General features: G+C 71.1%; 54 protein-coding genes (2 of these 54 running past the window's edge). 25 read left to right on the top strand and 29 right to left on the bottom strand.

From position 1 onward, the window contains the following. Both NAG42_RS25955 and NAG42_RS25960 read right to left on the bottom strand, forming a co-directional pair. Positions 1-1,124, bottom strand: partial view of a carboxylate-amine ligase gene (locus tag NAG42_RS25955; RefSeq protein ID WP_250033777.1) — the 5' portion only. Its footprint begins 22 nt before the window's first position; 1,124 of the gene's 1,146 nt are visible here — the first part of the coding sequence; the start codon lies at positions 1,122-1,124; its stop codon lies beyond the left edge, outside the window. A 74-nt stretch (positions 1,125-1,198) separates the two neighbouring features. Then, complete coding sequence (locus NAG42_RS25960; protein WP_250033780.1) at positions 1,199-2,146, bottom strand: M20/M25/M40 family metallo-hydrolase; 948 nt, start codon at positions 2,144-2,146, stop codon at positions 1,199-1,201. A 220-nt stretch (positions 2,147-2,366) separates the two neighbouring features. Between NAG42_RS25960 and NAG42_RS25965 the strand changes: the two genes are divergently transcribed. Then, a complete protein-coding gene (locus NAG42_RS25965) occupies positions 2,367-4,847 on the top strand; it encodes a phosphoketolase family protein (protein ID WP_250033783.1) in 2,481 nt (826 codons plus the stop codon). Here the strand turns inward: NAG42_RS25965 and NAG42_RS25970 are convergent. Then, positions 4,840-6,339, bottom strand: coding sequence for an FAD-dependent oxidoreductase (locus NAG42_RS25970; protein ID WP_250033786.1), 1,500 nt, complete (start codon positions 6,337-6,339; stop codon positions 4,840-4,842). The two genes, NAG42_RS25965 and NAG42_RS25970, sit on opposite strands and share 8 nt — an antisense overlap. A 172-nt stretch (positions 6,340-6,511) precedes the next feature. Between NAG42_RS25970 and NAG42_RS25975 the strand changes: the two genes are divergently transcribed. Together NAG42_RS25975 and NAG42_RS25980 are read left to right on the top strand one after the other, a co-directional pair. After that, a complete protein-coding gene (locus tag NAG42_RS25975; RefSeq protein ID WP_250033788.1) occupies positions 6,512-7,483 on the top strand; it encodes a hypothetical protein in 972 nt (323 codons plus the stop codon). A 7-nt stretch (positions 7,484-7,490) separates the two neighbouring features. Beyond that, positions 7,491-8,114 carry an SGNH/GDSL hydrolase family protein gene (locus NAG42_RS25980; protein ID WP_250033790.1) on the top strand — a complete coding sequence of 208 codons (624 nt, stop codon included), beginning with the start codon at positions 7,491-7,493 and terminating at the stop codon, positions 8,112-8,114. 26 nt (positions 8,115-8,140) lie between these two features. Here NAG42_RS25980 and NAG42_RS25985 read toward each other — a convergent pair whose 3' ends face one another. Beyond that, complete coding sequence (locus NAG42_RS25985) at positions 8,141-8,446, bottom strand: hypothetical protein (protein ID WP_250033793.1); 306 nt, start codon at positions 8,444-8,446, stop codon at positions 8,141-8,143. 76 nt (positions 8,447-8,522) lie between these two features. Beyond that, complete coding sequence (locus NAG42_RS25990) at positions 8,523-9,647, bottom strand: baeRF2 domain-containing protein (protein WP_250033795.1); 1,125 nt, start codon at positions 9,645-9,647, stop codon at positions 8,523-8,525. 225 nt (positions 9,648-9,872) lie between these two features. Between NAG42_RS25990 and NAG42_RS25995 the strand changes: the two genes are divergently transcribed. The 6 genes from NAG42_RS25995 (at position 9,873) to NAG42_RS26020 (ending at position 14,661) form a co-directional block, all read left to right on the top strand. Next, a complete protein-coding gene (locus NAG42_RS25995; RefSeq protein ID WP_369077115.1) occupies positions 9,873-10,361 on the top strand; it encodes an STAS domain-containing protein in 489 nt (162 codons plus the stop codon). Position 10,362: 1 nt separating this feature from the next. Then, positions 10,363-11,322, top strand: coding sequence for an SDR family NAD(P)-dependent oxidoreductase (locus tag NAG42_RS26000; RefSeq protein ID WP_250033802.1), 960 nt, complete (start codon positions 10,363-10,365; stop codon positions 11,320-11,322). Positions 11,323-11,372: 50 nt separating this feature from the next. Beyond that, positions 11,373-11,588: a DUF2795 domain-containing protein gene (locus NAG42_RS26005; RefSeq protein WP_250033804.1), complete on the top strand. Its 216-nt coding sequence runs from the start codon at positions 11,373-11,375 to the stop codon at positions 11,586-11,588. Positions 11,589-11,615: 27 nt separating this feature from the next. Further along, positions 11,616-12,317, top strand: coding sequence for an alpha/beta hydrolase (locus NAG42_RS26010; RefSeq protein WP_250033808.1), 702 nt, complete (start codon positions 11,616-11,618; stop codon positions 12,315-12,317). Positions 12,318-12,411: 94 nt separating this feature from the next. After that, entirely contained in the window at positions 12,412-12,582 is a 171-nt protein-coding gene (locus NAG42_RS26015; protein WP_250033810.1) for a hypothetical protein, read from the top strand. Positions 12,583-12,630: 48 nt separating this feature from the next. Next, entirely contained in the window at positions 12,631-14,661 is a 2,031-nt protein-coding gene (locus tag NAG42_RS26020; RefSeq protein WP_250033812.1) for an acyltransferase family protein, read from the top strand. Here NAG42_RS26020 and NAG42_RS26025 read toward each other — a convergent pair. Continuing rightward, positions 14,633-15,331 carry an SDR family NAD(P)-dependent oxidoreductase gene (locus NAG42_RS26025; protein ID WP_250033814.1) on the bottom strand — a complete coding sequence of 233 codons (699 nt, stop codon included), beginning with the start codon at positions 15,329-15,331 and terminating at the stop codon, positions 14,633-14,635. The genes NAG42_RS26020 and NAG42_RS26025 overlap by 29 nt on opposite strands. Positions 15,332-15,433: 102 nt before the next feature. Between NAG42_RS26025 and NAG42_RS26030 the strand changes: the two genes are divergently transcribed. Further along, a complete protein-coding gene (locus NAG42_RS26030; RefSeq protein ID WP_250033820.1) occupies positions 15,434-16,279 on the top strand; it encodes a helix-turn-helix domain-containing protein in 846 nt (281 codons plus the stop codon). 313 nt (positions 16,280-16,592) lie between these two features. Further along, positions 16,593-18,662: a family 43 glycosylhydrolase gene (locus NAG42_RS26035; protein WP_250033823.1), complete on the top strand. Its 2,070-nt coding sequence runs from the start codon at positions 16,593-16,595 to the stop codon at positions 18,660-18,662. A 47-nt stretch (positions 18,663-18,709) separates the two neighbouring features. Here the strand turns inward: NAG42_RS26035 and NAG42_RS26040 are convergent, their stop codons facing one another. The 8 genes from NAG42_RS26040 to NAG42_RS26075 form a co-directional block, all read right to left on the bottom strand. Further along, positions 18,710-18,898: a hypothetical protein gene (locus NAG42_RS26040; protein WP_250033826.1), complete on the bottom strand. Its 189-nt coding sequence runs from the start codon at positions 18,896-18,898 to the stop codon at positions 18,710-18,712. Positions 18,899-18,963: 65 nt separating this feature from the next. Further along, entirely contained in the window at positions 18,964-19,677 is a 714-nt protein-coding gene (locus tag NAG42_RS26045; RefSeq protein WP_250033829.1) for a GAF and ANTAR domain-containing protein, read from the bottom strand. A gap of 86 nt (positions 19,678-19,763) precedes the next feature. Continuing rightward, entirely contained in the window at positions 19,764-20,969 is a 1,206-nt protein-coding gene (locus NAG42_RS26050) for a PP2C family protein-serine/threonine phosphatase (protein ID WP_250033832.1), read from the bottom strand. Positions 20,970-21,004: 35 nt separating this feature from the next. Further along, complete coding sequence (locus NAG42_RS26055) at positions 21,005-21,511, bottom strand: (2Fe-2S)-binding protein (RefSeq protein WP_250033835.1); 507 nt, start codon at positions 21,509-21,511, stop codon at positions 21,005-21,007. A 3-nt stretch (positions 21,512-21,514) separates the two neighbouring features. Next, complete coding sequence (locus NAG42_RS26060; RefSeq protein ID WP_250033837.1) at positions 21,515-22,345, bottom strand: FAD binding domain-containing protein; 831 nt, start codon at positions 22,343-22,345, stop codon at positions 21,515-21,517. 176 nt (positions 22,346-22,521) lie between these two features. After that, the gene (locus NAG42_RS45060) at positions 22,522-24,780 is read right to left on the bottom strand and encodes an ATP-binding protein (RefSeq protein WP_250033839.1); all 2,259 of its coding nucleotides are present in this window, start codon (positions 24,778-24,780) and stop codon (positions 22,522-22,524) included. 445 nt (positions 24,781-25,225) lie between these two features. Continuing rightward, positions 25,226-25,429, bottom strand: coding sequence for a transcription antiterminator/RNA stability regulator CspE (gene cspE / locus NAG42_RS26070; RefSeq protein ID WP_203809918.1), 204 nt, complete (start codon positions 25,427-25,429; stop codon positions 25,226-25,228). Positions 25,430-25,658: 229 nt separating this feature from the next. After that, positions 25,659-27,245, bottom strand: coding sequence for a peptide chain release factor 3 (locus NAG42_RS26075; protein WP_250033842.1), 1,587 nt, complete (start codon positions 27,243-27,245; stop codon positions 25,659-25,661). Between the two features lie 119 nt (positions 27,246-27,364). On the opposite strand from NAG42_RS26075, the gene pdxY reads away from it, so the two are divergent. Then, the gene (pdxY, locus tag NAG42_RS26080; RefSeq protein ID WP_250033844.1) at positions 27,365-28,216 is read left to right on the top strand and encodes a pyridoxal kinase PdxY; all 852 of its coding nucleotides are present in this window, start codon (positions 27,365-27,367) and stop codon (positions 28,214-28,216) included. Between the two features lie 6 nt (positions 28,217-28,222). Here pdxY and NAG42_RS26085 read toward each other — a convergent pair whose 3' ends face one another. The 5 genes from NAG42_RS26085 to NAG42_RS26105 all read right to left on the bottom strand — a co-directional run bounded on the left by NAG42_RS26085 (position 28,223) and on the right by NAG42_RS26105 (position 34,025). Next, entirely contained in the window at positions 28,223-29,329 is a 1,107-nt protein-coding gene (locus tag NAG42_RS26085) for an ABC transporter ATP-binding protein (protein ID WP_438872447.1), read from the bottom strand. Next, complete coding sequence (locus NAG42_RS26090) at positions 29,326-30,306, bottom strand: ABC transporter ATP-binding protein (RefSeq protein ID WP_250033846.1); 981 nt, start codon at positions 30,304-30,306, stop codon at positions 29,326-29,328. Before NAG42_RS26090 ends, NAG42_RS26085 begins: the two co-directional genes overlap by 4 nt. A gap of 6 nt (positions 30,307-30,312) precedes the next feature. After that, a complete protein-coding gene (locus NAG42_RS26095; RefSeq protein ID WP_250033849.1) occupies positions 30,313-31,272 on the bottom strand; it encodes an ABC transporter permease in 960 nt (319 codons plus the stop codon). Beyond that, on the bottom strand, positions 31,269-32,276 hold the full coding sequence (locus NAG42_RS26100) for an ABC transporter permease (protein WP_250033851.1): 1,008 nt from the start codon (positions 32,274-32,276) through the stop codon (positions 31,269-31,271). Before NAG42_RS26100 ends, NAG42_RS26095 begins: the two co-directional genes overlap by 4 nt. 72 nt (positions 32,277-32,348) lie before the next feature. Then, positions 32,349-34,025 carry an ABC transporter substrate-binding protein gene (locus NAG42_RS26105; protein ID WP_250033853.1) on the bottom strand — a complete coding sequence of 559 codons (1,677 nt, stop codon included), beginning with the start codon at positions 34,023-34,025 and terminating at the stop codon, positions 32,349-32,351. Positions 34,026-34,189: 164 nt separating this feature from the next. Between NAG42_RS26105 and NAG42_RS26110 the strand changes: the two genes are divergently transcribed. Next, on the top strand, positions 34,190-35,200 hold the full coding sequence (locus NAG42_RS26110) for a hypothetical protein (protein ID WP_250033855.1): 1,011 nt from the start codon (positions 34,190-34,192) through the stop codon (positions 35,198-35,200). Positions 35,201-35,207: 7 nt separating this feature from the next. Here NAG42_RS26110 and NAG42_RS26115 read toward each other — a convergent pair whose 3' ends face one another. Further along, entirely contained in the window at positions 35,208-35,897 is a 690-nt protein-coding gene (locus NAG42_RS26115) for an alpha/beta hydrolase family protein (protein WP_250033857.1), read from the bottom strand. A 58-nt stretch (positions 35,898-35,955) separates the two neighbouring features. On the opposite strand from NAG42_RS26115, the gene NAG42_RS26120 reads away from it, so the two are divergent. Next, positions 35,956-38,130 (top strand): TIR domain-containing protein, encoded by a 2,175-nt coding sequence (locus NAG42_RS26120; protein ID WP_250033859.1) that lies wholly within the window; start codon positions 35,956-35,958, stop codon positions 38,128-38,130. Further along, the gene (locus tag NAG42_RS26125) at positions 38,105-38,395 is read left to right on the top strand and encodes a RyR domain-containing protein (RefSeq protein WP_250033861.1); all 291 of its coding nucleotides are present in this window, start codon (positions 38,105-38,107) and stop codon (positions 38,393-38,395) included. Before NAG42_RS26120 ends, NAG42_RS26125 begins: the two co-directional genes overlap by 26 nt. A 3-nt stretch (positions 38,396-38,398) precedes the next feature. Here the strand turns inward: NAG42_RS26125 and NAG42_RS26130 are convergent, their stop codons facing one another. From NAG42_RS26130 to NAG42_RS26145, 4 genes are read right to left on the bottom strand one after another with little or no spacing between them, the layout of a single operon-like run. After that, positions 38,399-39,055 carry a response regulator gene (locus tag NAG42_RS26130; protein WP_250033864.1) on the bottom strand — a complete coding sequence of 219 codons (657 nt, stop codon included), beginning with the start codon at positions 39,053-39,055 and terminating at the stop codon, positions 38,399-38,401. Beyond that, positions 39,052-40,206, bottom strand: a complete 1,155-nt coding sequence (locus tag NAG42_RS26135) for a sensor histidine kinase (RefSeq protein ID WP_250033867.1) — start codon at positions 40,204-40,206, stop codon at positions 39,052-39,054. Before NAG42_RS26135 ends, NAG42_RS26130 begins: the two co-directional genes overlap by 4 nt. Positions 40,207-40,230: 24 nt before the next feature. Next, the gene (locus NAG42_RS26140) at positions 40,231-40,980 is read right to left on the bottom strand and encodes an ABC transporter permease (protein WP_250033869.1); all 750 of its coding nucleotides are present in this window, start codon (positions 40,978-40,980) and stop codon (positions 40,231-40,233) included. Then, positions 40,977-41,873 (bottom strand): ABC transporter ATP-binding protein, encoded by an 897-nt coding sequence (locus tag NAG42_RS26145; RefSeq protein ID WP_250033872.1) that lies wholly within the window; start codon positions 41,871-41,873, stop codon positions 40,977-40,979. Before NAG42_RS26145 ends, NAG42_RS26140 begins: the two co-directional genes overlap by 4 nt. 216 nt (positions 41,874-42,089) lie before the next feature. On the opposite strand from NAG42_RS26145, the gene NAG42_RS26150 reads away from it, so the two are divergent. Both NAG42_RS26150 and NAG42_RS26155 read left to right on the top strand, forming a co-directional pair. Then, positions 42,090-42,413, top strand: a complete 324-nt coding sequence (locus tag NAG42_RS26150; protein ID WP_250033875.1) for a putative quinol monooxygenase — start codon at positions 42,090-42,092, stop codon at positions 42,411-42,413. Between the two features lie 67 nt (positions 42,414-42,480). Continuing rightward, a complete protein-coding gene (locus NAG42_RS26155) occupies positions 42,481-43,116 on the top strand; it encodes a phosphate signaling complex PhoU family protein (protein ID WP_250033878.1) in 636 nt (211 codons plus the stop codon). Positions 43,117-43,164: 48 nt separating this feature from the next. Here NAG42_RS26155 and NAG42_RS26160 read toward each other — a convergent pair whose 3' ends face one another. The 4 genes from NAG42_RS26160 to NAG42_RS26175 form a co-directional block, all read right to left on the bottom strand. After that, the gene (locus NAG42_RS26160; RefSeq protein WP_250033880.1) at positions 43,165-44,340 is read right to left on the bottom strand and encodes an MFS transporter; all 1,176 of its coding nucleotides are present in this window, start codon (positions 44,338-44,340) and stop codon (positions 43,165-43,167) included. Positions 44,341-44,440: 100 nt separating this feature from the next. Beyond that, positions 44,441-45,115, bottom strand: a complete 675-nt coding sequence (locus tag NAG42_RS26165; RefSeq protein WP_250033882.1) for a FadR/GntR family transcriptional regulator — start codon at positions 45,113-45,115, stop codon at positions 44,441-44,443. Between the two features lie 10 nt (positions 45,116-45,125). Continuing rightward, positions 45,126-46,310 carry an MFS transporter gene (locus NAG42_RS26170; RefSeq protein ID WP_250033884.1) on the bottom strand — a complete coding sequence of 395 codons (1,185 nt, stop codon included), beginning with the start codon at positions 46,308-46,310 and terminating at the stop codon, positions 45,126-45,128. A 64-nt stretch (positions 46,311-46,374) separates the two neighbouring features. Next, positions 46,375-46,980 (bottom strand): TetR/AcrR family transcriptional regulator, encoded by a 606-nt coding sequence (locus NAG42_RS26175; protein ID WP_250033887.1) that lies wholly within the window; start codon positions 46,978-46,980, stop codon positions 46,375-46,377. 103 nt (positions 46,981-47,083) lie between these two features. On the opposite strand from NAG42_RS26175, the gene NAG42_RS26180 reads away from it, so the two are divergent. The 6 genes from NAG42_RS26180 to NAG42_RS26205 all read left to right on the top strand — a co-directional run bounded on the left by NAG42_RS26180 (position 47,084) and on the right by NAG42_RS26205 (position 53,802). Continuing rightward, a complete protein-coding gene (locus tag NAG42_RS26180; RefSeq protein ID WP_250033889.1) occupies positions 47,084-47,866 on the top strand; it encodes an SDR family NAD(P)-dependent oxidoreductase in 783 nt (260 codons plus the stop codon). Between the two features lies 1 nt (position 47,867). Continuing rightward, positions 47,868-48,995: a DUF5938 domain-containing protein gene (locus NAG42_RS26185; RefSeq protein ID WP_250033893.1), complete on the top strand. Its 1,128-nt coding sequence runs from the start codon at positions 47,868-47,870 to the stop codon at positions 48,993-48,995. A 3-nt stretch (positions 48,996-48,998) separates the two neighbouring features. Beyond that, on the top strand, positions 48,999-50,504 hold the full coding sequence (locus NAG42_RS26190; protein ID WP_250033895.1) for an acyl-CoA synthetase: 1,506 nt from the start codon (positions 48,999-49,001) through the stop codon (positions 50,502-50,504). 48 nt (positions 50,505-50,552) lie between these two features. Next, positions 50,553-50,834, top strand: coding sequence for an SCO0607 family lipoprotein (locus NAG42_RS26195; protein ID WP_250033898.1), 282 nt, complete (start codon positions 50,553-50,555; stop codon positions 50,832-50,834). 116 nt (positions 50,835-50,950) lie between these two features. Continuing rightward, positions 50,951-52,366, top strand: coding sequence for an argininosuccinate synthase (argG, locus tag NAG42_RS26200; protein WP_250033911.1), 1,416 nt, complete (start codon positions 50,951-50,953; stop codon positions 52,364-52,366). Positions 52,367-52,425: 59 nt separating this feature from the next. Beyond that, positions 52,426-53,802: a glucose-6-phosphate dehydrogenase gene (locus tag NAG42_RS26205; protein ID WP_250033915.1), complete on the top strand. Its 1,377-nt coding sequence runs from the start codon at positions 52,426-52,428 to the stop codon at positions 53,800-53,802. Positions 53,803-53,853: 51 nt separating this feature from the next. Here the strand turns inward: NAG42_RS26205 and NAG42_RS26210 are convergent, their stop codons facing one another. Next, the gene (locus tag NAG42_RS26210; protein WP_250033918.1) at positions 53,854-55,434 is read right to left on the bottom strand and encodes a lysyl oxidase family protein; all 1,581 of its coding nucleotides are present in this window, start codon (positions 55,432-55,434) and stop codon (positions 53,854-53,856) included. A 246-nt stretch (positions 55,435-55,680) separates the two neighbouring features. Here NAG42_RS26210 and NAG42_RS26215 point away from each other — a divergent pair, with 246 nt between their 5' ends. Beyond that, complete coding sequence (locus NAG42_RS26215; protein ID WP_250033929.1) at positions 55,681-56,496, top strand: transporter substrate-binding domain-containing protein; 816 nt, start codon at positions 55,681-55,683, stop codon at positions 56,494-56,496. Positions 56,497-56,504: 8 nt separating this feature from the next. After that, positions 56,505-57,135, top strand: the 5' portion of a protein-coding gene (locus NAG42_RS26220; protein ID WP_250033931.1) for an amino acid ABC transporter permease. The gene runs 164 nt beyond the window's last position; 631 of the gene's 795 nt are visible here — the first part of the coding sequence; its start codon is at positions 56,505-56,507; its stop codon lies beyond the right edge, outside the window.

A 57,135-nucleotide genomic window follows, 5' to 3' on the forward strand; every position in this document is an offset into this window, starting at 1 on the left:
GCCAGGTCGGCCAGGACGGCGTTGATGTCTTGGGTACGGGCGTGGATCCGCCGCTGCCGCGCCGCGCCCGTTCCCTGCGCGCGCAGCCGGGCCAGTTGCGCCACGACCAGTTCGATGTCGCCGTGTCGCAGCAGAGCCGGGCTGACGGTGGCGACCAGTTCGTCGACCATCTCCCACGCCGGGCGCAACACCCCGCCGAGCCGCAGATCAACGAGGGTGCCGTCGAGGCCCTCGTGGGCGGCGCGCCAGTGCGCGGCCGAGAGCACACAGTCGCGGACGGATTCGACCGGTGCCCCGGCCCGCTCGTCGTCGATCATGGTGGCGACCAGCGCCCGGATCAGGGCCGCGACCAGAACGGTGTCGTCGGCGGTCGGGCAGACGTCACCGACGCGGACCTCCACCGTCGGATACGTCGCGGACGGCCGGGCATACCAGTAGACCATCGCGTCGTCGATCATCACGCCGGTGGTGACCAGCGCGGCCACCGTGGCGTCGTAGTCGTCCGCGGAGGCGAAGGACGGCGTCGGACCGACCCCGGGCCACCGGGTCAGCTGGACCGACCGCCAGCTCGCGTGCCCGGTATCGGTGCCGGCGGAGAACGGCGAGTTCGCGGTCAGCGCCTGCACGACCGGCAACCACACCCGCAGCCGATCGCACACCCGCACCGCGAGGTCCCGGTCGGGCACGCCGACGTGCACGTGGCAGCCGCACAGCGCCGGATCCAGCGCCACCGGACCGTAGCGCCGCACGATGTCGCGATAGCGCGGCTGGTCCGGCACATCGCACTGCGGCTCGTCGACCGGAGTGGCGCCGACCGCCACCAGGCGCGCTCCCGTGGTGGCGGCGGCTGCCCCGGCCATCCGGCGGTGGCGGATGAGCTGTTCGCGCAGCTGTCCCAGGTCGGTGCAGACGGAGGTGACCATCTCGACCATGCTGCGCCGCAGTTCCAGCCGGCTTTGCCGGCGTACCACGGAAGGCAGGACCGCGATGACGTCGTCGGCCACGGGGGCGTTGCGGCCGGTGTCCGGGTCCAGGAGCAGGAACTCCTCTTCCACGCCGAGAGTGAGGTGATGCTGGTCGGTGGTGTCGCGGCCGGTGGCCGCGACCGGATACGAAGTGACCATGAGATGAGCCGATCGTGTGGAGGCGCCGCCCTCACCGCGCCGTCGGGTCGCGTGGCTGCCCATGTCAAAGTGGGTTAAACCTGGATAAGACGATCCCAAAAGAGGGCAAGAGTGGCCGCGCCGGCGAGCAGCACGTCGATCGACGCGCGTTCGTCGCTGTCGTGCCAGTGGTCCTCCGGCAGACCGGTGCCGAAGAACAGCACCGGTGCGCCGACGACGTCGGTCAGCAGCTGGGCCGGGCCGCCGCCGGCATTGCCCATCCGTCCCACCGGTCGTCGGAATCCTTCCCGCATGGCTTGGGCGAGGACCTCGACGGCCGGGAGGTCATCCGGCGTGCGGTAGGGCTCCTGCCCGGTCTCCTCGGCCACGGTGAGCTGGTAGTCGAAGCGGTCGCTGATCGTGTCGGCGACCCACCGGCGCAGTTGTTCGCCGACAGTCCGGGCGTGTTGGCCGGCCACGATGCGGATGCTGAGGTCGGCTGCCGCGACCGAGGGGATCGCGGCTCGGCCGGCGCCGATCGGGTCTCCGGCGATCACGCTGATCACCTCGAGCGCCGGGCGGGTCCAGAGCCGCTCGAGGACGGTGTAGCCGGCCTCGCCGCCGATGCTGCGGGTCGGAAGCGCCGCGGCCGTAGAGGTACCGTCGCGCACCACCGGCTCGAACGGTGGGCACTGGTCCCAGTTGTCGTCCTTCGCCGCGCGCACGTCGTGGTGGCTGTAGACCAGCACCGTCGGCGCGCCGGGTGCCTCGCACCACTGCGCGTACACCGCCGGACCGCCCTCGGTGTCCCACACCTCGACCGATGGGAATCCGGCGTCGCGCAGCGTGCCGGCCAGCCAGTTGGCCGATCTGCGCACGTCGGGGACGCGCTCCGGCAGGCCGGCCACCGACCGCAGCCGGATCCACCCGCTCAGCTCCTCGACGAGGGCATCGCGATGTCTGGCGAGGAAGTCGTGCACGCCCTCGGTCATCACTCGGCGCTCGTCGTTCTCCCCGATGGGCGCGGTCGTCGTCCGGTCCACGGTTGCCCCCATTTCGACGTCGGAGCCGACGGCTACCCACTCCGTTGCCGACCATGCGATCGTTTGCGGCTGAGCCCGAGGTCCGCGCGGTGGCAATGGGGTGTGGCTGTGGACGGGATCGGCTGATGGCCGCGTGGTGTCGCCGGTTTAGATGTCGGCCCGGGTGGCACTCGCGTCCTGGCCGGAACCGTCCGGCCGGGTTGTGCCGGGGAGGGGCCGCGTGACGCAGCAGTTGGCAAGCATGGGTGGGGATACGTCAGCCGACAACGAGGGCTCGGGCGGTGGCGAGTCGATCGCTCCCACCCCGTACGTCCTGGGTGACGCTCCCGGTCCACTCGACCGCCGCGAGCTGGAAGTGGTCGACGCCTGGTGGCGGGCGGCCAATTACCTGGCCGTCGGCCAGATCTATCTGCGGTCCAATCCGCTGCTGCGCGAACCGCTGACCCCCGAGCATGTCAAACCGCGCCTGCTCGGCCACTTCGGCACCGTACCCGGTCTGAATTTGATCTGGGCCCATGCGAACCGTCAGATCACCGCGCGCGACCTGAGTGCCGTCTTCATCGCCGGGCCGGGTCACGGTGGTCCCGGTCCGAATGCCTGCGCCTGGCTGGAGGGGACGTATTCCGAGCTCTACAGCCACATCCCGCGCGACGAGGAGGGCATGGCGGCGTTCTTCGCGCAGTTCTCGTACCCGGGTGGGGTGCCCAGCCACTGCGCGCCGGAGACGCCGGGCAGCTTCCATGAGGGAGGCGAGCTCGGCTATTCGCTGATGCACGCGTACGGTGCCGTGCTCGACAACCCGGAGCTGACCGCCTTCTGCGTGATCGGCGACGGCGAGGCCGAGACCGGGCCGTTGGCGACGAGCTGGCACGGCAACAAGTTCATCAACCCGGTACGCGACGGGGCGGTGGTGCCGATCCTGGCGCTGAACCAATACAAGATCGCCAATCCCACGCTGCTGGCCCGCATCCCGGAGCCGGAGCTGCTGGAGCTGATGCGCGGTTACGGCTACACGCCATATCTGGTCTCCGGTGATGATCCGGCCGACGTCCATCAGCAGCTGGCGGCCGCGCTGGACACATGCCTGGGCCGGATCGAGGAGATCCAGCGCGCCGCCCGCACAGGTGACGAAAGCTCCCGGCCGGCCTGGCCGATGATCATCCTGCGGACACCGAAGGGCTGGACCTGCCCGCCGATCGTCGACGGTCTGCAGGTCGAGGGCACGTTCCGGGCCCATCAGGTGCCCCTGCCGGCCGCGCGCACCGACGACACCCACCGGCGGGTTCTCGAGGAGTGGATGCGCTCCTACCGGCCCGAGGAGTTGTTCGACGACGCCGGGCGCCCGGTCGCGGACCTGGTGCGGATGGTCCCGTCCGGTGACCGGCGGATGAGTGCGAACCCGGTGGCCAACGGCGGCAGCGTCCTGCGGGACCTGCGGTTGCCGGACTGGCGCGACTACGGCGTCGAGGTGCCCGCGCCGGGCCGCGAGCACCACGAGGCCACCCGGGTGCTCGGCGGCTGGTTGCGCGATGTGGTCGACGCCAACCGGACGAACTTCCTGACCTTCGCGCCGGACGAGCTGGCCTCCAACCGGCTCCAGGACATCCTCGAGGTGACCGAACGCGACTGGCAGGCCGAGATCGGGCAGTTCGACGAGAAGATGGGCCCGCGCGGCCGGGTCGTCGAGATGCTCTCCGAGCACATGTGCCAGGGCCTGCTCGAGGGCTATCTGCTCACCGGCCGGCACGGGCTGTTCACCTGTTACGAGGCGTTCATCCACATTGTTGACTCGATGTTCAACCAGCACGCCAAGTGGCTGCAGGCCAGCGCCGACGTGCCGTGGCGGCGTCCGATCGCAAGCCTGAACTATCTGTTGTCGTCGCACGTCTGGCGCCAGGACCACAACGGCTTCACCCATCAGGACCCGGGCTTCCTCGACGTGGTGATGAACAAGAACCCGAGCATCGTCCGGGTCTATCTTCCGCCGGACGGCAACACCCTTCTTTCGACGTACGACCATTGCCTGCGCTCGCGGCACTACGTCAACGTCGTGGTCGCCGGGAAACAGCCGCAGCCGGACTGGCTGACGGTCGACGAGGCGGCCGTGCACTGTGCCCGCGGACTCGGCATCTGGCAGTGGGCCGGCATCAACGACGAGCCCGGTGGACTGCCCGACGTCGTCCTGGCCTGCGCCGGCGACGTGCCCACCCTGGAGACCCTCGCCGCCGCGTCGATCCTCCGCGAGCGGCTGCCCGACCTGCGCGTCCGGGTGATCAACGTGGTCGACCTGATGCGGTTGCAGCCGGAGACCGAGCACCCGCACGGGTTGCCCGACCGCGAGTTCGACACCCTGTTCACCGCCGACCGGCCGGTGATCTTCGCGTTCCACGGCTATCCCTGGCTGATCCACCGCCTCACCTACCGGCGCGCCAACCATGCCGGCCTGCACGTGCGCGGTTACAAGGAGCGGGGCACCACCACGACACCGTTCGACATGGTCATGCTCAACGACCTCGACCGCTACCGCCTGGTCATGGACGTCATCGACCGCGTGCCGGGCCTCGGCGCCCGCGCCGCCGGCCTGCGTCAGGACATGGTCGACACCCGGCTCGCGGCTCGCATGTGGACCCGCGACCACGGCGTCGATCTGCCCGAGGTGGCGGACTGGACGTGGCCGGCCGGAAAAGCCTCGCCTAAGTGAGCGGCGGCAGGGGCCGGTTGGCCGGCCCCTGCAGGACCGCGCCGTCGACGGTGAACCGGGAGCCGTGGCAGGGGCACTCCCAGGCCGTCTCGGCCTCGTTGAACCGCACGAGGCAGCTCAGGTGGGTGCAGCGGGCCGAGACGGCATGCAGGTCGCCCGCCGGGTCGCGGTAGACCGCGCGGTGCTCGCCGTCCACCCGGACGACGGCGCCCGTGCCGGCCGCGATGTCGTCGACCGATTCGGTGCCGGCCGGCCGCAGGCGGTCGCCGACGAAGTGGCCGGCGACCTTGGCCTGAAGCTTGAGCAGCGGGCCCGTCTCCCGGGCCAGGCTGAGCCGGCGCGGGTCGTAGAGGCCGGCCCAGGGCGGCTCGTCGCCGGCGATGAGTGCGGCCAGCAGGCGGCCGGCCATGATGCCCGAGCTCATGCCCCAGCCGCCGAACCCCGTGGCGACGTGGACGTTGTCGGTGCCGGGATGGAACGGCCCGACGAACGGCACCCCGTCGGTGGTGGTGTTGTCCTGGGCGGCCCAGCGGAAGGCGATCTCGGTGCCGGGGAACCGTTCCCGGGTCCAGCCTTCCAGCCGTTCCCAGTGCTGGGCGACGTCGCCGGTGCCGGGGGTGAAGTGCTCGCCGGTGACGATCAGCAGGCGCTGCCCGTCGCGGTAGGGAGCCGTGCGCACCGACCGGGTGTTGCTCTCCGGGGTGAGATAGATGCCGCCCGGGTCGCGGTCCGCCTCGATCGGGGCCGCCACCACCAGTTCGCGGCGCGCTTCGAGGCGGGTGAACAGCAGCGCCCGGTCGAAGACGGGGTAGTGGGTCGCGACCACCACGTGCCGGGCCCGGACCGTGTGCCCGCCCTCAGTGGTGATCGTGCACGGGTGGCCCTCGTTGAGCCCGGTCACCCGGGTCCGCTCGAAGATCCGGCCACCGCGCCGGCTCAGGTCCTCGGCCAGCGCCAGCAGGTATTTACGGGGGTGGAACTGCGCCTGGTTCTCGACCCGGACCGCGCCGGCGACGGCGAACGGCAGACCGGTCGTGGACACGAACGAGGCCGGCAGCCCGGCCTCGGCGGCCGCCTCGGCCTCGGCCCGGAACTCGGCCACGCCGTCCGGGGTCTCGGTCCAGGTGTACGCGGGCACGCGCTCGAAATCGGCGTCGATGCCCAGCCGGGCCGTCACGTCGGCGACCCGTTCGACGGCCTGGAGCTGAGATTCGGCGTACCAGCGGGCGAACCGCGGCCCGAAGGACTCCCGCACGCGCGAGTAGATCCGGGTGTGCAGGGCCGACAGCTTCGCCGTGGTGTGCCCGGTGACCCCGGCGGCGATCCGGCCGGCCTCCAGCACCACCACCCGGCTGCCCGCCTCGGTGAGCTCCCACGCCGTGGCCAGCCCGGCGATCCCACCGCCGATCACCGCCACCTCGACGTCCAGGTCGGCCTCGAGCGCGGGGTAGGAGGTCGCCCCCGCCGAGTGCATCCACCAGGACTCCGCCATGCCTGTCCGCATCCGTCAGCCGCCTCTCGGGTTCAGTCGCGCCGGATACCCCGTGCGCGCCCCGTCATGCCGAATCGGCGGTGTGCCCTCCGTCGTGGTGATAGCGCCGGGGAGGCGGGTAGGCCTCAGAATGCGTTGGTCGCAAGAGGAACAGCCTCCATCCGTCACGGCAGTGCTGCTGCTTCTGCTGACCGTGCTGTCGGGCGCCGGATCGCCGGTCGCCGGACGGGAGAGCCCGTCCCCGGTCCTCGCCTCCCCGGCGCGCACGGTGGCCGGATATCTCGGCGTCGTCGCCCGGCAGCCCGGCATCCTCAGCGCCGCCCAGGTCGACCGGGCGGCCGCGTTGCGCGACCGGCTCCCCACCGCCGGGCGGGACCGCCTCGACACCGTGCTGGCCGCGGCCTCGCCCGCCGTACAGGGCTATCTCGCCGCGGCGTTCGCCGCCGGGCACTCGGTCGCCGAGATCGGGTCGTTCGCGGCCACCGTCAAGGGGCGTTCCCCGTATTGGCTACGGAGCCGCCTGCGGCCGATCGACGCCATGGGCGCCGGCGCCGTGCAGTTCCGCGGCAGCCGGATCGGCCAGTACAACGACACCACGTGCGGTCCCACCGCTGTGCTGGCCGCTCGGATGTACGTGGATCCGCTCTATGCGCTCTATCTGACCACCGGCGGGCAGCCGGACACCGTGGAGGAGTCCGAAGAGCGCTTCCGGCAACGATTGGCGGGGGAGGAGCAACAGATCCACGACGACACCGACGTGCTGTGGCCGCAGCTCGCCGGCACGCCGCCCTGGGGGCTCAGCACGCGGCTCAGCCGCGACCCGGCCGCACTGGGCAGCCGATACCGGTGGCGGCCGGCGCTGCCGGTCCCGGGCGCCGACCGGGCCGTCCTGCGGCAGGCGCTGACCGCGGCGAACCGGGGCCTCCCGGTGCCGGTGCTGATCGGCGACGTCGTTCCCCGGCACTACGTGCTGCTGCTGCGCCACGACGACGCGGGCGCCTGGTTCTACGAGCCGACGGCGGCCGAGATCGTCGTCGTGCCGCGGCGCGACCTGGAACGCCGCGACTTCGGCCGGCTCGGTTATCCGCGTCTGGCCGGTGTGATCCTGCCGTCGGCGGGAAGTGACCCGGAGGAAAGGAGTTGAACCTGACGTGACACTCAAGTTCGCGGTCTTCGGCGACTCGATCGCCTACGGCCAGGGTGCCTCCGCCACCGCCGACACGGTGGCGCAGCGACTCTCGGCCGATCTGACTGCCCATGACCTGCCCAACGAGGTACGGGTCTTCGCCGTACCCGGAGCTCAGAGCCGCGACCTGCGAGCCCAGATCGAGCGGGGGCTCGCCTGGCGCCCGCAGCTCGCACTGATCATCATCGGCGCGAACGACCTGACCCGCTTCGTGCCGCCGGAGCAGGCCGCGGCTCAGCTCGCCGAGGCTGTCCGGCGCCTGCGGGCGACCGGCACCGAGGTGGTGGTCGCCCCCGCACCCGACCTCAGCGTGGTGCCCTGGGTGCCGCCGCAGATGCGGGCGGTCGTGCGGGCCGGCAGCCAGCTGCTGCACGACGCGCAGAGCCGGGCAGTTCTCGCTCAGGGGGCTCGGGTCGCCGACTTCGGGATGGCCTCCTCGGCGGGCTTCGCCGTCGATCCCGGCCTGTTCAGCGCCGACCGGTTCCACCCGTCCAGCGCCGGCTACGCCGTCATCGCGGGCGCGCTGGCGGCAACGGTCCGCGAGGCGGCCACGGCGGCGAGGTCGTCGGACCGTACGCCCGGCGGCTGAGGCACCGGCCGCCGGGCCGCGATCGATCAGAGGCCGGACGGGGTGCCGGGGCTGTCGTCGGTGGAACCCTGCCCGAAGTTGCTGCGCCGCCCCGCGACCGCGGGATCGGGCGACAGATTGGGCTGGCCGCCCTGTTCCCCGGCCTGCGGTTCGTGCTCCTGGTCCGGGTCGTACGCCAAGGGCTTGTCCTTGGTCCGGATGTCGGTGCCGTCCTGGGCCGTCGGATCCTGGGCCGCCTTGCGCTCGGCGATGTCGCCGGTGCCGACCGCGGTGGGCTCACTGCCCTCGTCGAGGGGGTTGTTCTCGTCCACGCCCCACGGTTGCTCGCTCATCGTTCGCCTCCGGTTCTCGTCGGGCCGCGGCTCAGCTCGCCGCGGTGCTCGCGTCCGCGTACCTCAGGGCCGCGGCTCAGCTTGCCGCGGTGCTCGCGTCCGCGTACCTCAGGACCGCGCCGATGCCGTGCTCGAGCGGGGCCTCGCCGGGGACGATCAGGACCAGTTCGGCTCCGGTGCCGGCGATGGCGCGGACCAGCGCGGCGTCGGCGCGGACCTTCCGCGGGTCGTCCACGCCCGCCTCGCGCAGCACGTGGTCGTCCACCGAGACGAGCGTCGGGTCGTCCGGGGCGATCCAGAGCTGGTCGGTGGACGACTGGTCGTCGACCAGCAGCACGGTGTCGGCCTGGCCGCGCTGCAGCCGGGTCACCACGTCGACCAGCCCGGTGCTCGCGGTGCCGTCACCCCGCTGTGCCTCGTAGCGGTCCAGGATCTCGCGGACGTGCCGGTCGCCGGCCTCCGCGACGGCCTGGATGGTCACGTCGTCCAGCGCCGACTCGTCGGCGCCGGCGTGCCGGGAGCCGGCGTCGGTCGCGACCACCCGGTCCTGCCAGCGTTTCGGCAGCCGTCCGACCAGCGTCTGGACGGCGCGGACGTCGCCGCCGACCACGATGACCTCGGCGCCGACGGACTCGGCCAGGTCGGCCGCCGCGGCTGCCACGTCGCCCGCGTTGCGCTTCCAGGACTCCTCGACGGCCTGTAGGTAGTGACGGTGCGACCAGCCGCCCACGTGCACCTTGCGGATCGGGAAGGTGGCGCTGCCGGCCACCTCGCGATGCCGGGGAGCGCCACCGACCGAGAGGGCGTCGAGGTCGGCGCCGGTCCGGTCGGCCAGCACCCGCACGTACGCCACCTCGGCGCTGCGCTGTTCGAGCAGGGGCATCACGTGCGGCAGCGGTTCGAAATAGGCCATGTCGGCCGGCGGGGGAGCGGACAGCGTCTGCGTCAGGGCGACGTCACCGGCCGTGGCGAAGACGGCCAGCCCGTACCGTCCGGGCTCGGTCGGATGATCCTGCACGGCGCTCTCCACGGCGTCGAGGGTCGCGGCGTCGGCGCCCTGCCCGGCCAGCTGTTCGCGCAGGCCGCGCCAGCGCAGGGCGACCTCGTGGTCGGCGTTCTCGCCGGCCCGGGTCGCGTCGAGGTAGACGGACACCCACGATCCCGGGCGGTCGAACAGGGGACGCAGGAAGTCGAGTTTCACGGTAGGCACCTTCCGCTGATCACGTCGGCCGGACAACGCTGGCTACCCCCGATTCCCGGAATCTCACCAGGGAGGCTGGCACCGGGGGGACAACCTGACCACCGCCGGGTGACAGCCGTTACATCGTTGTCCTCACGGGTAGGCGGCTGCTCGGCGGGCTTGGGTACAAGAAAGGGCAGCCGGTGACCTGACGTGCTGGAGATCGAGGCAGAAGGATCCGGGACCGTGGACGTCGTCGTTCGCGGTCAATTGTTCATGCATGATGCAGCGACCGTGCGGAGCGCCGTCACGGCCGTGCTGAACCGGGGGGACGTGACCGCCGTCGACCTCGACCTGGCGGGCTTGACGCTGCTCGACCCGGCCGCGGCGGGCGCCCTCGTCGTGGTCCACCGGATCGCCGTCAACCTGCGGGTGGCGCTGCGGCTGCGGGCGATCAGCGTGGCCGCGGCCGAGGCCATGAAGCTTCTCGGCGCCGCCGATCTGCTGCCCGGCCCGAGCCCGGCGACCGGCGTCCACCGGATGGTCAGGGTGCTGGTGCGGTCGTCGCGCCGGCCCGGTGAGGCCCCGCCAGGCCATCATCACCGCAGGCGGGAACGGCACCGGGCGGCGCGGTGCGGTGTCCTTCGCCCGCGCGGGTGCCGATGTCGTGCCGGGCGGCCACAACGCCGGACGGATCGGCGGCGGGCACCCGCTCTGCTCAGCGGAGGGATCTGACATGCGACGGACTGTGGTGGTCACCGGCGCGTCGAGCGGCATCGGGCTGTGTACGGCCGAGGCGTTCGCGCGCCGGGGCGACAACGTCGTGCTCGTCGCCCGGGAGGCGGACCGGCTGGCCGAGGCGGCCGACCGGTGTGCGGCCCTCGGCGGTCGCCCGCTGGCCGTCGCCGGTGACGTCACCGACGGCGCCCGGATGCGGGCCGTGGTCGACGAGGCGGTCGCCGCCTTCGGGCAGGTCGACGTGTGGGTCAACAACGCCGGGACGAGTCTGTGGGGCGCGTTCGAGGACATCCCGCTGGCCACCCACCAGCAGCTGATCGCGGTCGATCTGCTCGGCGCACTCAACGGCGCGCACGCGGTCGTGCCGCACTTCCTGGCCCGGGGCGGAACCGGGGTGATCATCAACGTGGTGTCGATCGGCGGTCGCCTGCCGAGCCCGTGGGCGGCGAGTTACAGCGCGGCGAAGTTCGGTGTCGCGGCGCTGACCGACGCGTTGCGGGCCGAGCTGGCGTCGCACTCGCGCATCGCGGTGTGCGGGGTCTATCCGGCCTTCACCGATACGCCGACAGCGACCCGATCGGGCAACTACACCGGGCGTACGCTGCGACCCGTCCCGCCGGTGGTGTCGCCCGAACGGGTGGCCCGGGCGATAGTCGCGCTCGCCGGCCGTCCGCGACGGTCCCGCCGGGTGGGCAGCCAGCACGTTCTCTCCGCGGCGTACGCGATCGCTCCGGCCACCGTGGGCCGGGCCGCGGCCCGCCTGGGCGGCTGGTACTTCCGGTCGGCGGGTGAACCGTCCGGGCCGTCCGACGGTGCGTTGTTCGACGTCCGGCCCGCTCCGGTGAGTGGCCGCGGTGGCTGGGGACGGCCCCAGCGCCTTCGGGCGCGCGCCGCGGCGGCCGGGCTGGCGGTCGTGGCCGGCGCGACGGCCGCCGCTGTGCGGTCGCGCCGCCGGTGATCCCGCCGGACGGCCGAATGGGATCTCCGGGGCGGGGTATGCGGCCCGGCATGAGCACAGACACCTTCACCGAAGTGCAGACGCTGCTGGAGGACCTGGACTTCCCGGCCGACAAGGACGCCATCGTGCGGCACGCCACCGAACGCGGCGCGGCGTACGACTCGGCGCCGGTCCGGGCCCTGCGGGCCATGCCGGTGGCGACCTACCGCAACATCTCGGAGATCCGCAGCTCGGTCGACCTGGGGCCGGACGAGACACCGGACTGACCCGCGGCCGGCAGCGCAGGAGGACGTATGCCGATCATCGAGGAACCGGGGCCCGCGCACGGCGAACCCGAGGAGAACTTCGCGCACGGCCGGCTCAGCGATCGCGTCCGGCAGAGCATGCGCACCGGGCCGGCCCGGATCTCGGACCTCGACGGCGGGCTGCCGGCGCTGACGTACGTGCCCGAGCCGGTCGACGCGGGCCCCTACCGGCTCGTGGTCCTGCTGCACGGGGCCGGCGGCTCGGCGCGGCAGGGCCTGGAGCTGATGCTCCCGGTCGCGCGGAGCCGGCGGCTGCTGCTGGTGGCCCCCCAGTCGGCCGGGGCGAGCTGGGACGTGATCTCCGCCGGCTTCGGCCCGGACGTCCGGCGGCTCGACCGGGTGTTGTCCGAGGTGCTCGACGCCTGCCCGGTGGACCGGATGAGTATCGGGGGCTTCTCCGACGGCGCCTCCTACGCGCTGACGCTCGGGTTGACCAACGGCGACCTGTTCGACAGCGTCCTGGCGTTCTCGCCCGGTTTCGCGGCCCCGATGGTGACGCACGGCGCGCCCCGGCTGTTCCTCTCGCACGGTGACGGCGACCGGGTGCTGCCGATCGACCGGTGCAGCCGGCGCCTGGTGCCGCGGTTGCGCGGAGCCGGCTACGACGTGACCTATGAGGAGTTCCACGGCGGTCACGAGGTGCCGGACGACATCGTGCGGCGAGCGTCGGCGTGGTTGCCGGACCAATGAGTGATGGCCCGACTAAGAGGCGGAGCGCCGGGTATGCGCCGACGCACCCGCGCGGCGCCCGGTCGTGAGCGGTAGTCACCGGAAAGGGATGACCATGACCGTCAACCCCGAGGCACTCGGCGATCCGCCGAAGGAAGCCGACGAGTATCTGAAGAAGGCGAACGCCGAGGACCCCCGCTCCGACCCGCGGGCGCCGGCGAACGAGCCGGGCGGACAGGAGACGTCGCGGGAAGGGTCGCCCAACAGCGACCCTGATCCTCTTTAGGACAGTGGGAACGGCTCGATGACCGGGCCGGCGATCGTGTCCAGCCCCGTGAGCGGACGGGGGCCATCCTGGGGTCACCTTCCGGCGCTGGACGGGATTCGCGCGTTCGCGGTCCTGTCCGTCGTGCTCTTCCACGCCGGGATCGCGGGTCTCGCCGGCGGTTTTCTCGGGGTGGACACGTTCTTCGTCCTCTCCGGATTTCTGATCACCTCGCTGCTGCTGGCCGAGCGGCGGCGCACCGGCCGGATCGACCTGATCCGGTTCTGGGTCCGGCGGATCCGGCGGCTGCTGCCCGCGCTGCTGGCGATGCTGCTGGCCACGGTGGTGGCCGGCCGGTTCCTGCTCGACAGCGACGCGCTGGCCCTGGTGCGCACGGACGCCTACGCCGCGCTGGGCTACCTGGCGAACTGGCGGATGATCTTCCGAGGGACCGGGTACGCGGCGGTGACCGCTGCCCCGTCGCCGCTGCAACACACCTGGTCGCTGGGCATCGAGGAGCAGTTCTACCTGCTGTGGCCGCTGATCGTGGCCGCGCTGACGATCAAGCTGACGCTGCGCCGGGCCAGGACCGTGCTGGTGGTGCTGTGTGCCGCCGGCGCCGCGGCCTCGGCCGTGCTGTGCGCGTGGCTGTACCGGCCCGAGTCGATCAGCCGCGCCTACTACGGCACCGACACCCGGGCCCAGGCCCTGCTGATCGGGGCCCTGCTGGCCGGCGTCCTGGCGTACGCGGAGAGCCGTCGCCCCGGCGGCCGTGCGGCGCTGGGGGTGACGGCTCTGCTCGGCGCCGGCGTCACCGGCTGGCTCTGGCACAGCGCCTCCGAGACCGCGCCGTGGATGTACCAGGGCGGCCTGACCGTCGCCGCTCTCGCGACCGCGGCGGTGATCGCCCACGTCGTGGTCAGCCCGGCCGCGCCGATGGCCCGATTCCTGGGGCTGGCGCCGCTGGCCGCGCTCGGCCGGATCTCGTACGGGGTCTATCTCTGGCACTGGCCGGTGTTCCTGTTCGTCACCGCCGACGCCACCGGCCTGTCCCGCTGGCCGCTGCTGGTCGTGCGCCTGGCCGGGACCCTGGCCGTCGCTGTCCTGAGCTACCACCTCATCGAGCAGCCGATCCGCCACGGCGCCCTGACCGGGTGGCGGCCCACCGCCGTGACCGTGGGTGCGCTCGGTGTCCTGATCGCCGTGATCGGGTACGCGACCGTACCCGCTGTAGAACCGGCGCCGGCCGACGCGCCGGTCATCGCGATCAGCGTCGCCCCGGCCCCGGCCGTCCCGGGCACGCCGCGAAGGTCGCGGACACCGGCGCCGGTGGTGCCGATCAACCGGCCGGGCCGCCCCGGATCCGCCGGCAATGAGCCACGGATCACTTTCTTCGGCGACTCGGTGTCCTGGACCATCGGCACGTACCTCCCGCCGCACCCGGGGATGTGGACCAGCGTGCGGTCGATCCAGGGCTGCGGCATCGCGACCCTCCCGCGGATCCGCCAGCTGGACGAGCCGTTCACCAACTACCCCGGCTGCCCGGCGTGGGAGAGCCGCTGGCGCAAGGGCGTCGCCCGGGACAACCCGGACGTGGCGGTGATCAACCTGAACCGCTGGGAGCTGATGGACCGCTACTACGAGGGCCGCTACCAGCACGTCGGCGACCCCGGCTACGACGCGTACCTGCTCCGGCAGCTCGACAAGGCGGTCACCATCGCCGGGTCCCGGGGTGCCGCCGTGGTTCTGCTGACCGCCTCGTACACCCGTCGGGCGGAGCGGCCGGACGGCAGCCTCTATCCCGAGGACCGGCCGGAACGGGTCGACGCCTGGAACCGGCTGCTGCGGGCCGAGGCGGCGCGGCGACCGGGCCGGATCACGGTTCTCGACCTCAACCCGGTGGTCTGCCCCGGGGGTGAGTTCACCTGGCGGGTGAACCGCCTGAAGGTCCGCAGCGACGGCCTGCACTACACACCGTCCGGCGTCCAGCGCGTCATCGCGCCGTGGCTGCTGCCCAAGCTGGCGGCGGTCGCTGCGGGGACCTACCGGGCGCCCGGTCAGCAGCCGGCGCTCACCACGCCACGGAGCCGTCGCGGCTGAGGAGGATCCCGGTGGGGCCGTCGTCGGGGAGGGTGGCCAGGTGCACGATCGCGTCACTGCCCTCGGTGACGGTCTGGGTGCCCTGGCCGTCGTTCAAGTCGGTCTTGGTGTAGCCGGGGTCGGCGGCGTTGACGAGGATCCCGGGCAGGGCGCGGGAGTACTTGAGGGTGAGCATCGTCAGCGCCGTCTTGGTGATGGCGTAGAGGGGCGGCACGACCCGCCAGTCGAACATGTCGAGTTCGAGCGTGGCCGCGAAAGAGCCCACCCGGGAGGACACGTTGACAACCCGGGCGTGCTGGGACGCCCGCAGCAGCGGGACGAAGGCGTTGGTGACCCGCAGCGCCCCGAGCAGGTTGGCGTCCAGCGCCGCGGCGGCGTCCTCAGCCGTGGTCTGCTCCAGTGGTGTCACCACGCCGGTGACGGCGGCGTTGTTGACCAGGACGTCCAGGCGTCCGTAATCGGCCCGCACCTGCGCGGCCGCGTCGTCGACGCTCGCCTGCTCGGTGATGTCCAGGGGGAGCAGCCCCACGCCGAGCTCGGTGGCGGCGGTCCGGCCGCGCTCCGGGTCGCGGGCGCCGATGAGCACCGTGTGCCCGGCCTCCTTGAGCCGGCGGGCGGTTTCGCGGCCGATGCCCTTGTTGCCACCGGTGACGAGAGTGATCGTTTCCATGTCCACCAGCCTGTGACCTGGGGCGGGTGCGAGGAAGGCGACGTGTGTCGGGGGGACTGCCAGTACCACCCACGCTGCCGTGACCGGGGGTATCTTGGCCGCGTGGTGGATCAGGCGACCAGGACGGTGGGGGCTCCGAGCTTGGGGACGCTGCTGCGCGGGTTCCGGGATCGCTGCGATTTCGGGTTCACCGGCCCCGGCGCCCGGCGTGCCCCGGGTCTGCGCCGCGAGGAGCTGGCGTCGCTCGCCGGCGTCTCCGTGGATTACCTCGTCCAGCTCGAGCAGGGGCGTGCCGCCCGGCCGTCGGCACCGGTGGTCGCCGCCCTGTCGCGCGCGTTGCGTCTCGACGAGGACGCGTCCGCCCTCCTGCACCGCGCCGCCGGCCTGGCTCCCGCGACCGGGTCCGTGGCCCGGGTGGTGCCCGAGAGCATCGAGCGGATGGTCACCCGGCTGCGGGAGTGGCCGGTCGCGGTCTATTCGGCCGACTGGTGGCTGCTGCGCTGGAATTCCGCCTGGACGGCGCTGCTGGGCGACTCCGCGACCCTGCGGGGCAGAGCGCGCAATGTCGTCTGGTTCGAGATGACGCAGCCCAACCCGGGCGTGTGGGTCGACCCCGGCGAGGACGACACATTCCGCGACGCGATCGTGGGCGACCTGCGGGTGGCCTTCCTCGAGCACCCCGACGACGCCGAGCTGGCCGACCTGGTCGCCGGCCTGCACGAGGCCAGCCCCGAGTTCGTCGAGCGCTGGACCGCCGCCCGTCCCGCGCGCTACCGGGGCATGCGCAAGCACATCGACCACCCTGACGTCGGCCCGCTCGCGCTGGACGGCGACGTCCTGCAGGTCCCGGGCTGCGACGTGCGGATCGTGGTCTATTCACCGGCGCCGGACTCGCCGGACGCCGACCGCCTCGCCCAGCTGACGGCGCAGGGCGCGCTCACCGGCTGAGGGCGACGCCACCTTAAGCCGCAGTTAACGCTAACACCAGCCTGCGTATTGCCGGAGCGCTGAAGGGCCGTGGTCGGTCACGGGGAGAGCCGGAACCGCAGGCGCCGCGATTGGTACCGGAGAAAGTGTTACCGGAACGACCCGTCGAGAGTCGCTTCTAAGAAGGGAAGCGAGCTCCATCCTCCTTGACACTCGTCAATATCCGTTTCACTCTGGGAGCACCCCCAGCATCTTCGCCGTCGCGCCGGCAAAAGCCCGTACGGAAAAATGTGAACGATAACTACCATCCCCGATTTGACGCCGAGGAGCGGCAATGAGCGCACGCTACGCACCCTCAAGAAAGCGCCTGGCGATCGCCGCCGTCCTGACTCTGCTGGCCGGCCTGGCGACGGCCGTGGTGGGCGCTTCCGCGGCGTCGGCGGCCACCATCGACACCACTGCCTGGTACGTGCTGGTCAACCGCAACAGCGCCAAAGCACTGGACGTGTACAACCTGGCGACGACCGACGGGGCCCGGATCACCCAATGGTCACGCAACGACGGCGCTCAGCAGCAGTGGCAGTTCGTCGACTCCGGTGGCGGCTTCTACCGGCTCAAGTCGCGGCTGTCGGGCAAGGTGCTGGACGTCTCCGGCGCCTCCACCGCCGACGGCGGCGCGATCGTGCAGTGGACCGACAACAACGCCGCCAACCAGCAGTTCAGTGTGCAGGACATCGACGGCCACGTTCAGTTGATCAACCGGAACAGCGGCAAGGCCCTGGAGGTGCAGGGCGCCTCCACCGCCGACGGCGGCGCGATCGTCCAGTACGCCGACTGGAACGGCACCAACCAGCAGTGGCAGCTCGTCCCGGTCGGCTCCGGCACCCCGACGACACCGCCTGCCTCCGGGACCTTCACCAATCCGGTGGTCTGGCAGGACTTCGCCGACGGCGACATCATCCGGGTGGGCGACGCCTACTACTACTCGGCGTCGACCATGCACTACTCGCCCGGCGCGCCCATCCTGCGCTCCTATGACCTGGTCAACTGGGAGTTCGCGGGGCACTCGGTGCCGCGGCTGGACTTCGACTCGTCCGCCTACGACCTGAGCGGCGGCCGGGCCTACGTCAAGGGCATCTGGGCGTCCGCGTTCAACTACCGGCCGGGCAACAGCACGTATTACTGGCTGGGCTGCACCGAGTTCAACCGCACCTACGTCTACACCTCGACGGCGGTGGGCAGCGGCTGGAGCAAGAAGGCCCGGATCAACAAGTGCTATTACGACGCCGGCCTGCTGTTTGACAACGACACCCCGTACGTCGCCTACGGCAATGGCACGATCAGTGTCGCGCAGCTCTCGCCCGACCTCACCTCGGAGGTACGGTCGCAGACCGTTTACACCACTCCGTCGAGCATCGGTACGCTCGAGGGCGCCCGGATGTACAAGCGCGGCAACTACTACTACATCTGGCTCACCCGCCCGGCCAACGGCCAGTACGTGCTCCGCTCGACCAGCCCCTGGGGACCGTACGAGCAACGTCAGGTCCTGCTGAACCTGCCCGGCCCGATCTCCGGGGGCGGCGTGCCGCACCAGGGCGGTCTCGTGCAGACCCAGAACGGTGACTGGTGGTACATGGCGTTCACCGACGCCTACCCGGGCGGCCGCATGCCGACGCTGGCCCCGATCACCTGGAGCGGCGACGGCTGGCCGGTGCTGCAGACCGTCAACGGACGCTGGGGCGCCAGCTATCCCAAGCCCGCCATCACCACGACCCGGACCGTCCAGCCGATGACCGGGCCGGACACCTTCACCGGCACCTCGCTGGCGCCGCGCTGGGAGTGGAACCACAACCCGGACACGTCGAAGTTCAGCGTCGGCAGCGGGCTGCGGCTGTCCACCGCGACCGTCACCAATGACCTCTACAACGCCCGCAACACGCTGACGCACCGGATCCAGGGCCCCACGTCCACGGCCACGATCCAGCTGAACTACTCGGCGATGGCCAACGGCGACCGGGCCGGCCTGGCCATGCTGCGGGATCAATCGGCGTGGATCGGCGTCCGCAAGGACAACGGCGTCACCCGGGTGTCGATGACCAACGGGCTGAGCATGTCGACGAGTGGGTGGACCACCACCGGGACCGGCACCGAGGCGGCCGGCGCGGCCGTCTCCGGGGGCACCGTCTGGCTGCGGGTCAGCGCCAACATTCAACCCGGATCCGGGCGTACGGCCACGTTCTCCTACAGCACGAACGGCAGCTCCTTCACCACGCTGGGGCCGGCGTTCACGCTCAACAACGACTGGCAGTTCTTCATGGGCTACCGGTTCGGCCTCTTCAACTACGCCACCAGCGCGCTCGGTGGCTCCGTCACGGTCAACCGGTTCGACCTGACGGCTCCCTGATCAGCGGCCCCGGCGAGGCCCGGAGTCCCGGGCCTCGCCGTCCGCGGTCAGGACTTGTCGTCCGCGATCTTGTCCGGCGGACCGTACGGCGACGCTTGGGCCGCCGGGACCGCACGGCCGGCCGACTTGTCGTGGGTGCCGCCCGGTGCGTCCGTCGGGTTGGCGTCCTCGGTGCGCTGCTTGGTCGTCGGCGACTCGTCACTGCGCCTGATCTCGGGCTGCTGCGGGTTGGTCATGGCGTTCTCCTTTCGTCGAGCGCCCGACTACCCCGTACGCCGCCGGTCACGCATTCCACCGGTGGTCAGGCGTCCAGGGGCCAGCCGGCCCGGGTGACGAGGACCCGGGTGACGTCCCGCAGGGGCCGATGGGATTCCGCGGCCATCTCGCGGAGAACGCGGAGGGCCTCCTCGGCGGTGCACTGGCGTTCGGCCATCAGAATGCCCCGTGCCTGTTCGAGGGCGAGGCGGTCGGCGGCCGAGGACCACGGGATCGTGGCCGGGCCCGAATCCTCCGGCCGGGACGCGGTGGCCATGGCCACCGCGGCGTACCCGGCGAAGGTCTCGGCCAGGATGACCGCGTCGTCGTCGAAGTTCTGCGGCTGAGGGGCGTAGAGGTTGAGCGCGCCGCTGACCGAGTCCCGCAGCGGCAGTCCGACGGAGAGCGAGCTGTGCACCCCGGCCTCGACCGCCCGGTCGGCCCAGTCGGGCCAGCGACGGTCGCCGGCGGTGTCCGGCACGCTGACGGTGATCGAGGCCGCGGCCGCCGCCAGGCACGGACCGTGACCGTTGTGGAACTGCCACTCGTCGAGGTCCATGGCGACCCGTCCGGTGTAGGCGGCGGTTCGTGCGCCCTCGGCGCTCAGCAACGTGGCCGACACCGCGTGCACGCCCGGAACAGCCCGGGCGGCCACGTCGGCGACGTGCGTGAGTGCATCGTCGAGCCGCATTTTCGGGAACGAGAGCCGGTCGAGCTCGGCGAAGGCTTCGGTGGATGTGCGGAATCGCTGCTGCGTCATGACGATGGTCCTTGCTCGGGCATGGGGGGTGCCCCGGGTTGCCCACAGCCGCTACGGATTAACGTCCTTCTTCGCGGATTCTGATCTCAGGGCACCGATCGGCGGGCGGCGTCCGGCGACCACTCGGCCAGCAGCATGGTGGCGTCGTCGCGGGCGGGGCCGTCCTGATGGGCGGCGACCGCCCGGGCGAGCCGGCGCAGTGTCTCGGCGGCGGGCAGGCCGGCCGCGGCGTGGCGTTCGGCGTGGTCGGCCAGGCGCTGGACCCCGAAGAGCTCGCAGGCCGGGTCGCGGGCCTCGGTGATGCCGTCGGTGTAGAGCAGCAGCCGATCACCGGGCTCCATCCGCTGCTCGGCGATCTTGTCCGGGACGCCGCCGAGGCCGAGCGGCAGACGCCGGCCCGCCGTGAGCTCGCGGACGACGTGGCCGGAACGCAGCACCAGCGGCGCCGGGTGCCCGGCGTTCGTGTAACGCAGGATGCCGGTGTCCATGTTCAGCTCGGCCAGCACGGCGGTCGCGAAGGAACCGCCGGGGAACTGCTCGGCGATGACGCGGTCGGCCGCCCGGGCCTGCGCGCTCAGGTCCTGCCCGGTGCGGCGGGCGGCGCGGATCGAGGCCATGACGACGGTGCAGATGGTCGCGGCTCGCAGGCCGCGGCCGACGGCGTCGAGGACGACCAGGCGGGCCATCGGGCCGTCGATGGCGTAGTCGAAGCCGTCGCCGCCGACGTCGTAACACGGTTCCAGGATCGCGCTGACCGACAGGCGCTCACAGCTGGCGGTCAACGGCGGCAGCTGGTGCGACAACAGTTCGCCCCCGGTGCTCATCGGCCGGGACCGGCGGACCTGGAGCAGGAAGTCACCCTTGGGTGCGGTGACGGTGATCAGATGGCCGGCCAGGCCGGCCATCGTCTCGCAACGCCGCCGGGTCAGCTCGCCGGGAGCATCCGCGTCGTCGCCGAAGGTGAACTTGATGACGCCCAGCCGATCGGTGCCGTTGACCATCGGCACCCACAAGTCGGTGCCGTCCGGGGCGGGCAGGGTCTTGATCCCGCGGAACACGCGGCCCGGCAGGCTGTCATCCAGACCGGCCGGTTCGGGCGTCCGGAGATCCTCCTGGGGGATGGGGTGCAAGGCTCTCTGCTCGTCGTCGACGAGGTAGATCGTGGTCGATATATCGAGGCCGGCCATCGTCGCGCCGAGGGCGTCGGCCAATTGGTCCGGTTGGAACAGGTGTGACCGGTTCAGCAGATCGCTCAGGGCATCGAGCCACTGACGCTCGGCGTTCGGTTCCATGGATGGGACCCTACGCGTCGGCCCCGACCGGCGGATCAAGGACCGGTGGCATCCGGGCTCGGCCCGTCGGACGGGCCGATCGCGGCGATCGAGGCCCCGGGCGGGAGTGACGCCGCGCGGACGACAGACCGCTTGATCTGATCATGGTCCGCACACGTGCAGAGGTTGGCGGCAAGCAGCCGGCTCATCTGGCCGGGATCGGCGGCCAGGTCGCCATCGTGCCGCATCGCCCCGGCCGCCAGCATGACCAGTCCCGGCCGGCAGAGCTCGTGACCGCCGGGCAGTGCGGCCCGTAGCGGGTGGCCGGCGGTCAGCCCCTCCGCGGTCCGGACCGCCACGCCGTCACACTGAACGGCCAGCATCAGGCACGACCGGACCGCGTCACCGTCGACCAGCACCGTGCAGGCTCCGCAGGTGCCGTCCGCGCACCCGGCGTGGGCGCTGGTCACCTCGCAGTCCGCGCGGAGCGCCGCGAGCAGGCTCCGTCGTGGATCGGCGTCGACCTCATAGTTGTTCTCGTTCACCACCAGTCTCACCGGCACCGGTCAGACCCCTTCGCGGGCCTGGGTCAGCGCCCGGCGGGTCAGCATCCGGATGGCCCCGCGGCGGGTGGCGGTCATCGCGCGGTTGTCGGCGTCGATCTCCGCCGCCACCCGGGCGGCCTCGATGATCGCCGCGTCGCAGAAGGGGCCGCCGATCAGCGCGGCCTCAGCGGCCCGGGCCCGCACCGGGCACGGGCCCACGTTCACCAGCCCGATCGCCGCGCCGGTGACCAGCCCGTCGGCCACCGTCACGGCCACGATGGCGGCGCCCTCGACGAATTTGGCGTGCGACCGGCGGTGTTCCGCGTATCCCGCTCCGGTGCCGGCGGGCAGGGCGGGCAGGCGTACCTCGACCAGCAACTCCTCGGGGCGGCGAGCGGTCGTGAACGGGCCGGTGAAGAACTGTTCCGCCGTCAGCGTGCGGCGACCGTCCGGGCCGGCGAGATCGAGCTCGGCACCGAGCACGGCCGCCGCGACCGGCCACTCGGCGGCCGGATGGGCGTACGCCAGGCTGCCGAGCATCGTGCCGCGGGCCCGGATCGGCGGATGCCCGATGTGGCGGACGATGACGCGCAACAGGTCACCGAGGGGACCATCGATCGCGTCGGACTCGAAGACGCGATGCCGGACGAGCGGCGCGACCCGCAGCATCCCGTCCGTCTGGTCCAGCACCTCGAACTCGGCCACCCGGTTGATGTCGACCAGACGACGCGGCTGCGCGGCCCGGCTGGTCACCTCGAGCACGAGGCTCTGACCCCCGGCGAGCACCGAAGCCTGCCCGTCGGCGAGAACGGCCAGCACCTCGTCGGGACTGCGGGCGGCAACGTAGTCCATGGCTGCGACCTTCATCGCATCGTCCTCCTCGGAGGTCATCTCGGATGCACAGTAGACGGCCGGGACTGCCCAGAATGCGGCGCCCGAATCCAGAATCGCCTGCCTCAAGAGGATGACCCATGATCGGGTGACAGTGGCGCCGCGTCCGGCGTTGATACGCAGATGGCGGAAATCGATCAGTGGGCGCGGAGCTTGATCCGCACTGATTCGGCGGAGTCGAGCTCGAGCCGGGTCCGGATCCTCAGGGCCCGGGTCCAGGCCTCCCGGGCGGCGCCGGGGTGACCCGCCTCGTGGTGGGTGTCGCCCAGACGTTCCAGGGCGTCGGCCGTCATCGAGGCATAGCCGAGGCGCTCGAAGGACTCGATGGCTCGCTGGTAGTGGTCGACGGCCTGCTGGTAGTCGTGCCGGTGCTGGTAGGCGTAGCCGAGACTGTCCAAGGTGAACGCGATGTTCTCCTCGTCGCCCCGGCGGGTGTTGATCTCCAGGGCCTCCTGGCAGAAGGTCAGGGCCGCGGCGTGGTCGCCCAGCAGCGCCCGGAACCAGCCGACCGTGTTGAGGGCGCGGGCCATCCGCAGCTCGACCGGATCCGCGCCGGGATCCTCGCCCGACCGGGTCGCGGTCAGGGCTCGCTCGGCCTGTTCCAGAGCCTCTCGCAGGTTGCCCTCGCGTTCGGCGTGCATCGACAGGTCGAGATGCACGTCGGCCACGCCGCACCGGTCGCCGATGCCGTGGAAGAGCGACAGCGCCTCGCGCGCCTGGGCCAAGCCCTCGGCGGGGCGGCCGAGACGGCGGTAGGCCTCGCCCAGCCGGCGGTGGGTGTAGGCCAGCACGCCCGGGCGGCCCAGATGGCGGGCCGCGGTGACGGCGGCCTGCCACGTGGCCACCTGGTCATGCAGGTGCCACCGGCGGTAGTGGAAGGTGTCCAGACCCCAGGCGAGCTGCCAGGCGTAGATGTGCAGGCCGGCGCGGGCGGCCTGGGTGGCCGCCGCGAGGAGGTTGGCGTGCTCGGCGTCCAGCCAGGCCATGGCCGCGTCATGGTCGGCCGGCGACTCGGCGCCGACGCCGTCGGGCAACGGCTCGAGCGGTACGGCGATGGCGTCGAGGTTCGGATAGACGAGCCGATTCGCCGTGCAGGCGGTGTGCACGTAGAAGGCGATGAGCCGGGACAGCGCCTCGGCGGCGGCCTCCGGGGAGGCGAGCTCGGCGGCGTAGAGGCGGAGCAGGTCGTGCTGCACGTATCGGCCCGGCCGATGCTCGGTGACGAGGTTGGCCCGGGTGAGCTGGGCCAGCAACCGGCGCGTCTCGGTCACCGGGGCGCCGGCCAGGGCCGCGGCGGCCGAGGTGGACAGGTCGGGCCCGGGGTTCAGGCCCAGCAGGCGGAAGAGCCGCGCCGCGGGTGGGGTGAGGGTCGCGTACGACCAGGAGAAGATCGCGCGAACGTCGCTGAGCGGGTCGCCGGCGTCCAGCACGTTGAGCCGGTTGCCGGTCTCGCCCAGGTCGGCGACGAGCGCGGCCAGCGGGAACCCGGACTGCTGGGCCCGGGCGGCAGCGATGCTCAGGGCGAGCGGCAGCCCCGCACAGGCCGCGACGATTTCCGGTACGGCGCTGGGCTCGGCGGCCAGCCGATCGGTGCCGAGCCGTTCGTTCAGCAGGTCACGGGACTCCTGCGGGCTCAGCGCACCGAGGTGCAGCGGATGGGCGCCGTCGGTGGCCAGCAGACCGGTGAGCTGGTTGCGGCTGGTCACCAGGACCAGGGCGGTGGGGCTGGCGGGCAGCAGGGCCCGCACCTGCTCGGCGTCGCGGGCGTTGTCGAGCACCACCAGGACACGCCGCCCGGCGAGCAGGCTCCGGTAACGGGCGGCCTGGGCGTCCGGACTGGCCGGGATCTGGCCGGGCGCGACGCCGAGCGCGTCGAGGAATCCGCGGACCGCGTCGGCCGGATCCATCACCCGCCCGGAGGGATCGAAGCCGCGCAGGTTGACGTAGAGCTGGCCGTCGGGGAACTGCGCGGCGACCCGGTGGGCCCAGTGCACCGCCAGGGAGGTCTTCCCGATCCCGGCCATGCCCGACAACGCGGTGATCACGGCGACCGTCGGCCGCTCGCCCGGAGCGGCCAGCAACTTGTCCAGCCGGGTCAGCTCGTCGGTGCGGCCGGTGAAGGGATGCACGTCCGGAGGCAGCTGGGCCGCCACCTGAGCCGGGGCCGGCTCACCGTCGGCGCCCTGGCAGAACGTGTCGCGCGCCTCACCGGTCAACCCGAAGGCGTCGGCGAGCAGGCGCACGGTGGCCGGCCGGGGCTGGCTGATCCGACCGGCCTCGACCTTGCCGATCGTGCTGGTGCTGACCCCGATGCGATCGGCCAGATCCTCCTGCGACAGCCCCAGCCGCCGCCGGTGGGCTCGCACAGCAAGCCCGAAGGCCGATCCTCCGGTCACCCCGCGATAGTACCGATGAATTACCTGTGAATTACCTGGTGAGTCTCCGGGCGGGCTGCCAGGGTGGAGAGTGATCCCGTTGGATGCCCCCGGTTGAAACGGGGGGCGATGACGATCCCGAAGTCACCTTCGCCGCGCGCTGTCGCGGCTGAGAAGCGGGCCGTCATCGCTTGGCTGGTGGCACCAGCGGATCGGTCTGCCACGCCGCCCCGTGGTGGCCGGCCCGGACAGGTTTCACCACGGCGGCCCGTCGATCGGCGGGCCGCCGCTCGACGCAACGGCCCGGCCGGCTCTGGTCATCCTTTGTGATCTGCTCAGGATCCCCATCGAGCACCGGCCAGTCGGTCAGCGTTCCCGCGCGATCAGCGCCACGGCCACGGTCACGGCCGGGGAAACGCGGAACGGCGGCCCGCTGGTGAGCGGACCGCCGTTCGTCAAGCGTGGATCAGAGCGGACGGATGTTCTCCGCCTGCGGGCCCTTCTGGCCCTGGGTGATGTCGAACTCCACCTTCTGGTTCTCGTCGAGGCTGCGGTAGCCGCTCGTCGAGATGGCGGAGAAGTGGGCGAAGACGTCAGCGCCGCCGTCGTCGGGGGTGATGAAGCCGAAGCCCTTGTCGGCGTTGAACCACTTCACGGTGCCTGTAGTCATGTCTGCTCCTAAGCAGGATGTCGAGACCACACTGCGCGGTCTCACATGCCGCCGCGTTGATTGCCCGCGCCGAACCGACACGACGAGCGAAGCCGAAAACGTCTACGGAAATCAAAACTGCAACCGGGTAACCGTAGCGTAGGTGTCGCGATCGCGCGTGCGCGGTTTGCCGGTACGGCGTGGCAAGGTCCCGGATGAGGTGGATCTCACGTCCCCAGCGAGGCTCCGATCAGGCGTCGAGGCCCAGGTCGGGGTGCCGGCCGGCCACCGAGCGCATCCGCCACTTGTTGGCGAACAAAGCCAGCAGGGCGTCGTCGCGGACGCGCGTCATGACCTCGACGCTCCCCTCGGAGCGCAGGCTCTCGCGCCCGGCCGGATCGATGCGGGCCGCCACCTCGTACGGCAGGAACTCCAGCTGCACCTGCACGCCGAACTCGGCCTCGAGGCGGTAGGTGGCCACCTCGAACTGCATCGGCCCCACCGCGGCCAGCACCGGGGCCTGCTCGCCGCGCTGATCGGAGCGCAGCACCTGGACCACGCCCTCGCCGTCGAGCTGCTCGATGCCGCGGCGGAAGCGCTTGAAGGCCGAGGTGTCGGAGGTGCGCACGACGGCGAAGTGCTCCGGCGCGAACGAGGGCAGCGGCAGATATTGCACCGGGTCACCGGTGTAGAGCGTGTCGCCGATGCCCAGTGCGGTCGCGTTGACCAGGCCGACCACGTCGCCGGGGTAGGCCTCGTCGATCGTGTCGCGGCCCTGCCCGAAGATCTGCTGGGCGTACTTGGTGGTGAACGGCTTGCCGGTGACCGCGTGCTTGACGACCATGCCGCGCTCGAAGCGGCCGGAGCAGATCCGCATGAACGCCACCTGGTCGCGGTGGGCCCGGTTCATGTTCGCCTGGATCTTGAAGACGAACCCGGAGAACGTGCCGTCGACCGGCTGATCGTTTCCGGCCACGGTGGGCCGGGCGGCCGGCGGCGGGGCCAGCTCCACGAGGAGGTTCAACAGCTGCCGTACGCCGAGGTTGGCCACGGCCGCGCCGAAGAGCACGGGCGTGCTGGTGCCGGCCAGGAACGCGGCCTGGTCGTGATCGGCACCGGTCATCGCGAGCAGGTCCAGCTCCTCGGCGGCGGTCTCCCAGTCGGCGCCGAACTGCTGGGCCGCCTCGGCCGGGTCCATCTCTTGTTCGATGGCCAGGTCGCTGCCGCCGGGGGAGCGCTGCATCCGGGTGAACACGCCGGTGCGGCGGTCGATGACGCCGTGGAAGTGCCCGGCGATCCCCACCGGCCAGGTCAGCGGGGTCGGTCGCAGGCCGATCCGCTGCTCGATCTCGTCCAGGAGTGCGAGGGCGTCATGTCCGGGCCGGTCCCACTTGTTGATGAAGGTCATCACCGGGATCTGCCGCTGCCGGCACACCTCGAACAGCTTCAGCGTCTGCGGCTCGAGCCCCTTGGCCGCGTCGAGCAGCATGACCGCGCTGTCCACCGCGGTCAGCACCCGGTAGGTGTCCTCGGAGAAGTCGGCGTGCCCGGGCGTGTCGAGCAGGTTGATCACCGTGTCGCGGTACGAGAACTGCAGCGCGGCCGAGGTGACCGAGATGCCACGCTGCTGCTCCATCGCCATCCAGTCGGACACCACGCCCTTGCGGTCACCCTTGCCGTGCACCGCGCCCGCCTGGCCGATCACCCGCGCGTGCAGGGCCAGCGCCTCGGTCATGGTCGACTTGCCGGCGTCAGGGTGGGAGATCACCGCGAACGTACGCCTGCGGCTCGCTTGAACCGCGACCCCCGCCGTCGACGGCAGCACGTTCTGACTCACGTTCGCTCCTCACGATTACCTGACCGGGGCCTCCATCGTGCGTCCGGTGGATGACCTCCAGAACGGTATCTCTTGGTGGGCGGCCCGCACCGGGCAGCTGGTTCTCTACGCTGGAGGACATGAAGGTCTTGTCCATTCAGTCGGCAGTCGCCTACGGCCATGTCGGGAACTCCGCGGCTGTGTTCCCGCTGCAGCGCATCGGGGTCGAGGTCATCCCGGTGCCCACGGTGAACTTCTCCAACCACACGGGTTACGGCGCCTGGCGAGGGCCGCTCATCCCGCCGCCGGAGGTGGCCGAGATCCTCCTCGGGGTCGAGGAGCGTGGGGTGTTTCCGCAGATCGACGCCGTGCTGTCCGGATATCAGGGCGGGGTCGGCATCGGCGATGTCATCGTCGACGCCGTCCGCCGGGTGAAGGCCGCCAACCCGGCGGCGCTCTACGCGTGTGATCCCGTCATGGGCAACGCCAAGTCCGGCTGCTTCGTGGCGCCCGAGATCCCCGAGCTGCTGCGCGACCGGGTCGTGCCGGTGGCCGACATCATCACCCCCAACCAGTTCGAGCTGGGGTTCCTGACCGGCACCGAGCCGGCGAGCACCGAGTCGACGCTCGCCTCGGCCGACCTGGCCCGGGCCATGGGTCCCTCGACCGTGCTGGTCACCAGCGTGGAGCGCCCCGACCGGGCCGAGGGCACGATCGAGATGCTGGTCGTCGACCCGTCCGGCGCCTGGCTGGTGAGCACCCCGCACCTGCCGTTCAAGGCCAACGGGTCCGGTGACGTCACGGCCGCCCTGTTCACCGCGCACTACGTCGCCACCAAGGACGCGGCGTCAGCTCTCGAGCGGACGGCCTCGAGCATCTTCGACCTGATCGAGACCACCTACCGCTCCGGGCAGCGCGAGCTCCAGCTAATCGAGGCCCAGGAGTTCTACGCCACCCCGCGCATGCAGTTCAAGGCCGAGCAGGTGCGCTGAGGGCGGTCACGGCGCGGGCAGGTCGGTGCGGGTCACGATCAGCTCGTTGCCGACGTCGGGGGTGTGGCCGGCGTCCGGGCGGACCAGCTGGGCGTGGACCTCGTGCGGCCGCAGCTCGCCGCTGAGGATGTCCTCGGCGAAGTGACAGGCCACCCGCTGGCCGGAGTCGTCGAAGACCCGCAGCTCCGGGCGCTCCTCGGCGCAGCGGGTCTGCGACCAGGGGCAGCGCGTGCGGAAGCGGCAGCCGCTGGGCGGGTTGGCCGGCGACGGCAGGTCGCCGGCCAGCAGGATCCGCTCGCGGCGGTCCTCCACCCGTGGGTCGGGGATGGGCACCGCCGAGAGCAGGGCCCGGGTGTACGGGTGCAGGGGTCTCTCGTACAGCTGGTCGCCGTCGGCCTCCTCGACCAGCGCACCGAGATACATCACCCCGATGGTGTCGGAGATGTGCCGGACCACGGCCAGGTCGTGGGCGATCACCAGGTAGGTCAGCCCGAGCGACTCCTGCAGGTCACCGAGCAGGTTGACCACCTGGGCCTGGATGGACACGTCGAGCGCGGACACCGGCTCGTCGGCCACGATCAGCTCGGGACCCAGCACCAGGGCCCGGGCGATGCCGATGCGCTGCCGCTGCCCGCCGGAGAACTCGTGCGGGTATTTGCTCAGCGCCGAGGCGGGCAGGCCGACCGAGTCGAGGGTGGAGCGCAGCCGCTTCTGGGCCTCGGCCTTGTTCTTGTGCAGGCCGTGCGCCTTGAGACCCTCGACCAGCAGGGACTCCACCGACTGCCGCGGGTCCAGGCTGGACATCGGGTCCTGGAAGACCATCTGGATCCGCCGGCGGAAGAGCCGCATCTGCTCACCCTTGAGCGAGCGGACATCCGTACCGTCGAAGGTGATCGCGCCGCTGGTCGGCTCGACCAGCCGCAGCAGGCCGCGGCCCAGCGTCGACTTACCGCACCCGGACTCGCCGACCAGGCCGTAGGTCTCCCCTCGCCGGACGGTCAGCGACACCCCGTCGACGGCGTAGACATAGCCGACCGTACGGTCGAAGAGCAGTCCGCTTTTGATCGGGAAGTGGACCTTGAGGTCGTCGATCCGGACGAGTGTGTCGCTCACACCGGCACCTCTCTCGGTACGGGGTTCGTGCACCGCAGCGCGCCGGCGCGGGTCGGCTCGAGGGGCACCGTGTCACCGATGCAGTCGTCGATCACCCGGTCGCAGCGCGGTGCGAAGGCGCAGCCCTCCGGCCAGGGGATGTTGTCGCTGACCGAGCCGCGGATCTGGTGCAGCCGCCCGCCCCGGTCCACGTCCAGGCGGGGCACCGACTGCAACAGCCCATCGGTGTACGGGTGTCGCGGCTCCCGGAAGAGCTGGTGGCGCCCGGCCCGCTCGACCACCTTCCCGGCGTACAGGACATTGACCGTGTCGCAGAGCCCGGCCACCACTCCGAGGTCGTGGGTGATCATCACCAGCGCCGTGCCGGAGTCGTCGACCAGCTCCTTGAGCAGGGTGAGGATCTGCGCCTGGATGGTCACATCGAGCGCCGTGGTCGGCTCGTCGGCGATCAGCAGGCGCGGCTTGCAGGCCAGGGCGATGGCGATCAGTGCCCGCTGCCGCATGCCGCCGGAGAGCTGGTGCGGGAACTCCTTGAGCCGGCGGGCCGGGTCGGGGATGCCCACCGCGTCGAGCAGCTCCCGGGCCTGTTTCAGCGCCGCCTGCCGGGTCCGGCCCTGGTGGCGCTCGAGCACCTCGGCCACCTGGACGCCGAGCGGGATCACCGGGTTCAGCGAGGACAGCGGGTCCTGGAAGATCATGCCGATGTCCCGGCCGCGCCGGTCCCGCAGCTCCTGGGGGCGCAGCGTGAGCAGATCGGTCTCCTCGAACATCACCTCGCCGGTGACCTTGTTGCCGCGGCGGGGGAGCAGACCCATGATGGCCAGGCTGGTCACCGACTTGCCGCAGCCGGACTCGCCGACCAGCCCGACCGTCTGGCCGGGCTCGACCGTGAAGCTGACGCCGTCCACCGCCTTGACCGGCGCGGTGCCCTTGCGCTGGAAGACGACCGACAGGTCACGTACGTCGAGCAGAGGCATGCCAGATCACCGCCGGTTCTTCGGGTCGAGTGCCTCGCGGATGCTCTCCCCGAGCAGGGTGAAGCCCAGGGCCACGAGGATGATCGCCAGGGCCGGGAAGTAGGCCAGCTCGGGGCGGACCTCGAAGTAGCGCACGCCGTCCACGCCGAGCATCAGGCCCCACTCGGCCCGGTTGATGTCCGGGTCGCCGAGGCCCAGGAACGACAGCGCCGCCGCGTCCAGGATGGCCACCGCGAAGGTCAGGGTGGCCTGCACGATGACCGCGGTGAGCGAGTTCGGCAGCATGTGCCGCAGCACGATGTGGCGCTGTCTGACCCCGAGCGCCCGGGCCGCCAGCACATGATCGCTCTCGCGTTGCGCCAGCATCGAGCCCCGGAGCAGCCGGGCGAAGATCGGCACGTTCACCACCGCCACCGCGATGATCACCGTCCACTGGGTGGAGCGGCTGGCCAGGGCGACCAGGGTGATCGCCAGCAGCAGACTGGGCAGGGCCAGCATGACGTCGGTGAGCCGCATGACCAGTACGTCGACCCAGCCGCCGACGGCGCCCGCGATCGCGCCGAGCAGCACGCCGAGCAGCAGGCCGATGAGCGTGGCGAGGACGCCGACGAACAACGTCTGCCGGGCGCCGTAGATCATCCGGGAGGCGAAGTCGCGGCCCAGCGGGTCGCTGCCCAGCGGGTGCCCGGCGGTGGCGCCGGGGATGTTGTCGACGGTCAAATCCTTGGTCAGCTCGGGGAACCGCTGCACCGGGTCGTGCGGGGCCACCAGCGGCGCGAAGATCGCGATGATCAGGAACAGCAGGATGAGGACGGCCCCGACGATCGCGGTCGGATTGCGCAGCAGGCGGCGCCCGGCGTCGCGGATCAGGCTCACCCCGCCCGCGTCGGACGTGCGGGCGATCAGCTCGTCGATCCGCTTGCGCTTGTGGTCGGCGAGGGTCGCGATGCCACCGGGTCCGCTCACTTCACACGCACCCTCGGGTCGATGATCGCGTACGAGAGGTCGACCAGCAGGTTGACCACGATGAAGACGACGGCGGCCAGCAGGATCAGCGCCTGCAGCACGGGATAGTCGCGGCTGCCGCCGATCGAGTCGGTGATCAGCGTGCCCAGCCCGCCCCAGTTGTAGACCTTCTCGGTCAGCACCGCGCCGGCCAGCAACGCCCCGGTCTGCAGGCCGATGGTGGTGACCACCGGGAGCAAGGCGTTGCGCAGCACGTGCCGCCTGCGGATGGTCGGGCCGCGCAGGCCCTTGGCGTCGGCGGTGCGGATGTAGTCCTCGTCCAGGACGTCCAGCACACTCGCCCGGGTGATCCGGATGATGATCGCCAGCGGGATGGTGGCCAGCGTGAAGGCGGGCAGCACCAGATGCCAGAGGGCGTCGGCCGAGGCGTCGAGCTCCCGGGTCAGTAGGCCGTCGAGCACGAAGAAGCCGGTCACGTCGGTGTTGCCCAGGCCCGTGCTGATCCGGCCGGACGGCGGGAACAGGTGGACGCTCTGGGTCAGCCAGTCCTTGAGCAGATAGCCCAGGAAGAAGATCGGGATCGAGATGCCGATCAGCGTGACGATGATGGTCGCGTTGTCGAGCACCCGCCCGCGGTGCCGGGCCGCGAGGTAGCCCAGCGGGATGCCCAGCCCGACCGCGATGATGATCGCCGCCAGGGCCAGCTCGATGGTGGCCGGAAATGATCGGCTGATCACGTCCATCACCGGCTCGCCGGTGCGGATGGAGTTGCCGAAGTTGCCGGTGACCACGTTCTCCAGGAAGCGGCCGTACTGGACCCAGATCGGCTGGTCGTAGCCGAGGGCCCGGGTCAGCAGCTCGCGGGTCTGCGGGGTCGCGCGCTCGCCCAGCAACGCGTCGACCGGCCCGCCGGGCAGGCTGCGCAGCCAGAAGAAGACCAGTGTCATCAGGACGATCAGCGTGACGGCCAGCTGGATGAGCCGGCGCAGGATGACTCTCACCATGAGGAATCCTTCGGGTCTGCGCGCCGGGCGGCCCGGACCTGCCGGAGGTCCGGGCCGCGGCGGCGCCAGGTGCTACTTGGTGAGTGAGACGGTGTTGAATTCCTCGGCGGTCAGCGGGCTGGGCACCAGACCCTCGACGCCCTTGGTGGTGACGATGGCCGGCGGGGCGTGCCAGATCGGCACGGCCGGCAACCACTTGGCGGCGAGGTCCCGGTTGACCTGCTCGAAGGCGGACTTCTTGGCCGCCTGGTCGACGGTCGCGTCGGCCTTGCCGATGGCGGTGAACATCTCGGTCATCGACTCGTCGCCGAACTCGACCTTGCTCCGGCCGAAGAACGTGCCGACGAAGTTGCCCGGGTCGTTGTAGTCGCCGGTCCAGCCCAGGATGTGCAGGTCCTGCTTGCCGAACTGCTGCACGTCGTCCTTGAAGCCGCCGTTCCACGGGCGGGGGACACCGTTGACCTTGATGCCGGCCGCCTGCAGGTCGTTGGCCAGCACGGTGAAGATCTCCTGCGGGTTCGGCATGTAGGGCCGCGACACCTCGGTCGGGTAGTAGAAATTGAGCGTCAGGCCGGTCGCGCCCGCGTCGGCCAGCAGCTGCTTGGCCTTGTCCACGTTGTACTCGTACTTCTGCACGTCCGGGGCGTAGCCGGACACCGTGCTGGGCAGGAACTCGTCGGCCACGGCCGAGCCGCCCGGACCCTTGGTCTGCACGAGCTGGGCGCGGTTGAGGGCGTACGCGATCGCCTGCCGGACCCGCAGGTCCTTGAGCTTCGGGTTCTTCTGGTTGATGCCCAGGTAGAGGATGTTGAAGGCGGGCCGGTCGAGCACCTGGTAGCCCTCGTCGGCCAGCGCCTTGCGGTCGGCCGGGGCCGGGAAGTCGATCGCCTGCACCGTGCCCGCGCGCAGTTCCTGCTTCCGGGTGTTCTCGTCCTTGATGATCTTGATGATCGTCTTGTCGACCTTGGCCTTGTCGCCCCAGTAGTCGGGGTTCTTGTTGAGCGTGATCTCGCCGGTGGCCTTGTTCCAGCCGCCGTAGGTGAACGCGCCGGTGCCGGTCGGGTGCTCGTTGGCGAACGCGCTGTAGGAGAACGAGTCGCCGTTCTGGGTGACCGTGTCGGCGTTGTACTGCTTCATCGCGGCCGGGCTGGCGATCGAGAACGCGGTCAGGGTGAACGCACCCGGGAAGGCGCCCTTGTACTTCTTCATCGTCACGACCGCGGTCGACGCGTCCTGCGCCTTGCAGTTGTCGTAGAGGGCGTCCGGGCTGCCCGCGAACCCACCGAAGATGTCGGTGTAATAGATCATCTGGGACTGGGCGGCCTCGCCCTTCATGGTGTACCAGCGATCGAAGTTGGCGCAGACCGCCGCGGCGTCGAGCGCCGTGCCGTCGTGGAACTTGACCCCCTGGCGCAGCTTGAACGTCCACACCTTGCCGGTCGGGTCGTTCGTCCAGCTCTCGGCCAGCCCGCCCTCGAGCTCCGCGGTGCCGGGCTTGTGGGTGATCAGCGTGTCGTACATCTGCCGGATCGGCCGGAACGACTCACCGTCGTCATTGAAGATCGGGTCGAAGTTCTTCGGGTCACCGGCTCCCGCGAAGATGAAGGTGCCGCCGCTCGCCGCCTTGTCGCCGCCACCGCTGTCCCGGTCGCTCTCCGCGCAGCCGGCCGCGCCGATCGCCAGTGCCGCGACGACACCGGCGGCGATGACCGCCCGGCGTCTCGTCGCCGGCATTCCTGATGCACGCATCGTGTCCACCTCGTCCTATGGGTACGGACCGACCGGTTGTCCTCGAACGTGGATGATCACATCGACACCGGTCACCACTGGCGCGACACTAACCATTCACGACGGACCCGTCGTGGGTTGGTATCGGATCGTGTCCTTACCGATCCGGGGAAGCGAGGCTGGGCTTGCCGAAAGAGGGATGGATCGCTGTGCTCGCCGCCGGGACGTCACTGCTGGTGGCGCTCATCACGGCCGTGCTGACCTGGCGGACCCAGCGGCGGGTGGCCGAGCTGACGCATCGGCTGCAGGAGCAGCGGGCGGAACGGGACGCGCGCCGGGACTACGAGTACGACGCCAAGAAGCGGCTGTACGCGGAATGTGAACCGGTGATCTTCGAGGCCATGGAGCTCGCCGAGACCTTCCGCCGGCGGGTGCTCAGCCTGGCCCGGGCGGCCGCGAACGGGGGCCTGGCCGAGGACGGATCGGGCTGGCTGGCCGGTAACGGCTACTACTTCCGGTCGACCGCCTACTACCTGCTGGCCCCGTCCACCTCGGTGAAGCTGCTGCAGCGTCGCCTCACCGAGATCGACCTCGCCCTGGAGCCACGGATCGCCTTCCAGTACCTGTTGCTGAAGGAGATCTTCCACTCGTACACGTGGGATCACGACCTGGCCCGCGTCGATCCGGCCCAGCCCTATGAGCCCGACGCGGTGGTGGCCGGGGCCGTCGCGGCCGCCGCTCCGCAGCGCTACCGCCGGCAGGGGCTCTATCTGGGGGTGCTCGATCAGATCGCCGACGAGTTGACGATCCGGTCCGACAACGCCTACCACTGCAAGTCGCTGGGGGAGTTCTGGGCGGAGTTCGAGCGGCCGGACGAGAAGCTCGGCCGGCGCAGCACGGACATCACCGAGTTCCTCTCCGGTTTCCACCCGGGCCGGGCGCCGGTGCTCTGGCGGCTCCTGGTCAGCCAGTACCTGTTGTTCGGCGCCCTGCTGCGCACCCGTGAGGGGCGGCCGGGTTCGGTCGACGACACGGCCGGGCTCCTGGTCACGCCGGACGAGGCGCTCGCCGAGGGACTGGACTGGCGCGGTGCCGGCAGCCCGCTCCCGATCGACCGGGTGCGCACGCCCGTGCTGGTCGGGCATGAGTACGTACGGGCCCGGCTCGCCTATCTGGCGGCCCAGGCCCGGCGGTGATCGGCGGTCAGAGCGCGGCGAAGAACTCGCCGGTCAGGTCGAGGAAGCGCCGGCGGTGATCCGGCTCGGCGAGCTGGTGGGGTACCCCCTTGAGGGTGACCAGCCTGGTCCGTGGACCGGCGTCCTGGTAAGCGCTGATGACCGCCCGCGGGATGACTTCGTCGGCCCCCGACGCGACGATCAGGACCTCGCCGGTGAAACGCGCGAGGCTGCGCGTCGCCGCCGTGCTCGCGGCCCCGACGCCCGAGTGTGGACGCTCGCGCAGGGGACGGTCGAGCACGGCGTCGTCGTAGAGGCCCGGGGCTCGCAGCAGCAGCCGGCGGACCGGACGCTCGGCGACCAGCAGGGCCGCGAGGTATCCGCCGTAACTGGCGCCGCAGACCCCGATGCGCGCCGGATCGACAACCGGGTGAGCGGCCAGCACGTCGTAGGCCGCGACCAGGTCAGCCAGATGATCCCGGGGCGTCAGGTCGTCGAGGCCGCCGCCGGAATCCCCGTGACCGCCGAGATCGAACGTCAGGCAGACCAGCCCGAGCGGCTCGCTCAGGGCCCGGGCCCGGATCTGGTATCCGTACTGATCGGAGTCGAGGCCGTGGACGAACAGGAGAGCCGGTCGCGGCCCGGCCCCCGCGGGAGTGAAGAGCGCGCCGGCCAGGCTCGGCCGTCCGCCCCCGGCCGGAATGGCTATCGGGTCCACGAGCACTCCCGAGAGTAGGATCGACCAGCCGCCGAAGACCCACCGCCGGGAGCTCCAGGTGCCACAGCGGGCCATCAACGCTTACTTCAGCCACAGCTACAGGTCGACCGACCGCGCTGTCAACGAGTACTTCGTGGACCTGATGTACGAGTCCGGTTTCACGTTGACCGTGGATCCGAAATCGACCAGCCTGTCGCCGACCCACCTGGAAATGACGATGCGTGACAGCGACTGCTTCGTCGGGGTCGTGACCCGTCGCGACGACCAGCCCCGATACCGATGCTCGCCGTTCGCCGTCTACGAGTACGAGCTGGCCCTGCGAGCGCCCCGCAAGCCGCGCATCCTCTTCGTCGAGCGTGGTGTCTCCGAGCAACCGTTCCTGGCCGGCGACCTCGAGCACGTGTTCAGCCGCAGCGACCTGTCCCGCTTCGAGCCGCCGGTCGACGACCTGACCCGGATCGCCGCGGCCGCCCGGGCCAGCGGCGCGGTGAGCAACCGTCCGCGGGGCCGGGTCGGCCTGGTCCTGCCGGAGAGCGGGTATGCCGGTGCGACCCGTCAGGCGATCATCGATCTGCTGCGCGACATCGGCTACCGGCCGGTCGACCTCAAGCTCGGGGAGTTTCCCTCGGTCGTCGAGGCGGCTCAGCTCGACGCGGTGGACTTCGTGCTGGTCGACGTGGCCGCGCCGGACGTGCCGGCCTGGGTCGTCCCCTACATCACCTGGCGTTTCATCCCCTCGATCAAGCTGATCCAGCACGAGCCCGGTGCGCAGCCACCGCCCGCCCTGCCCGCGATCGTGCGGAGCGCCGCCCTGGAGGCCGGCAGTGCGGCCAACCGGCACGCCATCTGGTGGAGCGATCGTCACGAGCTGATCAGCGAGCTCGCGCTGCAGATCAACCAGCTCGACCGGCCGCGTCGTCAGTTCGCCGACGCGGACGAGGGCAAGGCCTATTTCCGCAGTCTGGGCCGGGCCAACGGGCCGGTCTTCATCAGCAACGCCTGGGACGACAACCCGCTCGCCGAGCGGATCACCGCCGAGCTCGTCGCCTACAACATCGACTACTTCCACTACCAATACCACAACACCATTCCGGTCTCGACGACGTGGCGTCATCGGCTGCTCGGCAAGGTGGACGAGAGCCGCATCTTCGTGCCGCTGCTCAGCCGGTCCTATCAGGGCAGCGAGTGGTGCCAGAAGGAGTTCGTCCGGGCCGAGGAGCTGCGGCGCATCGGCCGGCTCACGATGATCCCGTACTTCCTCGATCGGCTGACCGGCGTCGACAGCCAGGTGCAGGGAGTCTCGCTGATGCACCTGAGCACCGAGGAGCGGGTCGCGCGCATCATCGCCGATCTGCAGGCGAGCCTGGAGGCCGAGGGCAAGCTCCGGCACCGCCCGACCGCCGTGATCGGCAGCGAGCAGCGGCCGGTGCGGGCCGACATCGCGGTGATCGCGGTGACCGAGGAGATGTACAGAGCAGTGGAAAGCCGCCTCGACGGGGCGGAACCGGTGACCGGCACGGCGCAGCACCCCAACCGCTCGTCCTGGGTGACCGGCACCGTCAACTCGCCCCGCAAGGGCCGCTACCGAGTGGTCCTCGCGCGGCCGGAGACCCCGGACGAGGACGCCGGCCGCGCGATCCGGCGGACGGTCGACGCCTTCGAGCCGGACTCGGTCGTCCTCCTGGGCACGGCACAGGCGGTCGGCCGCCGATCGGCCGAGGGGGACGTTCTGGTCACCACCCAGATCTACGGATTCGAGCACCGGCAGGGGCGACTCGCCCCGCGCCCCGGCTGGAACTTCCCGGCCGACCCGGCTGTCTCCGCGTCGGCCCGGACGGTGTCCATGGCTCCGCTGGCCGACGTCGCGGCCCGCCACGGCGTCACCACCAACCCGCGGGTGCTGGTCGGGCCGGTCGCCTGTGGCCGGTCCGGCGCCGAGCCCCATGACGACGTCCTCCAGCAGATCGACGAGGTCTGGCCGGACGTGGTCGCGGCCGACGAGACGATGATCAATGTGGTGGAACTGCTCGAGGAGCTTCGCGAGCACGGCCGGATCACCCAGTTCTCGGCCCTGTGGAGCGTCTGCGAGGATGACAAGCCCGTCAACGCCGCGTACTCCGCCGACGTCGGCACCGTCGTCCTGACCCGTCTGGTCGCGGACGTGTGGCCCCGCCCGCCCGCGGGCGACGAACCGGAAGAGAACTTGTATGAGCTGGGTTCCGGACCTGCATGACACCGCCGCCCTGACGCTGCCGCCGGCGGTGGTCACCGATCTCGAGCAACTGGCCGAGCACGTGCACAACGTGTGGGGCTCCAAACGCCTGGCCGACGGCTGGCGATACGGGCCGGAGCGGAGCACGGCCGAGCGGACCATGCCGAGCCTCGTGCCGTACGCGGATCTGCCCGAGGACGAACGCGACTACGACCGCGAACTGGTCACCGAGACCGTCAAGATGCTGCTCCGGCTCGGATACCGCGTCTCCCGCGACCCTTCCTGACGGTCACGGACGCGGCTGGACCAGACCGTTGTCGTACGCGAAGATGACCGCCTGGATCCGGTCGCGGGCCCCGATCTTGGCCAGGACGCGGCCGACGTGCTTCTTGACGGTCGACTCGGTCAGCGTGAACCGCTGGGCGATCTCGGTGTTGGTCGCGCCCTGCCCGATCGCCTCCAGAACCTCCCGCTCGCGGTCGCTGAGCGTGGCCAGCCGCGGATCCACCGGCGCGACCGGGGGCGAGTCGTGCAGGTAGGCGTCCATCAGCTTGCGGGTCAGGCTGGGCGCCACCACCGAGTCGCCGCTCGCCACGGCCCGGATACCGGCGATCAGCTCCTCCGGGCGGGCGTCCTTGAGCAGGAAGCCGCTCGCCCCGGCGCGCAGCCCGTCGTAGACGTACTCGTCCAGGTCGAACGTGGTCAGGATCAGCACGTGGGTGCGCGGGCCGGCCGCGGTGATCCGGCGGGTCGCCTCGATGCCGTCCATGCCGGGCATGCGCACGTCCATCAGCACCACGTCGGGCCGGGTCTGATCGGCCATCCGCACCGCCTCGGCGCCGGCCGACGCCTCGCCCACCACGATCATCCCGGGGGTGCCGTCGAGCAGCATCTTGAAACCCAGACGCTGCAACGGCTGGTCGTCGACGATCAGCACGGTGGTCATGCCGGCTCCTTCAGGACGACGTCGACCAGCCAGCCGTTCCCGGCCGGCCCGGCGGTCATCACCCCGCCGTAGAGGGCGGCGCGCTCGCGCATGCCGAGCAGGCCGTGGTGGGGGGCGGCCGGGGTGCCCCGGCCGTTGTCGCTCACGCGGACGCGTACCTCTCCGCCGGACGCGGCCAGAGTGACCTCCGCGACCGCGCCGCGCCCCGCGTGCTTGAGGGTGTTGGTCAGCGCTTCCTGCACGATGCGGTAGACCGCGAGCTGCACGCCCCGGCCGAGGGTCCGCAGGTCACCGGTGGTCGAGTAGGTGACCGGCAGCCCCGCCGCCCGCACGCTGGGCAGCAACCGGTCGAGATCCTCGATGCCGGGCTGCGGGCTCAGCTGCGGATCGGCGTCCTGGTCGCGCAGCACGCTCAACGTCCGGCGCAACTCGGCGAGCGCCTGCCGGCCGGTCTCGCCGATCAGCCGGAGCGGCTCGGCGGTCTGCTCGTCCCGCGAGCGCGCCAGCGCGGCTCCGCCGTCGGCCAGGCCCACGATCACCGACACGTGATGGCCGACGATGTCGTGCATCTCGCGGGCCACCCGGGTCCGCTCGTCGGCCACGGCGAGGCGGGCCCGCTGATCCCGCTCGGTCTCCAGGCGGGCGGCCCGGTCCTCCAGGGCGATGAGGTACGCCCGGCGGGTGCGCACCGCGACGCCCGACGCGACCGCGCCGGCCACCGTGCCGAGCACCAGGAACAGCGTGACGGTGCGGTTCACCAGCTCCGGCTCGAACAGATAGATCTCGGCGGCCGACAACGTGAGCGTGATCCCGGTGGCCCAGGCCAGGGCCCGCCACGAACCTCGGGAGGCCACCCCGAAGAGCATCACGAGCAGGATCACCCCGGCGCCGACGGCGGCGTCGAGCACGGCCAGGATCAGCTCGGTGGCCGCGGTGACCAGGAACGCCGGGAACGGGTACCGCCGCCGCCAGTACAGCGGCGGCAGCAGGACCAGGGTGGCGATCGTGGCCGGCAGCGGCTTCTCGATCAGGTCGGGGATGCTGAAGAGCACGATCGGGATGGCGACCAGGGTGTCCATCACCCACGGGTGGCGCCGGTCGAACCCCCGCACCCGGCCCTGCCGGTCCACCAGCCATCCCTGTGCGCTCATCAGATCATTCTCCCCTCGCGCCTCTCAGGCGTCGGACTTCTTGAGCCGATAGGCCGCGACGCCGAGGGTCACGACGACGTAGCCGGCGAAGACGGCGAGACCGGTCCAGGGGGCCAGGGTGCCCTCGCCCTGGGTCAGCGTCATCACGGCGCTGCCCGCGTTGCTCGGCAGATACGGGGTGATCGCGTCGGCGATGGCGTCCGGCAGCAGCGCGGCCAGACCGGGCACGATCAGCAGCACACCGGCCAGGATCGCGATGGCGCCGGCGCTGGAGCGCACGAGCATGCCCAGCGCCACCCCGAGCACGGCGACCAGGCCCAGATAGAGCCCGGCGCCGACCAGCGCCCGGACCACCCCGTCATCGCCGAGGCCGAGGGCGCCGACGTCCTGGTTGAGCACGGCCGACCCCAGGGCGAACGCGGCGAAGGCACCGGCGGTCATCACGACCAGGGCGGCCAGTCCGGCCACCAGGCTCTTCGACCACAACACCGGCAGCCGGCGGGGGACAGCGGCCAGGGTCGCCCGGATCATGCCGGTGGTGTATTCGCTCGCGGCCAGCAGCGCGCCCAGCACGCCGACGGCCAGGGCGGCCAGCGTGCTGCCGGACAGGGCCAGGTCGACCGCCGACAAGCTGTCGCCCGAGAAGGACGCCGAGGCGATCGTGCCGAACACGATCAGGAGCAGAACCGAGATGCCGGTCGTGATCCAGGTGGAGCGGAGTGAGGAGAACTTGGTCCATTCGGCGGCGACGACGCCACCAGGGGTGATCTTCATCGGGCGGCCTCGTATTCGACAGCGTCGCGGGTCAGGTCCATGAACGCCTCTTCCAGCGAGGCGTTCTGCGAGGTGAGCTCGAACAGCGGGATCCCGCGGGTGGCCGCGGCCAGCCCGATCTCCCGCGTGGTGCGCCCGGTGACGAACAGCTCCTCGGCGCCGGTCGAGGTGACCGTGACGTCCGGCCCGCCGATCAGCGTGCGCAGCGCGTCCGGGGCGGGTGTGACAACCCGTACGCCCTCGGCGGTCACGAGGTCGGCCACGGTGGTGTCGGCCAGCAGTTTGCCCCGGCCGACGATGATGAGATGCTCGGCGATCAGTGAGACCTCGCTCATCAGGTGCGACGAGAGCATCACGGTGCGGCCCTCGGCCGCCAGGCCGCTGAGCAGGTTGCGCACCCACAGGACACCCTCGGGGTCGAGGCCGTTGACCGGCTCGTCGAGCATCACCACGGCCGGGTCGCCCAGCAGTGCGGCGGCGATGCCGAGCCGCTGGCCCATGCCGAGCGAGAAGGCGCCGACCCGCTTGTGGGCGACGGCGGAGAGACCGGCCAGCTCGAGCACCTCGTCGACGCGGGAGCGGGGGATGCCGTGGGTGCGGGCCAGGGCCAGCAGGTGGCTGACCGCGGTGCGGCCCGGGTGACCGGCCTTGGCCTCGAGCAGCACGCCGATCTCGTGCAGCGGGGCCTGGGACGAGGCGTACGGCTTGCCGTTGACCAGCACGTCGCCCGAGTTCGGGGCGTCGAGGCCGACGATCATCCGCATGGTGGTCGACTTGCCGGCGCCGTTGGGGCCGAGGAACCCGGTGACCTTCCCCGGCTTCGCGGTGAACGACAGATGGTCGACGACCGTCTTCGCGCCGTACCGCTTGGTGACTTCGCGTACCTGAATCATGCTCTCGACGTTAGATTTCCGGAGAGCCGAGATCGTGGTACCACGGTCGGCACTTCCCGGCCGCCGTGGTACCCAGGTATACCGCGCCATGCTCTTCACGCTGGGTGGCTGCGGCCTGCGGACCCTCGCCGACGTCTTCCTGATCGGCCGGCGGCGGTCATGGCGCGTCACGGCATCGTCGAAGCGGCGGTGACCGGGCTGCGTAGGGTCTGAGTCATGTTCGCACTGGTTGTTCGCTTCGACTGCCGGGATCCGGCGGCCGCTGTCCGGTTCGACGAGCTCACCGCGGAGGTGGTGCGGGAGATCGCCGACAAAGAACCGGGCACGCTGACCTACGCCACGCATGCGGTGGAGCAGGAACCGTTGGCCCGGGTCTTCTACGAGGTGTATCGGGACCGCGAGGCCTTCGAGGCCCACGAGAGCGCCGAGCACATCCGCCGGTTCCACGCCCGCAAGGATCCCCTGCTGACCGGTACGCGTGTCGAGTTCCTCCAGCCCGGCCCGTTCACGTCTTCTCGTGAGGTGGGCGACACGCCGTAGCTGTACGATCTCAGCTTCCCCGGCGGCAGCTTCTCGGCAGGCGGCGGGCCTCAGGCAGGAGCGGCAGATGAGCGACGGATTCGGCGGTGAGCTCGCTCAGGTCGGCGGCACGCTGGTCACGATGGCCCGGGCCGCGCGTGAGTCGATGCGGCAGGCCAGTGCGGCTCTGCTCAGCTCCGACCATGCCCTGGCCCAGCAGGTGACCGAGCGCGACGCCGAGATCGACGTGCTCTCCCGGGTGCTCGAGGACCGGGTCTACGAGCTGGTCGCGCGGCAGCCCGACGGGCGCAACGTGACCAAGCTGATGACCGCGATCAGGGTGGCGGCCCACCTCGAACGGATGGGCGACCTGGCGGTGCACGTGGCCCGGGCGGCGCTGCGCCGGCATCCGGGCCCCGCGGTGGTGCCCGAGCTGGCCGAGCTCTTCAGCGCGATGAGCGCGGTGGCCGACGACCTGGCCGGCAAGATCGTCTCAGCCCTGACCGACCACGACGCGGTGCTGGCCGCCCAGCTCGACGCCGACGACGACGTGATGGACGAGCTGCACCGCCGGCTGTTCGGCGTCATGCTCAGCCAGGAGTGGCCGATGGGCGTCGAGGGCGCCATCGACGGCGCCCTGCTGGGCCGGTTCTACGAGCGCTACGCCGACCAGGCGGTCAACGTCGGCCGCCACGTGGCCTCACTGGTCACCGACCCCGCATAGAGAATCGGGCTTCGGTGGGGCGATCCCGGAGTCGGCGATGCCGGCGGGCTATCGACGCAGGCGGATGACTGCGGCCAGTACGGCGAGGGCGGCTGCGGCGGCGTACATGGGGAAGGCCAGGCCGTAGGCGGTGGCCAGGAGACCGCCGGCCAGGGCGGCCAGCGCCGTGACGCCGGTGCCGGCGATGCGGAAGACGCTGGTCACCCGGCCCAGCAGCTCGTCCGGGGTGGCCTCCTGGCGGGCCGACATCAGGGCGACCGCGCCGATGCCGCTGGCCGCTCCGAACAGGGCGAGCAGAGCCGCGGTGACCCACACGTCGCCGGCCAGGGCGATGCCGGCCCAGGCGACCGCCTGCCCCGCGCAGGACAGGGCGAGCGCGTGCCAGTGGGTGAAGCGACGGGTGAGCGGCTCGACCCACCACTCGGCGGCCACGGCACCGGCCGCGCTGGCCGCGATGAGGATGCCGTACCAGGCCTGAGGCACGTGCAGCACGTCAGTCGCGTAGAGGACGAACGTGGCGAACGCGCACGTGAACGCGCTGTTGTTGACGCAGGCGGCGACGACCAGAAACCGGACCTCCCGATGGCCGGCAACGAACCGGAGTCCCGCGCGGATGTCGGCCGCGATGCTCGTGCGGGGGCGCTGGACGTGAAGCTCAGGCAGCCGGCGGACGAAAAGGGCCGAGGCCAGGAAACTGAGCGCGTCAGCCGCGAAGGGCAGGCTGCGGCCGAGGGCGAAACCGGCGGAGCCCAGCGCCGGACCGGCGAAGCTGCGGCCGATGGTGTCGTAGGCCGAGAACCGGCCGTTGACATGGGTCAGCGCGGCCTTGTCCCGGCCGACCAGGGTGGGGATGGCGCCCTGCGCGGCCGCGTCGAACATGCAGGTGCCGGCACCGATCACGATGACCGCGACGATCAGCACCCCGATGCCGGCGTGCCCGGTCGCCAGCAGGACCACGAGTACACACAGGATCGCCGCCCGGGCCAGATCGGCGACGACCATGGTGCGGCGACGGGACCACCGGTCGGCCAAAGCGCCGGCGGGCAGACCGAACAGCAACCACGGCAACAGCATCGCGGCCGCGACGACCGACAGCGTGAACGGATCGCTGGTCAGCGAGGCGGCCAGGAGTGGCACCGCGACCAGGAAGGCCCCGTCGCCGGTGACCGAGATCGCCTTGGCCGCGAGCAGCCGAGCGGCACGCCGTGGACCGGCGTGCCGCATGATGGTCCTTTCTCGGTCGGCGCCCCCTCGGATGAGGACACTGAGAGGGAACCTAGAACCGATTTCGGCGGGCATCTACGACGCAACTGCGTGCTGTCCGTCAGGGTGGTGGCATGGCGGCCTGGTTGATCATCGGCTGGAGCAACGTGGACATGGTGGCCGCGGCCCGGTCGGGGTCGCTGTCGACGATGGCGGTCACCAGGTCGGTGTGCAGCTGGGCCAGATCGTCGGTGTCGCCGGCCACGTCGTGCAGCTGAACCTCTTCGAAGACGCCGAGCAGTCCTTCGTAGACGTCTTCCAGGAGAGCGTTGTGGGTGGCGGCGACCACCGCCCGGTGCAGGGCCGAGTCGGCGCGGACGCGCTCGTGGGCGTTGCCGGTGGTCCAGGCGGCCTGCCGCTCGTTCAGCAGGCGGATCAGGTGGTCGGCGTCGGCGGGAGTGCGGCGTTGTGCGGCCAGGCGGGCCGAGGCGGCGTCGAGCGCGAGACGCAACTCGAGGCTGTCGCGGCGGGACGTGGCGGCCACCCGGCGCGAGACCGAGGATCGCAGGTCGGAGCTGGACACCACAAAGGTGCCGCGGCCTTGCTCGCGCCGCAGGATGCCGGCCTGGACGAGGGAGCCGATCGCTTCCCGTACGGTGTTGCGGCCCGCCCCGCTCCACTCGACCAGCTCGGGCTCGGTGGGGATCTTGCTGCCCACCGGCCAGCGGCCGTCGGTGACCTGGGAGCGGAAGAGCTCGGTCACCTGGGTGCCGAGGCCGGCGCGATCGAAAGGCACGGCTCGCAGCCTAATCGGCGGGGACCGGGACGGGGCGGCACGCGGCCCACCCGGCGCCCAGGGTGATCAGCAGGGTGGCCGCGAGGAGCCCGTACGTCTCGTTCCAGCCGCCGCTGACCTGGTGGATCGCGCCCAGCGCGAGCGGGCCGACGCAGCCGATGCCGTAGCCGACCCCCTGGACCAGGCCGGACAGCCGGGAGGCGCTCTGCGAGTCGGCCGCCCGGGCGGCGATCAGGGTCAGACAGAGCGGGAAGGTGCTGACGCCGAGACCGAAGGCGGTCGCCCAGGCGAAGGCACCGCCGGCCGGGGCGGTGAGCATGCCCGCGTAGCCGATGCCCATCAGCGCCACGCAGACCGCGACGATCGGGTAGGGGTTGCGCAGCCGGGTGGTCAGGGGTGGCACCACGAAGGCGGCGATCAGCCCGAGCCCGGCGAACCACGACAGCAGCAGGGCGCTCTCGGTCGTGCTGAGCCCGGCGTCCTCCAGCATGGCCGGGAACCAGGTGACCAGCGTGTAGACGTGCAGCGTGGTCATCGCCATCAGGCCGATCAGCCCCAGGACGAGCGGGGTGCGCCAGGAGACGGGCGGTGGCGGCGCCGCGGCCGGAGCGGCCGGGGCGCTCGAGCGCGGAACGGCGACGAACCACAGCACGGCGGCCACCGCGGTCACGACGGCCCAGGCGCCGGCGGCCGTCCGCCAGCCGTACGCGTGGGCCAGCGGCAGTGCGAGCAGCGGGGCCGCCAGCTGGCCGACCTGGAGCAGGACCATGTACATGGTGCTGATCGCGTGCAGCCGCTGCGGGAAGTGCTGTTTGACGATCGGGATGAGGATGACGTTGGCCGCACCCACCCCGGCGAACGCGATGACGGTGGCGACGATCATGACGGCCGGCGACCAGGCGGCCGCCCGCAGCAGGATCCCGGCCGTGGTGGCGGTGACCGCGATCGCGGCGGTGCGTTCCAGGCCGAGCCGGCGGGCGAGCGGCGGGGCGGCGAAGGCGGCCAGCGCGAAACAGGCGGTCACGATCGTGCCGATGGCGCCGGCCACGACCGGTCCGAAGTGCAGGTCGTCGCCGGCCTGGCCGGTCAGCACGCTGAACCCGGTCACCGCGGTGCGCAGGTTGAGCGCGGTCAGCGCGACGGCGAGCAGGATGCCGCGATGCAGCCGGACGGGAGGGGGCACGGTCGTAGTCACCGCGACAGTGAAACATGGGATGATGGGATGAATCCAGGCCGCCGAAGGATGCGGGACGGGGATCTCAGCGGACCAGCAGCGGCAGGACGGTGCGGACCTCGGCGGCGAGCTGGTCGAGGACCGGCTCGCCGAGGGCCGTGTGGGCCAGCAGGGCCTGCTGGAAAAGACCGTCGAGCATGCCGTACGCGGCCTTCGGGCTCACCGTGGGCTGAGCCTCCCGCAGCTCGGCGTAGCGGTCGACCACCCGCCAGATCATCGCCTCGAGGGTGCCGTCGATCTCGGTGATGGCCTCGCGCAGCCCGTCCTCGAACATGCTCTGGGTGCGCAGGTCGTACCAGAGGCGGTGCATCGGCGCCTCGTCGCGGATCGTCTGGGCCAGCTTGGCCGCGAACGCCTCGATCAGCTCGTCCGGCGAGGCCGAGTCGCGGACCACGGCGTCGTAGCGGGTCACGCAGCGGGCCTTGTAGTACCGGATGCTGTAGATGAACAGCTCGAGCTTGTCCTGGAAGTAGTAGTGGACGACGCCGTGGCTGAACGGGGAGTTGCCGGCGATCTCGCGCAGGCTGGCCCGGGCGTAACCCAGCTCGCCGAGGGTCAGCAGCGCGGACTCGGCAAGCTCGTCGCGGCGGCGGTCGAACTTGTCGACCGGCCGGGCCTTCACAGACGTCACGCCGACATCGTACGTCTTGACAGTCGTCCAGGTTTTTCTTGACAAGTGTCAAGAACGGGCATGTGATGTGGGTCTCACGCCGTCGAGCATCACAGGAGCTGCCATGGCACAGATCGATCTCACCGGCCGCCGCGCCCTCGTCACCGGCGGGGCCCAAGGTCTCGGCGAGGGCATGGCCCGCGCGCTCGTCGCGGCCGGCGCGAAGGTTGTCATCGCCGACCTGCAGGACGACCTCGGGCCCAAGGTGGCCGAGTCGTTCGGCGACGGGCACGGCTTCGTGCATCTCGACGTCACCGACGACGACGGCTGGGCGACCGCGGTCGGGCAGGCGACCGGGATCCTGGGCGGGCTCGACATCGTGGTCAACAACGCCGGCGTCGAGATCACCAGCCTGATCGTCGACCTCGACGCGGCCGCCGTGCGCAAGCAGCTCGAGGTCAACGTGCTGGGCACGGCGCTCGGCATCAAGCACGCCTTCCGCGCGATGCGCGAGCAGAAGAGCGGCGTCGTGATCAACGTGGCCTCGGTCGCCGCCACCATCGCCTTCCCCGGCATCGCGATCTATTCGGCCACCAAGTCGGGCGTCGACCGGCTCACCCGGGTGGCCGCCATGGAGTCGGGCAAGCTCGGTTACGGCGTACGCGTGAACTGCGTCTGTCCCGGCCTGGTGCCCACCGCGATGGGGGCCGGGCTGGCCAACGACGTCGCCCGGATCGGGTTGTTCGGCTCGCCCGAGGAGGCGGTCGGCGCGGTGGTCGAGCTCACCCCGTCGGGGCGGCTGGGCGAGGTGGCCGACATGGCCGACGCCGTGGTCTTCCTGGCCTCGGACGCGGCCCGTTTCATCAACGGCGCCAGCCTGCCGGTCGACGGCGGAATGGGGATGTGACATGGCCACCAAGCCCGTCGTCGTCTACGGCGCCTCCGGCTACACCGGCCGGCTGATCTGCGAGTACCTGCGGGAGTACAACGTCCCGTTCGTCGCCGCCGGCCGGGACGCGGCCAAGCTCAAGCAGTCGATGCAGGAGAACGTGGCCGGTATCGAGACCGCCGACTACGAGATCGCCGAGGTCGGCCACGACACCGAGGCGCTGACCGAGCTGTTCTCCGGGGCCTCGGTCGTGTGCAACACCGTCGGGCCGTTCAGCGTCCATGGGCCCGAGGTGGTCGAGGCCTGCCTGGCCGCCGGCGCGCACTACCTCGACACCACCGGCGAGCAGGACTGGATGATCACCTGCGACGAGAAGTACGGCGCCGGTTTCGCCGCCGCCGGGCTGCTGCTCGCGCCGGGCATCGCGCAGATGTACACCACCGGGGAGATCGCCGCCGAGCTGTGCCTGGAGAAGCCGGGACTGGACACGTTGGACATCGCGGTGTTCTGGGGCGGGAGCCCGACCATCGCGTCCACGCTGACGATCCTGGTCAACGCGGCCACCTCCGGCGCCTTCCGGCTCGAGCAGAACCGTTACGAGGCCTGGGATCCCGAGGCCGGCCTGTATCAACTGGTGCTGCCCGGCCAGCACGAGCTCGCGCTGGCGCTGCCGTGGGGCGGCACCTCGCACCCGGTCTGGTATCGGCGGGATCCGCGGGTGGCCAACGTCAAGGTGCTCGGTGGCGTGTTCAACCGCGCGCTGATGAACGGCGTCCCGCAGATCGTGGCCGGCGCCGTCGAGGCGACCAGGGACATGGCGCCCGCCGACCGGTACGCGGCCCTGACCGCGACCGCCGCCCAGGTGATGAACCAGATGCCGCCGCGGGAGAACCCCCGGCTCAACAAGTCGGTCGACTCGGTGCACGCCTCCGGGCCGCTCGGGCGCGCGCACTGCGTCCTCTACGGCAACTCCAACTACAAGCAGACCGGCCTGATGCAGGCCTATGCCGCCTACCACCTGTTGCAGCAACCGCCCCGGCGGGTCGGTTTCGCCTCCGGCTGCCAGGCCTTCGGTCATCGCGAGCTGCTCGGCGTGCTGGAGAGCTTCGGCCTGGTCCGTGAGCCGACCGTCACGGTCGAGCGCTGAGCCATGCGGCTGGCCGACTACCTCGACAAAGGGGCTTCGCTCGACCCGGACGCGCCGTGTCTGACCACCGAGGGGGAGACCCGGACGTACGGCGAGGTGTGGCAGCTCAGCGTCCGCATCGCCGGGGCGCTGGCCGCCCGGGGGATCGTTCCCGGCGACCGGGTGGCGGTGCTCTCCGGCAACGATCCGACCGCCTTCACGTGTGTGTTCGGGATCAGCCGGGCCGGTGCGGTGTGGTGCCCGATCAATCCGCGCAACGAGGCGTACGAGAATCGGGAGCTGCTGGATCTGTTCGGCTGCACGGCTTTGATCTATCAGGAGGCGTACGCGCCGCTGGTCGCCAAGATCCGCGATGAGCTGCCGTCGTTGCGCACCCTGGTCTGCCTCGAGACCGACTGGGCCGAGTTCCTTTCTCCTCCGGTGGAGGCCGACCAGCCCCCGGCCGACGACCTGGCCATGATCGTCGGCACCGGCGGCACCACCGGGCGGCCCAAGGGCGTCGAGTTGACCGGGGCCAACCTCGAGGCGATGACCGCGATCACCCTGATGAGCTATCCGTGGCCGGAGCGCCCGGTCTATCTCGCGCTCGCCCCGCTGACCCACGCGGCCGGGGTGCTGTGCTTCCCGGTGCTGGCCAAGGGCGGCGAGATCGTCATCATGCGCCGGCCCGACGTGGCCGAGTTCATCGCGTCCCTCGAGCGGCACCGTGTGACGCACACCTTCCTGCCGCCGACGCTGATCTACATGGTCCTCGCACACCCCGCACTGGACACTGCCGATCTGACGTCGCTGCAGTGCTTCTGGTACGGGGCGGCGCCGATGTCCGCGAGCCGCCTGGAGGAGGCGCTGCACCGGATCGGCCCGATGGCGCAACTGTTCGGCCAGACCGAGGCGCCCATGATGATCTCGACGATGGCGCCGGCCGACCACTACCTGCCCGACGGTCGCGTCGCGGTCGCCCGGCTGTCCTCCGCCGGTCGGCCCTCGCCGCTGGTCACCGTGGCCATCATGGCGCCCGACGGTGAGCTGCTGCCCCGGGGCGTCACCGGTGAGATCGTGGCCCGCGGATCGCTGGTGATGCGCGGCTACCACCGCGATCCGGCCGCCACCGCGGCCGCCTCGGCCCACGGCTGGCACCACACCGGGGACATCGGCTACCTCGACGACGAGAACTACCTGTTCATCGTGGACCGTGCCAAAGACATGGTGATCACCGGAGGATTCAACGTGTATTCGACCGAGGTCGAGCAGGCCCTCATGCAGCACCCGGCGATCCAGGACTGCGCGGTGATCGGCCTGCCCGACGACAAGTGGGGCGAGCGGGTGACCGCGGTCCTCCAGCTGCGGGCCGGTGCCACGGTCGACAAACAGGAACTGGCCGCGTTCGTCAAGGAGCGCATCGGCAGCGTCAAGACGCCCAAGCAGATCGAGATCTGGGAGGACCTGCCGCGGTCGAAGGTCGGCAAGATCCTCAAGGCCGACCTGAGGACCCGCCTCACCGCGGGTTGAGTACCCGTACGCATGCCCATCCGCCCGCCGTCGACCAGACTTCCCGGCATGACCAAGCGCCCCACCATGCCGTTCCTGCTCGTCACCGCCGTCCTGGCCGCCGGCCTCACCGCCGGCTGCTCGTTCCGGGAGGCCATCTGCAGCTCGGGGGAGTACCCGGTGGCCGCCGTGGAGAGCACCACCGGCCGCGCGTGCGTGCCCGACGGCGAGGACCCGCCGGCCGGCTACGTCCGCTTCCCCGAGGGCAAGGTCCCCGAGCACGTCGACGACGAGTGGGACAAATACTGGAACGACCACATGCTCGACGACCGCGGCAACGAGATCGCCTGACCCCGCCGGGTCCGGCCGGGGCCGTCGAGGGCGACACCGTCACCGGCAGCGCCTGACCGGCGTGGCGCCCGTACCCCTCAGCCCCAGGAGCACCGGCGCCCCCTAGACTCTCCGCCATGTCCAAGGTGCTGCGGAAACTCCCTGTCGGCGAGCGCGTCGGAATCGCTTTCTCCGGTGGTCTCGACACATCGGCGGCGGTCGCCTGGATGCGCGAGCGTGGCGCCGTGCCGTATGCGTACACCGCGGACGTCGGCCAGTACGACGAGCCCGACCTCAGCACCATCCCGGACCGTGCGATCACCTACGGCGCCGAGCAGGCCCGGCTGGTCGACTGCCGGGCCGCGCTGGTCGAGGAGGGCCTGATCGCGCTGACCTGCGGCGCCTTCCACATCCGGTCGGGCGCGCAGACCTATTTCAACACCACCCCGCTGGGCCGGGCCGTGGTCGGCACGCTGCTGGTGCAGGCGATGCAGGCCGACGACATCTCGATCTGGGGTGACGGCTCGACGTTCAAGGGCAACGACATCGAGCGGTTCTACCGGTACGGGTTGCTGGCCAACCCCGATCTGCGGATCTACAAGCCCTGGCTGGACGACGCGTTCGTCACCGAGCTGGGCGGGCGCAACGAGATGTCGCACTTCCTGCTGGAGCACAACCTGCCCTACCGCGACCCGGTCGAGAAGGCGTATTCGACCGACGCCAACATCTGGGGCGCCACCCACGAGGCCAAGCGTCTGGAGCACCTCGACACGTCGATGGAGATCGTGGCCCCGATCATGGGCGTCCCGTTCTGGCGCGACGACGTCGAGATCGCCACCGAGGACGTGACGGTGGAGTTCGACCACGGCCGCCCGGTCCGGATCAACGGCCGCGAGTTCGCCTCCCCGGTCGAGCTGGTGCACGAGGCCAACGTCATCGGCGGCCGGCACGGCCTGGGCATGTCCGACCAGATCGAGAACCGGATCATCGAGGCCAAGAGCCGCGGCGTCTACGAGGCCCCGGGCATGGCGTTGCTGCACATCGCGTACGAGCGGCTGTTGAACGCCATCCACAACGAGGACACCGTCGCGATGTACCACACCGAGGGCCGCCGCCTGGGCCGGCTGCTCTACGAGGGTCGCTGGTTCGACCCGCAGGCCCTGATGCTGCGCGACAGCATCGACCGCTGGATCGGCGGCGCGGTGACCGGCAGCGTGACCATCCGGCTGCGCCGCGGCCTGGACTACTCGATCCTCGACACCCAGGGGCCCAACTTCAGCTATCAGCCGGAGCGGCTGTCGATGGAGCGCAGCCACCTGCCCGCGTTCAGCCCGGACGACCGGATCGGCCAGCTCACGATGCGCAACCTGGACATCGCCGACTCGCGCAACAAGCTCGAGCAGTACGTGGCCGAGGGCGGCCTGGCCCCGTCGCGCAACCTCATCGGCGAGCTGCCGTTCGGCGGTGCCGCCTCGATCGTCGCCGTCGGCGAGGAGACCGAGGTCGCCCCGGACGCCCTCGACCGCGCGGCGATGGAGTCCGGCACCGACTGACGGCGATGCCCGGGCGCCGCGGTGGTGTCAGTGCCCGCGCGCCGGGGCATGGGTGTCGCATGACGACGACTGGGCCCACGCAGACGCTTCTCATCCTGGGCGCGACGGGCGACCTGACCGGCCGGCTGCTGCTGCCGGGTCTCGGCGGCCTGCTGGCCGGCACCGCCGGCTCCGACCTGCTCGTGCTGGGCAGCGGCATGAACGACTGGGACGACGAGCGCTGGCGCCGGCGGATGAGCGAGTCGTTCGCCGCCGTCGACGGCGATCGGGTCGCGACCACCGTGCGGGAGACCCGCTACCTGCGAGCCGATGTCACCCGAGAGGATGATTTGCGCCGCCTGCTGGAGGCCTGCCGCGGGGAAGTCGTGATCTTCTTCGCGCTGCCGCCCGCGGTGACCGCGGCGGCGTGCCGCGCGCTGGCCGGGGTCGGGTTGCCCGCCGGCACCCGGCTGGTGCTGGAGAAGCCCTTCGGGGTCGACCAGGCCAGTGCCGCGCAGCTCAACCGGGAGCTGGCCGGGCTGGTGGCCGAGGAGCAGATCCACCGGGTCGACCACTTCCTGGGCAAGTCCACGGTGCTGAACATCCTGGGGCTGCGGTTCGCCAACCGGATCCTCGAGCCGGTACTCAACGCGGACCACGTGGCCGGGGTGGACATCATCTTCGACGAGAGCCTCGCGCTCGAGGGGCGCGCGGGCTACTACGACCGGGCCGGCGCGCTCGTCGACATGGTGCAGAGCCACCTGCTGCAGGTGCTGGCGTTGCTGGCGATGGACGCCCCGCCCAGCGTGGAGGCCCGGGAGCTCCGTGATCGCAAGGCCCAGGTGCTGCGGGCCACCCATCTGTGGGGTGACGATCCAGCCGCCTCGAGCCGCCGGGCCCGCTACACGGCCGGCGAGCTCGACGGCCGCCGGCTCCCGGCCTACGCCGAGGAGGCCGGTGTCGACCCCGCGCGGGAGACCGAGACCCTGGCCGAGATGGTGGTCGCGGTGGACACGTGGCGATGGTCGGGAGTGCCGTTCCGGCTGCGGTCGGGCAAGGCGATGGCGGCCACCCGCAAGGAAGCGGTGATCACGTTCCGGCAGCCGCAGCGGGTGCCCGGTGGACTGAGCGGCTGGGAACAGCCGGACCGGTTGCGGATCGGGTTCGGCCCGGACCGGCTCGGCCTCGACCTCAACATCAACGGTCCGGGTGACCCGTTCGTCATCGACCCGGTGACCCTGGACGCCGAGTTCGGGCCGGGCGAGCTGCCGCCGTACGGCGAAGTGCTCAAGGGTGTGCTGGAGAACGATCCCACGTTGTCGGTGCGGGGGGACACGGCCGAGGAGTGCTGGCGGATCGTGGACCCGGTGCTGGCCGCGTGGCGGGCCGGCGCGGTGCCGCTCGGGGAGTACGCGGCCGGCAGCAGCGGCCCGCCGGACTCGCTGCTGCCCGGCTGAGGAGCGACCGGGCCGGCACCCCGATCGGGTGCCGGCCCCTCTCTCGAGTGGTCAGCCCTTGATGCCGTGCACGGGCGGGACGGTCAGCGTGCGCGCCTCGGGCGTGCCGCCCAGGACGATCTGGCGCAGCGCCGAGTTGTTGGTCGTGTCCAGCTCGGCCAGCTTCTTCTCCGGGTTGGCCAGCACCTGGATGTAGTACGTGCCGTTGGGCAGGTCGGTGATCTCGAACGACTGGCCCGGCCGGTACTGGCTGTAGGTGTCGCCGTTGCCGATGTCGAGCACCTCACGCACCGCGATCACGGTGTTGGCGCCGCACGAGGTCGACAGGTCGGTGTTCTCCGGCCGCCACTTCGCACCCGGGATGGTGAAGTCGACCGCGTCGGTGTTGGCCAGGCAGAACGCCTCCTTGCCGCTGCGCACCGCGAGCTTCTGGGTCGAGTCGAGCAGGTTGTACTGCGCGAAGTCGGTGAAGTGCCAGTGCAGGTGGCCCTCCCGCGCGTCCCACTCCATGGTGCCGGCCGGACGGCTGCCGACCTGGTTGCCCTTGGCGTCGAAGAAGTACTGGTAGGCGTCCATCAGCTCGGTGCCGGTGCGGCGGAACCCGTCGACCAGCAGCGGGGACGTGCCGGCGTTCCACACGGTGGCGCCGAAGTTGACGTACCACTTGTCGTCTTCCTGCTCCAGCGCGATCTCCCAGGCCGGCAGCGAGCGCAGGTCCGGCCGCGGGCCGCCGGTCGGCGTGGCCTTGAGCGGGGTCGGGCGCTTGGCCGGCGCGCGCAGCTCCGGCACGAACGCCGACACCTGGCGCTTGGCGTCACCCTCGGCGGTGTGCACCGAGTGCTCGTCGGCCGCCTCGACCGGTCCGGCGTCGGCCGCCTTGATCCGGGCCAGCCCCTTCCGGTCGGTGTCGCCGACGACGACGTTCACGCCGACCTTCGCGGTGCCCTGGTCCTTCGGGATGCCGAAGAGCTCCTGGTAGACCGGGTTCACCGTGGCGGTGGCCGTGTACTGGCCGACCGGCAGGTCGAAGGGCTGGTCGTCGTCGGACGGGGGCTGGTCGAGGACCGCGGCGTCCCAGCCGGCCTGCACACCCCAGACCGCGCCCAGGGTGAACGGGTTGTAGCCGCCGCAGCTCTGCGGGTACGGGTTGGCGGCCGGGGCGTCCGGCCGGGCCCGGGCCGACGCCCACGAGTTGCCGCAGAACGGGGTCTTGTACTCCTTGACCACCTGGCCGGCCGAGTCGGCGATGGAGATGGAGGTGAAGTCCTTGAGCCCGTTGAAGTCCGGGACCAGACCGGCCGGCAACGCGACCTTCTTCTTCTTGCCGTTCTGGACCACGGTCCGCTCGGCCACGATGGGCTTGTCGTAGCCGGTCCGCTTGGCCCAGATCTCCAGCGGGTCCTTGCCCGCGATCACGTGCAGGCCCAGGTCGAAGGACAGGTAGATCTCGCCGTCGTAGTCGTACCGCTCGGCGGTCACCTGCCCGGTGGCGGCCACGAAGGACAGCGGGGCAGGGGTGGCGGCGGCCTGGGCCACTCCCACGCCGGCGGCGGTCAGCGCGAGCGATGCGGCCACCGCGCCGTACGTCATCAGCCGCGAGCGCCGGCGTCGCTTCTTCAACGGGTCCGTCATGGGGTCCTTCCGGTCGGGCGGCCGCCGGGGGAGCGGCCGCTACCGGGACATCCAAGCCAGACAATGTAAGGAACCTGTGAGATCGATGAGCGTTGACACGAATCCGGGAGGTTTCACGACTTGTGGCCGATGCCGGGCATCGGCCGGAAGGCAGATGCGCGGATCCACGTCGATGGGTATAGGGGATCATGGATTAGCCTGTCGTGATCGCGCGGCGGGCGCGGACCGTCGATCGGGGAGAGACGCATGAGAGCAACGGGACTGGCCGGGGTCGCGATCGTCGCGTCACTGGCGCTGACCGGCGCCGCGGGCTGCGCCAAGAAGGACACCGGCGGCACCACCGAGGCCGGCGTGGCGCTGGTCAAGGCGGGGACGCTGACCACCTGCACCCATCTGCCGTACGCGCCGTTCCAGTCGAAGGACCCGAGCGGCAAGGTGGTCGGCTTCGACGTCGCGCTCATCGACCTGGTCGCCACCAAGCTGGGTGTCACGCAGGCCATCGTGGACACGCCGTTCGAGGGCATCAAGTCGGGCGCCGACCTCAACTCGGGCAAGTGTGACGTGGCCGCGGCCGGCATGACGATCACCGACGAGCGCAAGAAGGTGCTGGACTTCTCGGTGCCCTACTTCGACGCCACGCAGGCGCTCGCCACCCAGGCCGGCAAGGAGGTCAAGACGCTCGAGGAGCTGGTCGGCAAGCGCCTCGGCGTGCAGGGTGGCACCACCGGCGAGGAATACATCAACACCCAGGTCAAGGAGAAGAACCTCAAGATCGAGGTGGTCTCCTACAAGGATCTGGCCGCGCTGCAGCAGGCGCTGGCCACCAACCAGGTCGTGGCGGCCGTCAACGACCTGCCGGTCTGGAACGAGTACATCAAGGCCAACCCGGGCAAGGTCGTCGTCGCGGCCGGCTTCGACACCGGCGAGCAGTACGGCTTCGCCGTCAAGAAGGGCAACGCCGAGCTGCTCAAGAACGTGAACGACGCCATCACGGCGGCCCGCTCCGACGGCACGTACGACAAGATCTACGCCGAGTGGATCGGCGAGAAGCCGGCGAGCTGACCTCCGCGATGAGACTGACTCCCCGCCGGCGGCGCCGCATCGTCCGCGTCGCCGGCTACGTCGTCTTCGGATTGGCGATCGTGGCCGCGCTGGCCGCCGCCGACTGGGGCCGCCTGTCCGACGCGTTCTTCCGGCTGGACGTGGCCGGCAGCATGTTCCCCGAGGCGATCACCGTCGCGCTGCGCAACACGATCCTCTACACGCTGCTGGCGTTCGTCTTCGGCCTGACCCTCGGGCTCGTGCTGGCGCTGATGCGGCTGTCGTCGATCCTGCCCTACCGGTGGTTCGCCACCGGATACATCGAGCTGTTCCGCGGCCTGCCCTCGCTGCTGGTGCTCTTCATGGTCGGCTACGGCGTGCCGCTGGCCTTCCCGGACCGCGAGATCCCGGGCGGGGTCTACGGCTCGGTCACCGTCGGCCTCGGCCTGACCGCCGCGGCCTACATGGCCGAGACCCTGCGGGCCGGCATCCAGGCCGTCCCCAAGGGGCAGCTCGAGGCCGCCCGTACGCTCGGCATGTCACACACCCGGGCGATGGTCTCGATCGTGCTGCCGCAGGCCTTCCGCATCGTCATCCCGCCGCTGACCAACGAGATCATCCTGCTGACCAAGGACACCTCGCTGGTCTACGTGCTGGGTG

The sequence above is a fragment of the Paractinoplanes maris genome, assembly GCF_023544465.1.
Lineage (GTDB): Bacteria > Actinomycetota > Actinomycetes > Mycobacteriales > Micromonosporaceae > Actinoplanes > Actinoplanes maris.

Excerpts from the sequence above, each read along its gene's own strand:
- NAG42_RS25970 (WP_250033786.1), bottom strand. The coding sequence starts at position 6,339 with ATGGCGGAGTCCTGGTGGATGCACTCGGCGGGGGCGACCTCCTACCCC.
- NAG42_RS25985 (WP_250033793.1), bottom strand. The coding sequence starts at position 8,446 with ATGAGCGAGCAACCGTGGGGCGTGGACGAGAACAACCCCCTCGACGAG.
- NAG42_RS26000 (WP_250033802.1), top strand. The coding sequence starts at position 10,363 with ATGCGACGGACTGTGGTGGTCACCGGCGCGTCGAGCGGCATCGGGCTG.
- NAG42_RS26005 (WP_250033804.1), top strand. The coding sequence starts at position 11,373 with ATGAGCACAGACACCTTCACCGAAGTGCAGACGCTGCTGGAGGACCTG.
- NAG42_RS26010 (WP_250033808.1), top strand. The coding sequence starts at position 11,616 with ATGCCGATCATCGAGGAACCGGGGCCCGCGCACGGCGAACCCGAGGAG.
- NAG42_RS26015 (WP_250033810.1), top strand. The coding sequence starts at position 12,412 with ATGACCGTCAACCCCGAGGCACTCGGCGATCCGCCGAAGGAAGCCGAC.
- NAG42_RS26025 (WP_250033814.1), bottom strand. The coding sequence starts at position 15,331 with ATGGAAACGATCACTCTCGTCACCGGTGGCAACAAGGGCATCGGCCGC.
- NAG42_RS26035 (WP_250033823.1), top strand. The coding sequence starts at position 16,593 with ATGAGCGCACGCTACGCACCCTCAAGAAAGCGCCTGGCGATCGCCGCC.
- NAG42_RS26040 (WP_250033826.1), bottom strand. The coding sequence starts at position 18,898 with ATGACCAACCCGCAGCAGCCCGAGATCAGGCGCAGTGACGAGTCGCCG.
- NAG42_RS26045 (WP_250033829.1), bottom strand. The coding sequence starts at position 19,677 with ATGACGCAGCAGCGATTCCGCACATCCACCGAAGCCTTCGCCGAGCTC.
- NAG42_RS26050 (WP_250033832.1), bottom strand. The coding sequence starts at position 20,969 with ATGGAACCGAACGCCGAGCGTCAGTGGCTCGATGCCCTGAGCGATCTG.
- NAG42_RS26060 (WP_250033837.1), bottom strand. The coding sequence starts at position 22,345 with ATGGACTACGTTGCCGCCCGCAGTCCCGACGAGGTGCTGGCCGTTCTC.
- cspE (WP_203809918.1), bottom strand. The coding sequence starts at position 25,429 with ATGACTACAGGCACCGTGAAGTGGTTCAACGCCGACAAGGGCTTCGGC.
- pdxY (WP_250033844.1), top strand. The coding sequence starts at position 27,365 with ATGAAGGTCTTGTCCATTCAGTCGGCAGTCGCCTACGGCCATGTCGGG.
- NAG42_RS26090 (WP_250033846.1), bottom strand. The coding sequence starts at position 30,306 with ATGCCTCTGCTCGACGTACGTGACCTGTCGGTCGTCTTCCAGCGCAAG.
- NAG42_RS26100 (WP_250033851.1), bottom strand. The coding sequence starts at position 32,276 with ATGGTGAGAGTCATCCTGCGCCGGCTCATCCAGCTGGCCGTCACGCTG.
- NAG42_RS26105 (WP_250033853.1), bottom strand. The coding sequence starts at position 34,025 with ATGCGTGCATCAGGAATGCCGGCGACGAGACGCCGGGCGGTCATCGCC.
- NAG42_RS26125 (WP_250033861.1), top strand. The coding sequence starts at position 38,105 with ATGAGCTGGGTTCCGGACCTGCATGACACCGCCGCCCTGACGCTGCCG.
- NAG42_RS26130 (WP_250033864.1), bottom strand. The coding sequence starts at position 39,055 with ATGACCACCGTGCTGATCGTCGACGACCAGCCGTTGCAGCGTCTGGGT.
- NAG42_RS26135 (WP_250033867.1), bottom strand. The coding sequence starts at position 40,206 with ATGAGCGCACAGGGATGGCTGGTGGACCGGCAGGGCCGGGTGCGGGGG.
- NAG42_RS26140 (WP_250033869.1), bottom strand. The coding sequence starts at position 40,980 with ATGAAGATCACCCCTGGTGGCGTCGTCGCCGCCGAATGGACCAAGTTC.
- NAG42_RS26145 (WP_250033872.1), bottom strand. The coding sequence starts at position 41,873 with ATGATTCAGGTACGCGAAGTCACCAAGCGGTACGGCGCGAAGACGGTC.
- NAG42_RS26150 (WP_250033875.1), top strand. The coding sequence starts at position 42,090 with ATGTTCGCACTGGTTGTTCGCTTCGACTGCCGGGATCCGGCGGCCGCT.
- NAG42_RS26155 (WP_250033878.1), top strand. The coding sequence starts at position 42,481 with ATGAGCGACGGATTCGGCGGTGAGCTCGCTCAGGTCGGCGGCACGCTG.
- NAG42_RS26160 (WP_250033880.1), bottom strand. The coding sequence starts at position 44,340 with ATGCGGCACGCCGGTCCACGGCGTGCCGCTCGGCTGCTCGCGGCCAAG.
- NAG42_RS26180 (WP_250033889.1), top strand. The coding sequence starts at position 47,084 with ATGGCACAGATCGATCTCACCGGCCGCCGCGCCCTCGTCACCGGCGGG.
- NAG42_RS26185 (WP_250033893.1), top strand. The coding sequence starts at position 47,868 with ATGGCCACCAAGCCCGTCGTCGTCTACGGCGCCTCCGGCTACACCGGC.
- NAG42_RS26190 (WP_250033895.1), top strand. The coding sequence starts at position 48,999 with ATGCGGCTGGCCGACTACCTCGACAAAGGGGCTTCGCTCGACCCGGAC.
- NAG42_RS26195 (WP_250033898.1), top strand. The coding sequence starts at position 50,553 with ATGACCAAGCGCCCCACCATGCCGTTCCTGCTCGTCACCGCCGTCCTG.
- argG (WP_250033911.1), top strand. The coding sequence starts at position 50,951 with ATGTCCAAGGTGCTGCGGAAACTCCCTGTCGGCGAGCGCGTCGGAATC.
- NAG42_RS26205 (WP_250033915.1), top strand. The coding sequence starts at position 52,426 with ATGACGACGACTGGGCCCACGCAGACGCTTCTCATCCTGGGCGCGACG.
- NAG42_RS26210 (WP_250033918.1), bottom strand. The coding sequence starts at position 55,434 with ATGACGGACCCGTTGAAGAAGCGACGCCGGCGCTCGCGGCTGATGACG.
- NAG42_RS26215 (WP_250033929.1), top strand. The coding sequence starts at position 55,681 with ATGAGAGCAACGGGACTGGCCGGGGTCGCGATCGTCGCGTCACTGGCG.